Raw genomic sequence first — 57,384 nt, 5'->3', positions numbered from 1 at the left:
TATGCGCTAGATAAACTGAAAGTTGTTCTTATTGATGGTTCTTACCATACAGTGGACTCTGACCAGTTGTCATTCGAACTTTGTGCTAAGCTTGCTTTCAGAAATGCATGTGAGAAAGCCGGACCTACATTGCAAGAACCTATCATGAAACTGGAAGTAGTAACTCCGGAAGAAAGCATGGGTGATGTGATTTCTGACCTTAACAAACGTCGTGGTCAGGTAGAAGGTATGGAGTCTAGCCGTTCAGGTGCACGTATCGTAAAAGCTAAAGTGCCTTTGGCAGAAATGTTTGGATATGTGACTTCTTTGAGAACAATCACTTCGGGTAGAGCAACGTCAGCAATGACATTCTCTCATTACGAAGAAGTTTCGCCATCTATCGCACGTCAGGTATTAACTGAGGTTAAAGGTCGCGTTGATTTGATCAAATAACAAAAGAGACTGCAATTAGTAAATGACTCTTAATTGCAGTCTTTAATATTTTTATATAGAATTTATTTTAATAATTAACTAAAAACAAACGATGAGTCAGAAAATTAGAATTAAACTGAAATCGTACGATTACACATTGGTAGACAAGTCTGCTGAGAAAATCGTGAAAACAGTGAAAGCAACAGGTGCAGTAGTAAGCGGTCCAATTCCGTTACCAACTCACAAACGTATTTTTACTGTAAACCGTTCAACTTTCGTAAACAAGAAATCTCGTGAGCAGTTCGAACTATCTTCTTATAAAAGATTGATCGATATCTACAGCTCAACAGCAAAAACTGTAGATGCACTCATGAAGCTGGAATTGCCAAGTGGTGTAGAAGTAGAAATCAAAGTTTGATGAAAATTTATATTAGTTTAAATAAATAATTTAGAGAAATGCCAGGATTATTAGGAAAGAAAATCGGAATGACATCCGTATTCAGTGCCGAGGGAAAAAATATTCCATGCACTGTTGTCGAAGTGGGTCCTTGTGTTGTTACTCAGGTTAAAACATCTGAAAAAGATGGTTACGAGGCTGTACAGGTAGGCTTTGTTGAAAAGAAAGACAAGCATACCAGCAAGCCCGAAATCGGACATTTCAAGAAAGCCGGGGTTGCACCTCAAAGACACTTGGCCGAGTTCAAGTATGAAGAGAAATACAATCTAGGAGACGTTATTACAGTAGACGGAATGTTCTCAATGGACGACCCTTTTATTGACGTAACTGGAGTGTCGAAAGGTAAAGGTTTCCAAGGGGTTGTTAAACGCCATGGTTTCCGTGGGGTAGGTGAAGCTACTCTAGGACAACATAACCGTCTTCGTGCTCCGGGTTCTATCGGAGCTTGTTCGTACCCTGCAAAGGTGTTTAAAGGAACAAGAATGGGTGGTCAGATGGGTAACAAACAAGTTACTGTTCAAAACCTTGTGATTATTAAAATAATTCCGGAACATAATCTTTTGTTAATAAAAGGTTCAGTACCGGGAAGTAAAGGTTCAATCGTTAGAATAGAAAGATAATGGAACTGAGTGTATTAGATAAAAACGGTAAAGAAACCGGTAAAAAAGTAGCGTTGAACGATGCTATTTATGCAATTGAGCCTAACGATCATGTTCTTTGGTTGGACGTGAAGCTATATCTTGCGAATCAACGTCAAGGTACTCACAAGACTAAAGAAAGAAGTGAGATGTCGGGAAGTACACGTAAGTTGATCCGTCAGAAAGGTGGAGGTGGTGCTCGCCGTGGTGATATCAATTCACCTGTATTGGTTGGTGGAGCACGTGTATTTGGTCCAAAACCAAGAGACTATGGCTTCAAGTTGAACAAAAAAGTAAGAGTACTTGCACGTAAATCTGCCCTTGCTGCTAAAGCAAAAGAAAATCAAATATTGGTAGTTGAAGACTTGTCTTTCGACTCTCCAAAAACTAAGGATTTTGTAGCATTGGCTAAAAATTTGCAAGTGGCTGATAAAAAGATACTTCTAGTTTTGCCAGACCAAAATAAAAATGTATATTTGTCGGCTCGTAATTTAGAAAGAGTAAAAGTTGTAAAAGCTTCTGATTTAAATACTTACTCAATACTTAACTGTACAAGTCTAGTATTGGCTGAGTCTTCGGTTGCTATTATAGATAATCTTTTATTAAAAGCATAAGGAGAGAATACTATGGGAATTTTGATAAAACCAATTTTAACAGAAAAGCAAACCGCGATTTCAGAAAAGTTTCCGAATCGTTACGGTTTTCGTGTTGCTCCAAGTGCAAACAAAGTGGAGATTAAGAACGCAGTAGAAGAGCTTTATGGCGTAACAGTTAAGTCTGTAAATACAATTAACTACTCCGGAAAGCTAAAAAGCCGTTACACAAAAGCTGGTGTGATAAAAGGTAAAACTCCTGCATTCAAGAAAGCAATAATCACCCTGAAAGAAGGTGAAAGTATAGACTTTTTTAGTAATATCTAAATAAAAAATGGCAGTACGTAAATTAAAGCCCACAACACCGGGGCAGAGACACAAAATTATTGGTACATTCCAAGAAATCACTGCAAGTGTACCAGAAAAATCCCTTGTAGTCGGTAAAAAAGCGTCTGGTGGCCGTAACAATACCGGTAAGATGACTATGCGTTATCTCGGCGGCGGTCATAAGAGAAAATTCAGGCTCATAGACTTCAAGAGAACGAAAGACGGAATTCCAGCCACTGTAAAAACAATCGAATATGATCCGAACCGTTCGGCTCGTATCGCTTTGTTGTATTATGTAGACGGAGCTAAAACTTATATCTTAGCACCAGAAGGTTTGGAAGTAGGTCAAACAGTGGTATCCGGAGCTGATGCTGCTCCTGAGGTTGGTAATGCATTGCCTTTGGCAAAAATTCCAATCGGTACAGTTGTTCATAATATCGAACTTCGTCCTGGTCAGGGAGCTAAAATGGTTCGTTCGGCAGGTGCTTTTGCACAGTTAACTTCTCGCGAAGGAAACTACGCAATCATAAGAATGCCTTCAGGCGAAACACGTAAGATCCTTGCAACATGCAAAGCTACTATCGGTAGCGTAGGAAACTCAGATCACGGACTAGAGAAATCAGGTAAAGCCGGTCGTTCTCGTTGGCTTGGCCGCCGTCCTCACAACCGAGGTGTAGTAATGAACCCTGTCGATCACCCAATGGGTGGTGGTGAAGGTCGTGCTTCAGGAGGTCACCCACGTTCACGTAAAGGATTGTACGCTAAGGGTCTCAAAACTAGAGCTCCTAAGAAACATTCTTCTAAGTACATAATCGAAAGAAGAAAAAAATAATAACCTGATTAATCAATAGAAAATTATGAGTCGTTCGTTAAAAAAAGGCCCGTATATTAATGTTAAGCTTGAGAAAAAAGTCTTGGCCATGAATGAGTCAGGTAAGAAAGCTGTGGTTAAGACATGGGCAAGAGCTTCAATGATATCCCCCGACTTTGTAGGCCATACTATTGCTGTTCACAACGGAAATAAATTTATTCCTGTATATGTGACAGAAAACATGGTAGGACACAAGTTAGGAGAATTCTCTCTTACACGTACATTCCGTGGACACGGAGGTAATAAGAAAAAATAATTGGAGCAGAAGCCAGTAAATTAATAAAAAGTAAACATTAAAATGGGTAAAAGAAAACATATAGTAGCTGAAGCAAGAAAAGAAGCTAAAAAGACTATTGCTTTCGCCAAGCTGAATGATGTTCCTACTTCTCCACGCAAAATGCGCCTTGTTGTCGACATGATACGTGGAATGGAAGCATTTAGGGCTCTTGGTGTATTGAAATACTCAAATAAAGAAGCTGCTGCAAGAATAGAAAAATTGTTACGCTCTGCTATCGCCAACTGGGAAGCAAAAAATGAGCGTAAAGCAGAAAGTGGAGAGTTGTATGTATCATTGGTAAACGTAGATGGTGGAGCCATGCTGAAAAGAATGCGTCCAGCTCCGCAGGGAAGAGGTTACAGAATACGTAAACGTTCAAATCATGTGACCCTTCACGTAGATACACTTAATAAAGAAAATCAAAATTAATTAGCAGATGGGACAAAAAGTTAATCCAATAGCAAATCGTTTAGGTATCATCCGTGGATGGGATTCTAATTGGTATGGAGGCAAAAGATATGGAAATACTTTGTTGGAAGACAGCAAAATCCGTAAATATCTGAATGCCCGTCTGGCTAAAGCTAGTGTATCTCGCATCGTTATCGAAAGAACTTTGAAACTTGTAACTATCACAGTTTGTACAGCTCGTCCGGGTATCATCATCGGTAAAGGCGGACAAGAAGTAGACAAGCTGAAAGAAGAGTTGAAGAAGATTACAGATAAAGATATCCAAATCAACATTTTTGAAATCAAAAAACCAGAGTTGGACGCAGTTATCGTTGCCAACAATGTAGCCCGTCAGGTAGAAGGTAAAATCGCTTACCGTCGTGCTATCAAAATGGCAATTGCTTCAACAATGAGAATGGGTGCAGAAGGTATCAAAATTCAAATATCAGGTCGTCTGAATGGCGCTGAAATGGCTCGTTCCGAAATGTACAAAGAAGGACGTACACCACTTCATACATTCCGTGCCGATATTGATTATGCACATGCCGAAGCACTAACAAAAGTTGGTTTGATTGGTATTAAAGTATGGATTTGCCGTGGAGAAGTTTACGGTAAGAAAGACCTTGCTCCTTCATTCACAGCTGCCAAAGATGGTGGACACTCTGGTAACAGAGGTGGAGACAACCGTCGCAACGACAGAGGTGACCAAGGAAAAGGTTTCAAGAGAAATAAGAGAAAGTAATTAAAAAACGTTTGAAGTAAAATGTTACAACCGAAGAAAACAAAATTCAGAAGACAGCAAAAAGGTCGTATGAAAGGCATTGCTCAAAGAGGGCATGAATTGGCTTTCGGTTCATTTGGCATCAAAACCCTGGAAAACAAATGGATCACAGGACGCCAAATCGAAGCGGCTCGTATTGCAGTAACTCGTTACATGCAGCGTCAAGGACAAGTTTGGGTTAGAATTTTCCCTGACAAACCTATCACAAAGAAACCTGCCGAAGTACGTATGGGTAAAGGTAAGGGATCGCCGGAAGGTTTCGTTGCACCCGTTACACCAGGAAGAATCATATTCGAAATCGAAGGTGTATCTTATGATGTGGCAAAAGAAGCATTGCGCCTAGCAGCACAAAAGCTTCCTGTGACTACAAAATTTGTAGTTCGCAGAGATTATGACTTAACTCAAAACGCTTAAGAAGTATGAAAATTGCAGAAGTAAGAGAGCTTTCGGACAAAGAATTGAATGAAAGACTAGATGCTGAAAAAACAGCGTTAGACCAAATGGTGTTAAACCACAGTGTATCTCCATTGGACAATCCGACTAAGATTAAAGAAAAACGTCGCGATATCGCACGTTTCCTTACAGAGTTGCGCCAAAGAGAACTAAAAAAATAATTAAGAGCTGATGGAAACGAGAAATTTAAGAAAAGAAAGATTCGGGGTCGTTTTCAGTAACAAGATGGATAAAACCATCACTGTGGCTGTAAAATGGAAAGAAAAACACCCTATTTATGGAAAATTCGTTAACAAAACGAAGAAATATCACGCTCACGACGAAAAGAACGAGTGCAACATTGGCGACACTGTACGTATTATGGAAACTCGTCCGTTGAGTAAAACAAAGAGATGGAGATTAATAGAAATAATCGAAAGGGCTAAATAATTATGATACAACAAGAATCAAGACTAGTAGTTACTGATAACAGTGGAGCTAGAGAATGCTTATGTATCCGCGTATTAGGCGGTACAAGAAGACGTTATGCGTCTGTAGGGGATGTGATTGTGGTTGCTATCAAGAATGTAATCCCTTCGAGTGATATTAAGAAAGGTGCTGTAACAAAAGCAATGATCGTACGTACAAAAAAAGAGATCCGTCGTCCCGATGGTTCTTATATACGTTTCGACGATAATGCTTGTGTATTGCTAAACGCAGCAGGTGATATCAGAGGAAGCCGTATTTTCGGACCGGTTGCCCGCGAACTTCGCGCAACAAACATGAAAATCGTTTCATTGGCACCAGAGGTACTATAATTCAAAAAACTAAAAAGCAATGAGTAAATTACATATCAAAAAAGGCGATATAGTTTATGTGAATACTGGTGTCGATAAAGGAAAAACCGGTCGTGTGTTGAGAGTCTTTGTAGAAAAACAACGCGCTATCGTAGAAGGCCTTAACATGGTATCGAAACATACTAAGCCTAATGCTAAAAGTCCTCAAGGAGGAATTGAAAAGAAAGAAGCTGCTATCCATATCTCTAACCTGAACGTAGTAGACCCTAAAACAGGAAAACCTACACGTGTGGGCCGTAAAGAAGTAGATGGTAAGCTAGTACGTTACGCTAAAAAATCAGGGGAGGAAATTAAATAATGAGCAATACAACAACTCTTAAGACTGAATATAAAGACCGTATTGTTGCTTCTTTGATGACAGAATTCGGTTATAAGTCAACAATGCAGGTCCCTGTGTTGAAGAAAATAGTTATCAACCAAGGTCTTGGTCTTGCAGTTGCAGATAAGAAAATTATCGAAACAGCAGTTAACGAAATCTCAACCATCACAGGTCAAAAAGCTGTTGCGACATACTCTAAAAAGGATATCTCTAACTTTAAGTTGCGTCGTAAGATGCCGATTGGCGTAATGGTAACATTACGTAACGAAAAGATGTATGAATTCCTTGAAAGACTTGTACGTGTAGCACTTCCTCGTATTCGTGACTTTAAAGGTATCGAAAGTAAGCTTGACGGACGTGGAAACTATACACTAGGTATCGAAGAGCAAATTATCTTCCCGGAAATTAATATCGACAACATTAGCCGTATTTTGGGAATGAATATTACCTTTGTAACTTCTGCAAAAACAGATGAAGAAGGTTATGCTTTACTTAGAGAGTTCGGATTACCATTTAAAAACGCAAAAAAAGAATTGATATAAGATGGCAAAAGAATCAATGAAAGCTCGCGAGGTAAAAAGAGCTAAACTGGTTGCTAAATTTGCAGCTAAAAGAGCGCAGTTGAAAGCCGATGGCGATTACGAAGCGCTACAAGCTCTACCTAAGAATGCTTCACCTGTACGTCTGCACAATCGTTGCAGCCTTACAGGTCGTCCAAAAGGGTATATTCGCCAGTTTGGAATTTCCCGTATCCAATTTAGGGAAATGGCTTCTAAGGGGTTAATACCGGGAGTTAAAAAAGCAAGTTGGTAAGAAATTATTTTAGTATAGAATTAAATATTGTTCCGGTTGCGGAATTAATTTAAATCAATTTAAACATGACAGATCCAATAGCAGATTATTTGACGCGTGTTAGAAACGCTATCATGGCTGGACACAGAGTTGTAGAAATTCCGGCGTCAAATTTGAAGAGAGAAATTACAAAAATTCTCATGGAAAAGGGCTACATCCTTAACTATAAGTTTGTAGACGAGGGTCCTCAAGGTTCAATTAAGATTGCCTTGAAGTATGATCCGGTAAATAAAGTAAACGCGATTAAGAAATTAATCCGCGTATCGTCTCCAGGTCTACGTAAATACGTAGGGTATAAAGAAATGCCTCGTGTCCTTAACGGACTCGGTATAGCTGTAGTATCTACCTCTAAAGGAGTGATGACAGACAAGGAAGCTCGCGAACTGAAAGTTGGTGGCGAAGTAATGTGTTATGTTTATTAATTAAGAGGGAGGATAGAAAGTTATGTCAAGAATAGGAAAATTACCCGTAAATCTTCCGGCCGGAGTAACAGTTACTGTTGGCAAGGATAACGTAATTACAGTAAAAGGACCTAAAGGGGAACTATCGCAAGAAATTAATTCTGATATCAAAGTCTCTGTTGAAGACGGATTGTTGTCTGTGACACGTCCTTCTGATGATAGAATTCATCGTGCGTTACATGGTCTTTACAGATCATTGATTAACAACATGGTTATTGGCGTTTCTGAAGGATATCGCAAAGAGTTGGAATTAGTAGGGGTTGGTTATCGTGCATCGAATGCAGATCAGCTTTTGGAATTATCTTTAGGATTTACACACAACATCCACATGATGTTGCCTCCTGAAGTGAAACTGGAAACTAAATCGGAGAGAAACAAAAACCCTCTAATTATACTAGAATCTTGTGATAAACAGCTGATTGGTCAGATTTGTGCAAAAATCCGCTCATTCCGTAAACCGGAACCTTACAAAGGTAAAGGTATACGCTTTGTTGGTGAGGTTATCCGTCGCAAGTCAGGTAAGGCCGCAGGTAAATAATTCATAAACTGTAGTAATCATGGTAACAAAGACAGAAAGAAGAAATAAAATAAAGATGCGTGTACGTGGCAAGATCCACGGAACAAGCGAACGTCCACGCCTGACTGTATTCAGAAGCAACAAGCAAATTTATGCGCAAGTTATCGACGATTTGACAGGTACAACTTTGGCGGCAGCATCTTCTCTGAAAATATCAGAGAAAGCTCCTAAAAAAGAAATAGCTGCTAAAGTTGGTGAACTTATCGCTAAAAGTGCTCAGGAAGCTGGTATTACAACTGTGGTATTCGACCGTAACGGTTACCTGTATCATGGTAGAATTAAAGAATTGGCAGATGCTGCCCGTAACGGTGGACTTAAATTTTAATAGAAATGGCAGGAGTTAACAATAGAGTAAAATCGACAAACGACATCGAGCTAAAAGATAGACTAGTAGCTATCAACCGTGTTACTAAAGTAACAAAGGGAGGTCGTACATTCAGCTTTGCCGCTATCGTAGTTGTTGGTAATGAAGATGGTATCGTAGGCTGGGGCCTAGGTAAAGCGGGTGAAGTAACTACAGCCATTGCTAAAGGAGTTGAAGCTGCAAAGAAAAACCTTATCAAAGTTCCAATTCTTAAAGGAACAGTTCCTCACGAGCAAATCGCTCGTTTCGGTGGATCTGAAGTTATGCTTCGTCCTGCTGCTCCCGGTACAGGGGTTAAGGCAGGGGGTGCGATGCGTGCCGTACTTGAGAGTGTAGGAGTAACAGATGTATTGGCTAAGTCGAAAGGTTCGTCTAACCCTCACAACCTTGTGAAGGCTACTATCGAAGCTTTGGGCGAATTGAGAGATGCTTACACTGTAGCTCAGAATAGAGGTATTTCTATGGAAAAAGTGTTTAAAGGTTAATTTGCAAAGAAAAAACTATTATGGCAAAAATTAAAATTAAACAAGTAAAGAGCAGAATCAAATGTCCTAAAGACCAAAAGATGACATTAGACGCTTTGGGTCTTAGAAAGTTGAATCGTGTTGTAGAGCATGAAGACACACCGTCTATCAGAGGTATGATCAACAAGGTGAGCCATCTGGTTTCTGTTGTCGAGTAATTTAGTTTAGTAAGATAAAAAAATATAAAATATGAGTTTATCAAATATGAGACCTGCTGAAGGATCAACTAAAACCGGAAAGAGAATCGGACGTGGTACCGGATCTGGTTTAGGTGGTACTTCCACAAGAGGTCATAAAGGAGCTAAGTCCAGATCAGGTTATTCCAGAAAGTTTGGATTCGAAGGAGGTCAGATGCCGATTCAACGTCGTTTGCCTAAATTCGGTTTCAAAAACATTAACCGTGTTGAATACAAAGCTATCAACCTGGATGTTTTACAACGTTTAGCTGATGCTAAGAAACTTACTAAGATCGATGTTCAAACATTGATCGAAGCCGGTTTCCTATCAGGTAATCAATTAGTAAAGATACTTGGAAACGGAGCCCTTACAGCTAAAGTTGATGTAGAAGCACATGCCTTCTCTAAGTCAGCAGAAGCAGCTATTGAGGCTATAGGTGGAACAGTAACAAAACTGAAGTAAGATGGGATTGGTAAAAACACTGGAAAATATATGGAAGATTGAGGACCTTAGAAAAAGGCTCCTCATCACCTTCTTTTTCGTAGTGATCTATCGCTTCGGAGTTCACATCATCCTTCCCGGAGTAGATCCTCAGCAGCTTGCAAACTTGCATTCGATGACTGCCGGAGGTTTGCTCGGAATATTGGATATGTTCTCGGGAGGTGCATTTGCCAATGCGTCGATCTTTGCATTAGGTATCATGCCTTATATCTCGGCATCAATCGTTATCCAATTATTGGGTATCGCGATACCATATTTCCAAAAGTTGCAGAGAGAAGGCGAAAGCGGACGTACCAAGATGAACCAATATACACGTTATCTGACAGTGGCAATCCTTGTATTCCAAGGACCTGCATACCTGTTGGGAGCGTTAGGACCTGCAGCCCCTTCTTCATGGGATTTTCTTATTCCTTCTACAATTATTCTTGCGGGAGGTAGTATGTTTGTTCTATGGTTAGGAGAGCGTATCACAGATAAAGGTATAGGTAATGGTGTTTCTTTCATTATCCTTGTGGGTATCATATCACGTCTTCCTCATGCGCTGATCGGTGAATTTACTTCACGATTGAGCAACCCTGCGGGAGGATTGGTTATGTTTTTGGCAGAAATAGTATTTTTGTTACTGGTTGTTTGCGGAGCAATATTACTGGTACAAGGTACTCGCCGTATACCGGTTCAATATGCTAAGAGAGTAGTGGGTAACAAACAATATGGCGGAGCTCGTCAGTATATTCCACTTAAGGTAAATGCAGCGAACGTAATGCCTATCATCTTTGCTCAGGCAATAATGATGGTGCCTGTTATGTTTGCAGGATTCTCTACCGATAAAACAGGTTTTCTAGGGTCTTTTACCGATCATACAAGTGTAGTATACAATGTTGTACTTGCCGTACTTATTATTGCTTTCACATGGTTCTATACTGCTGTTACCATCAATCCGGTGCAGATGGCAGATGAACTGAAGCGCAACAATGGTTTCATTCCGGGTATCAAACCGGGCAAAAAGACAGCAGACTATATCGACTCGATAATGTCCCGTATAACATTCCCGGGATCATTATTCTTGGCGTTGGTTGCTATCATGCCTGCATTTGCAAGTACTTTTGGAGTAAGCCGTGAGTTTTCTCAATTCTTTGGGGGAACATCGTTGCTGATTCTTGTGGGAGTTGTTTTGGATACACTGCAACAAATTGAGAGCCACCTATTGATGAGACATTACGATGGCTTATTGAAATCTGGTAGAATCAAAGGACGTTCGGGTTCGATCGCAGCTTATTAAGGAGGTTTATAAATGATATTCCTGAAAACAGACGAAGAAATTGAATTGATGCGTGAAGCTAACCGCCTGGTGGGTATGACCCTGGGCGAGGTAGCTAAACATATTAAGCCGGGGGTAACTCCTGCTCAGTTAGATAAAATTGCTAAAGAATTTATATACGATCACGGAGCAATCCCTTCTTTCTTAGGATACAAGGGTGCTCCGGGAACCGTAGATTTTCCGGGTGCTATATGTGCTTCGGTAAACGATCAGGTGGTACACGGTTTCCCTACTGATTATATTCTTAAAGATGGAGATGTGATCTCTGTTGATTGCGGTACTGAGAAGAACGGATTTTGTGGCGATTCGGCCTATACATTTTGTGTAGGAGAAGTTGCGGAAGATGTGAAAGCTTTGTTGCGGACAACAAAAGAATCTCTTTATTTGGGTATAGAAAAAGCTGTAGAAGGTAATCGTATAGGAGATATCGGTGAGGCTGTGCAGACATATTGCGAGAAACGTGGCTATTCGGTCGTTCGCGAACTGGTTGGACATGGTATAGGTCGCAAGATGCACGAAGCACCGGAGGTTCCTAACTATGGTAAACGCGGTACAGGTCCTTTGTTGAAAAAAGGTATGTGCATCGCCATAGAACCGATGATTAATATGGGAAGCAAGAATGTCGTTTTCGAAAATGATGGGTGGACTATAAGAACTCGTGACCGTAAACCTTCGGCTCACTTTGAGCACACAGTCGCTATTCGTCAGGGAAAAGCAGACATATTATCTACATTTGAATTTGTAGAAGCTGTTTTAGGAAGTAACGCAATTTAAAAAACCTTTTATTTATTTATGGCTAAACAATCGGCAATAGAACAAGACGGAGTTATAGTTGAAGCACTATCAAACGCTATGTTTCGTGTAGAACTCGAAAACGGTCACGAAATCACAGCACATATCTCAGGAAAGATGCGTATGCATTACATTAAAATACTTCCCGGAGATAAGGTACGTGTAGAGATGTCTCCTTATGATTTAACAAAAGGACGGATTTCATTCAGATACAAATAAAAAAAACATAAGATATGAAAGTAAGAGCATCAATTAAGAAGCGTACTGCTGACTGCAAGATTGTCAGAAGAAAAGGTCGCTTATACGTGATAAACAAAAAAAATCCTAAGTTCAAACAACGTCAGGGATAATTTATTAATTTTGCAAATTAATCTAAAAAATATATGGCAATAAGAATAGTTGGGGTCGATTTACCACAAAATAAGAGAGGCGAGATTGCCTTGACATACATTTATGGTATCGGACGTAGCTCTGCTAACAAAATCCTTGCTGAAGCAGGTATTGATAAAGATATCAAGGTAAAAGACTGGAACGATGATCAGGCCGGAGCTGTGCGTGAAATCATCGCTGCTCAGTTTAAAGTAGAAGGAGACTTGCGTTCGGAAGTACAACTAAACATCAAGCGATTGATGGATATAGGTTGTTACAGAGGTATCCGTCATCGTATCGGTTTACCATTGAGAGGTCAAAGTACTAAGAACAACGCCCGTACACGTAAGGGTAGAAAGAAAACTGTTGCTAACAAGAAAAAAGCTACAAAATAATTAATTTGATATGGCAAAAAAAACAGTCGCAGCGAAAAAGAGAAATGTTAAGGTGGATGCAATTGGCCAGGCTCATGTGCATTCTTCTTTCAACAATATCATTATATCGCTTACAAACAATGATGGGCAGGTTATCAGCTGGTCATCGGCAGGGAAGATGGGTTTCAGAAGCTCAAAAAAGAACACTCCTTACGCAGCTCAGATGGCAGCACAGGATTGTGCTAAAGTAGCATTTGACCTTGGACTAAGAAAGGTGAAAGTATACGTAAAAGGACCGGGCAACGGACGTGAGTCTGCTATCCGTACTATCCACGCAGCAGGAATCGAAGTAACAGAAATCGTTGACGTTACTCCACTTCCTCACAACGGATGTCGTCCTCCAAAACACAGAAGAGTTTAATCAAATTTAAAAATTGGATCTTAAATTGTGATTTGATTACAAAAACCCTCTCTGTAGTCGCGGCTGCACAATTTTAGCTTCATTTCATTATTAATTAGAAAGAAAATGGCAAGATATACTGGACCAAAATCAAAAATCGCCCGTAAATTCGGAGAGCCAATATTCGGACCTGACAAAGTTCTCTCAAAAAAGAACTATCCTCCGGGACAACATGGTAACGGAAGAAAAAAGAAATCGTCCGAGTACGGTATTCAATTACGTGAAAAGCAAAAAGCAAAATATACATACGGAGTACTCGAAAGACAGTTCCGTAATATGTTTGACAGAGCTCTTGCTTCACGTGGAATCACAGGGGAAGTATTACTTCAGATGTTAGAATCAAGATTAGATAATGTTGTATTCCGTCTAGGAATAGCTCCTACAAGAGCAGCAGCACGTCAGCTTGTTTCTCACCGTCATATTGTAGTAGACGGATCTGTGGTAAATATTCCTTCATATTCACTAAAACCAGGCCAATTGGTAGGTGTTCGCGAAAAATCAAAATCACTTGAAGTAGTAGGCGAAGCACTATCTGGTTTTAACCATAGCAAATACCCTTGGATCGAGTGGGATCAAGCTACGATGACAGGAAAATTCTTACATCTTCCTGAAAGAGCGGATATCCCTGAAAACATTAAAGAACAGTTGATCGTAGAGTTGTATTCTAAAAATTAATTAAATTCATGGCTATATTAGCATTTCAAAAACCGGATAAAGTATTGATGTTAGAAGCGGATGATTTCTTCGGAAAATTCGAATTTCGTCCGTTAGAACCCGGGTATGGTATTACCGTGGGTAATGCTTTACGCCGTATTCTGCTTTCATCTCTTGAAGGTTTTGCTATCACTTCTATAAAAATCGACGGTGTCGAACATGAATTTGCAACCGTACCGGGTGTTATAGAAGATGTAACGAATATAATATTGAACTTGAAACAAGTTCGATTCAAGCAAATCGTAGAAGAGATTGAAACAGAAAAGGTAAGTATTACTGTCTCAGGTACCGAAGTATTCAAAGCTGGAGATATAGGGAAGCATCTGTCAGGATTTGAAGTATTAAACCCTGATCTTGTAATTTGTCACCTAGACAAAAGTGCAAGCTTCCAAATAGAATTGAATATTAACAAAGGCCGTGGGTATGTACCTGCTGATGAAAATCGTAGTCTGTCCGACGATGTTAATGTTATAGCTATCGATTCTATTTATACTCCCATCCGTAATGTAAAATATGCGATAGAAAACTATCGTGTAGAGCAGAAAACGGACTATGAGAAATTAGTAATAGAAATAGCAACCGACGGGTCTATTCATCCAAAAGATGCTTTGAAAGAAGCAGCTAAAATCCTTATCCATCACTTTATGTTGTTCTCTGACGAAAAGATTCTTCTTGAACAAAACGAAGTAGATGGTAACGAAGAGTTTGATGAAGAAATCCTGCACATGCGCCAGTTGCTTAAGACTAAGTTATCTGATATGAACCTTTCGGTTCGTGCACTTAACTGTCTGAAGTCAGCAGAAGTGGAAACACTTGGCGAATTGGTTCAGTTCAATAAGAATGACCTTCTTAAATTCAGAAACTTCGGTAAAAAATCGCTTACCGAGCTTGATGAGTTATTGGATAGCCTGAGCCTTTCATTCGGTATGGATATTTCTAAATATAAATTAGATAAAGATTAATAAGCGACATGAGACATAATAAAAAAATTAATCATTTAGGACGTAAAAGTGCACACAGAAATGCGATGTTATCCAATATGTGTACTTCTTTGTTACTTAGTCCTAATAAGCGCATCTTTACGACTGTAGCAAAGGCGAAAGCTTTGAGAAAAGTGGTTGAGCCTATTATTACTAAGTCAAAAGAAGATACAACTCAATCGAGACGTTTGGTTTTTCAGGAACTTCAGAGCAAAGCTGCTGTGACAGAACTGTTCCAAAATATCTCGCAGAAGATAGCCGACCGTCCGGGAGGTTATACACGTATCATCAAGACAGGTAATCGTTTAGGTGACAATGCTTCAATGTGTTTTATCGAATTAGTAGACTATAACGAAAACATGTTGAAAGAGAAGAAAGCTGCATCTAAAGGTAGAACTCGTCGTTCGAAGAAAAAAGAGGATGATTCTCCTGCTGTAGAAGCTAAAGAAACTGCAAAAAAAGCGAAAGCTGAAAAAGCAGAAAAGGTAGAAAAAGCTGAAGAAGTAGAAGCTTTGGAAGTTGCACCAGAAACTTTGCCGGTAGTTGAAGAAACTGCTGCGCCAGAAGCTCCGGTTGCAGAAGAACCTAAAAAAGAAGAAGAGTAAGAAATTACTCTTTTATATAAAAGAAAAAAAAGTATCTGGGGTTCCGGATACTTTTTTTATTTTTTAAATCGCAGTTTTTAATATGGGCATATTTTAAATTGCGATTTCTTTTTAATATAGTTTTTGTACACTGTGTTTTGTATGAAGGCTGAGAAGTCTCTAAAAAAATATATTATAAAGATGCATTTCTTTTAAAAACGTTGCATAGAAATGCTGCAAAAAATAAAATATTTTTCATTTAATTATATAACTGATTGTTGTATAGGTTTTTTGTGGTGTATTTATTTTTTTATTTTATTGTGAATTTTGTGGAAAGACTAGCTCCGGTATCGTCTACTACGGTCAAAGTATGCTCTCCTTTTTCCGGAATATATTCTTTTTTGTGAAAGATTTCAGTCTCTCCTATATATTGCCCATCAAGATGCCAGAACACACGGCTCTGAGGATTTCTATGAGCCAGCTCAAATACAAGTTGTCCGGGAGAGCCATCCAACTGTTTAGGTAGCGAAATAAGGGCATTAGGGAAAGGATAAATAAACTCCATAGGTTTTACATCCGAATCTTTAATGCATTCGGGTGAATAAGGAGGTAGAGAACGATAAGAAGGGTGCTGCTCTTTGTAGTACCATTCCCACGATGGCGGCAGAATGAACCACGATGTATGTATAATACCTCTACTGCCTGCGCAGTTTTCGTAAACCTGATAACGCATATCCTCCGATAGGTGGACAAGTTTATGATATGGGCATGGCTTTGCTTCCAGTCCTTTTTTACAAATCCACATCGTATCTATTTCTGTTTCCGGGCAATTCATACTTTTCAAGAATCCGCTTTCGTGGCATATCTCTGCCCTTACAAGATCTCGATCAGGTCTTTCGAACCAACGGCTTTGCGGTAATGAACTGAATATGTCGAACATCACCATGCCCGCAGTACGTGCACCTGTTAGCCCGGGACGTCCTTCTCCGTCAGAATTTCCAACCCAGACGCCAACTACATATTTGGGATTTACGCCCACAGCCCATCCGTCACGAAATCCAAAGCTGGTTCCCGTTTTCCATGCTATTTTTTGTATAGATGGTATCGATCGCCAGTCTATTTCTTCGGGGCGGTTCAGGTTTGTCAGTGCGTCGAATGTTTGCCAGATTGCTCCTGCCGAAAATAACGGATTCCTGATAAGGTCTCCTTTTTCTCCATTATTTTTATTCAGTATATAAGAGGGTTGACCCATTTCATAATATCTGCCGTCCTCATTATAAAAGTTTAATTGCTGCGCCATATTCAAGTACATAGAGCTTATATCCCATAGTTTCCCTTCAGCACCGCCTAATATAAGAGACAGACCATAGTTGTCGGCAGAACGGTTGAGTGTAGTCATCCCCGCTTTTTTTAGCAGGTTATAGAATTTGGGTATACTATAATTGCGAAGGGATACTACAAACGGGACGTTCAGGGAGCGTGCAAGGGCCTCGGAGGCATAAACGGCCCCATCGTATTGCAAGCTGAAGTTCTTGGGCGCAAACCCTCCGATATTGATCGGTATGTCGGGTAGGAGTTGATTGGGGAGTAATTCTCCCTCTTGCAACATAGCACAATAGAGAAAAGGCTTGAGTATACTACCTGTACTGCGAGGCGCTTGTATAATGTCTACCTGATTGGCGGAGATATCCTTCTCGAAGTCAACGTTCCCGCAATAGGCGACAACCTCATTCTTTTCTACATCGAAAACTATTGCTGCTATATTTTTAATTCCATTTTGGGCAAATTCAGCATTCCAGCGGTTAAGGATAGATTCTGTCTGTTCCTGTTGGTATTTATCTATGGTCGTTGTTATATGTTTACCTCCATCCTCTTTGTATATGCGGGTAACGAGGTGCGGTGTTATCTGGGGTAGTGCATAAGGCTGAAAGGGTAAGGGTTCGCCCACTGCCAGTTCGTAGTCTATTTTCTCTATAATACCTCGCTGATGAAGTGTTTCCAGTAACTTGTTTCTTTTGTTCAGAAGCTTATCTCTGTTTTTACCGAAGTGCATCAGGCTCGGAGAATTGGGGAGCACGGCGAGGGTTGCTGCTTCTGCCCATGATAGTGTTGCCGCCTGATGTCCGAAGTATCGCCACGATGCAGCGTCTATTCCTACCACATTTCCTCCCATCGGAGCATGAGATGCATACAGGTTGAGTATCTCGTCTTTGGAGTATGAAAATTCGAGTCGTGTAGCCAATATCATCTCTATAAACTTCTCTCCGAATGTACGATTCTCTTTCCGAGACAGACGGATGGTTTGCATGGTGATGGTACTTGCTCCGCTCCTGATTTTTCCGCTGCTGATATTCTGTTTTATAGCACGTGCTATTGCTAAAGGGTTTACTCCCCAATGTGCACGAAAGTGTTGATCTTCGAACTCTATCAGACAGATCTTGTATTTTTCAGGGATAGAATCGCTTGTGGGAAAACGCCATTGCTGATCGTCTGCAATACGTGCGCCAAGTAGCTCTTCGTGCCTGTCGGATACAACTGTACTATATGGTACATGGAATAGTGGAGAAGGTAAACAAAATATATACCACACAAGAAGAATGAGACAAATGGGAATCCCTATTTGGTATTTCTTTTTTGCTCCTTTATACTTCTCCCATAAGCGGAAAATAAAAGCTTTGCTCTTTTGTATATATTGTTCAATCATGTATTCTTATAGCATATTTGTGTTCGATGCAATCTTCGCCTTTGCAAACTAGCCGGGTTTCGAAGTCCGGAACTTTAACCATGCCCAACGATTGCATCAACCTGACAGAAGCGATATTTCTTGAATCAGTGATCCCTATTATTTCTTTTATATCTTTATTTTTAAGGAAATAACGAATGAGAATACTCAATGATTCTCTTGCGAGCCCCATACCCTGATACTCGGGCGAAATATTGCAACCGACTTCTGCTATATTTTCGCTAATATTGAAAGCGCAATCACCTATCACTTTTCCCTGATACACGATAGCCAAGCCTATCCATTGATCTTCTTCGTCCAAATCAGGATTACAGCATCGGCTGACAAAATCGTGTGCTTGTTCCATGGTAAAAGGTTCCCAATATTGATATTTGGCAACTTCGGGTAACGAGCGATAATTGTATATGGCCTCAGTATCGGTTTTTAAGATTGCTCTTAGTTTTATCCTTTCCGAGTGTAGAGCAAAATTCATTTCTTTCTGATTAAATGTTCTTCGATAAGTTCGGCGGATAACTTAATGAATTTAGAACATCGTTTTTTACCATCGGCAGGTTCGGGTTCTTTCTCCAATTCGAGTAAGAGATTCTGACAGATGACTGATTTGTTTTCTTTCTTAAATTCATTCATTAGGTATTGTGCCTTATCAAATGAATATTGTTTCCCTTCCTGATCGTTGGCTTTTGCCGTTCCTGTCTCCAGCCCGGCTATCATTGTCATGGCGGATACAGCTCCGCACATTTCGCGAGTACCGGCCATTCCGCCTCCGAATGTACAGGATAGTTTCAGAGCTGTTTCAGGATCGATACCATATATATCCGCATAAGCTGTAAAAACAGCTTGAGCGCAATTATAACCGCTGTTGAATAAAGCGATTGCTTTTTCTACTCTGTTTTGCATATCGTTCATTTGTTATTAAGAGTTCGGCTATGTAAATGTACGAAAGAAAAGAAAAAGACGAAATGTTTTCTTATTTTTGTACGTTTTCAGATTTTAAATATGGAAAAAGAATCTCAAGGATTTAGTATATGGAAGATATTGCTCCCTACCTTCATCGGTATAGGAGTTATCATATACATGCTTAGCCGCGAGTTTGATATGTCTGATCTCAAACAGATATCCATTACAGAACATACTGTATTCTGGATATGTATTGCCTTTTGTTTTATGTTGGGGCGTGATATCGGCTTTACAATCCGTTATCGCTATCTTACCGAAAAACAATTGTCGTGGATGCAATGTATCAAAGTCACTCTATTGGCTGAATTCGGTTCGGCAATAACACCTTCGGTAGTAGGTGGTTCTACAATGGCTGTTGTTTTCTTGACAAAAGAGAAAATTCCTGTCGGGCGAAGTACGGCAATGGTTTTTGTTACGTTGTTGCTCGACGAAATGTACTTTGTTGTTACATTTCCTATTCTACTTCTTTTTATCCCTTTCGATACTTTATTTTCCGATCATTCGGCCCTTGGTAACGGAGTATTAGCTTTGTTTGCAGTTGCTTATCTTATAAAAATGATTCTGTGTACACTGCTGATAATTGGGCTGTTTTTTAGACCTCAGGCAATACGCTGGCTTATTATTAAGTTCTTTCGATTGCCTTTTTTGAGGCGATGGCACAAAAGTGCAGTGAAGGCGGGCGATGATCTCGTTATTAGTTCGAGAGAAATAAGAGGAAAAGGCATCTCTTTTTGGTGGCCTCTGATACTCGCTACCATCTTGTCTTGGGGTTCACGATACCTGGTAGTCAATGCTATCTTTATGGCATTCTTTACTGTGCATGACAACCTGCTTATCTTTGCCCGCCAGTTTGTGATGTGGATTATGATGGTAGTAAGTCCGACACCCGGAGGAAGCGGTTTCAGTGAGTTTATCTTTAAAGAATACCTGAGCGAATTTATACCATTAGTAGGGGTTGTGCCGTTGATGATCCTCTTGTGGCGATTGCTTACCTATTATAATTACCTGTTGGTGGGGGCATTGATTGTTCCTCGGTGGGTGAAGAAATCTTTTGGAAAACAACAAGAAAAGGAGGAGAACTAAATCTCTTTACAATATTTATTATTTCAGACTTCACTTTTAGAAAGTTTCAAAATAAACTATTCTTTATTTTTGACTATTTTCGCAAACGAATAACCAATTAAAAAATTATTGTATGAAATTAAAACTAATATTGCTGTCGGCGTTCTTTATTTCTATACTTACTGCAAATGCACAATCTGTGGTTGGTAAATGGAAAACATTTGATGATGAAACCAAAGAAGCTAAATCGATTGTAGAAATTACCGAACGTGGTGGTAAAATCTATGGAAAAGTGATCGAGATACTCAATCCTGCCAAGAAAGATATAAAATGTAAAGACTGTTCGGGGGCTGATAAAGACAAGCCGGTTCTTGGTCTTGAGATTCTAAAAGGTTTATCTAAAGATGGCAAAGAATATAGTGACGGAAAGATACTAGACCCTTCGAATGGCAAACTGTACAAATGTACGGTATCGCTTGACGGAAACGATAAACTGAAAGTAAGAGGCTATGTAGGTATTTCAGCTTTTGGAAGAACACAGGTCTGGACAAGAGTGAAGTAAATCTGCGAAGTTGCTAATCTGTGAAAAACCCAATTTTTGTATTAGCTCCCGATTCGTTTAAAGGTTCCATGACAGCCAAGCAAGTGTGTGATGCGATGGAAAGAGGTATAAAAAGAATCTACCCTGAAGCAATATGCATCAAAATACCAATGGCAGATGGAGGAGAGGGAACTGTGCAATCTTTGGTAGATGCTACCGACGGTAAGATATATGAAGAGCCTGTAACGGGTCCGTTGGGATCGGCAGTCTCTGCTAAATATGGAATTCTGGGTGATGGATCTACTGCCGTTATTGAGATGGCTTCGGCAAGTGGGCTTTACTTGATAGATAACGGTAGCCGCAATCCACTTGTGACCACTACATACGGTACAGGTGAGTTGGTTAAGGCTTGTCTCAACAGAGGTGTAACAAAAATAATATTGGGAATAGGAGGTAGCGCTACCAATGATGGTGGCGCAGGCTTCGCCCAAGCGTTAGGGGTCAGATTTCTTGATAAGGAAAATAAAGATCTGCCGTTTGGCGGATTAGCTCTCCGAGAATTGGCGAAGATAGACGTCTCATCTATAGATAAGCGATTGCAAGATATAGATATTGAGGTAGCCTGTGATGTATCCAATCCCTTGTGTGGAGAAAACGGAGCCTCTTTTGTTTTCGCACCGCAGAAAGGAGCTACTGCGGAAATGGTAAGTGCGCTCGACGATGCCTTGCTACAGTATGCAGAAGTGATAAAGAATCAACTGGGCAGAGACGTGAAGGGTGTACCGGGAGCCGGTGCTGCAGGAGGTCTGGGAGCCGGATTGCTAACGTTTACAAATGCACGTTTGCAGAAAGGGATCGATATTGTAATAGACTATACTAATCTTAAAGCTGCAATAAAAAAGGCTGATGTGGTATTTACCGGTGAAGGTAAAATCGATTCTCAGACCCAATATGGCAAAACACCTTATGGTGTAGCTCAACTAGCACGAGCAGAAGGGAAAAAAGTAATAGCTATTGCAGGAGATCTGGAAAAAGGAGCGCAGGAGTTGTATGCTTCTGTCTTTGATTTTATAATTCCGATTAAACCTGAAAGTGTTTCCCTGGAGGAATCGATGAAAAGAGGAGAGGAGTATGTAGAGCAGGCTATTGCAAACTTCTTGACGAAGCATGAACTATAATTATTGACTAAAATATTATGAAAAAACAAGCTCTTTTATTTTTACTTGCAATCTTTGCTTTGTGTTCTGTACAGGCTCAGACTGTGGATACAATTGAGGTATTCAGTCCTAAAATGAACCGAAGTATTAAAAATGTAATAATTCTTCCTGATGGATATAAGAAGGATGGTACGGTTAAATATCCTGTGCTGTATCTTCTGCATGGCTACTCGGGGCGTTATGATTCGTGGGTGTCGCTCAAACCAACACTACCGCAAGATGCTACCCGATTGGGGATGATCGTTGTTTGCCCCGATGGACAAAATAGTTGGTATTGGGATAGCCCTATCGATCCTAAGTTTCAGTTTGAGACCTATGTGAGCAAAGAATTGGTGCAGTATATCGACCAAAATTATAAAACAATTACCTCACCCAAAGGCCGTGCGATAACAGGGCTTAGCATGGGTGGTCATGGGGGTTTGTGGCTAGGTATAAACCATCCCGATGTTTTTGGTGCATGCGGGTCGATGAGCGGAGGTGTAGATATACGTCCTTTTCCAAACAACTGGGATATGAAACTGCGTATAGGTTCGTATAAAGAAAACTCCGAGTTGTGGAATAGTCATACGGTAATCAATCAACTGGATAAGATAGAACCGGGTTCGTTATCTATTATTTTCGATTGCGGAACAGATGACTTCTTCTATCAGGTAAACGAGCAATTGCACAAAGAAATGGTATACCGAAATATCAATCATGATTATATCGTTCGTCCGGGAGGACATACCGGTGAATACTGGAATAACGCAATTGATTATCAAATGCTATTTTTTTATAAGTTTTTTAAGCAGAAATAACTAACTTTACTGTTCTTTGCATCAAATGAATAAATGGAACAGAAAGATGTTATAATCGTAGACCGGCAAGGTATAACCCGTATCGGGATGGAGACGCTGGTAGGTGAGACAAAAAAAGCCTCTTCGGTACTTCTCACGGAAAGTAAATCCGAATTGGTAAGATTGTTGAGCTCTCACCCCGAAGCCGTTGTGATACTGGATTATACCCTGTCTGATTTTATAAGCGTAGATGATTTGCTGAATGTAGGTTATCGTTTTTCGCATGTAAATTGGTTATTATTCTCCGAAGAATTGAGCTATGAGTTTCTGCGCAGATTGACATCTACAAGTGAAGCCTACAGTATTGTGCTCAAGTCGTCGGGGCTCGACGAGATAAATATTGCGCTGGCTCATGTATTAAGGGGCGAACGTTTTATTTGTGCAAGGGTTGCCAACCAATTACTGCAAGCACAGAAAGCACCTACCGATACTGTGGATCATATATTGACCTCTACAGAAAAAGAAATACTGAAAGAAATAGCCATAGGGCGTACCACAAAAGAAATTGCGGCGAATCGCAATCTGAGCTTTCATACTATCATTACCCACCGTAAGAATATCTTCCGCAAGCTGGAGGTAAATAATGTGCACGAAGCAACAAAATATGCGATGCGTGCAGGGCTGATTGATATGGCAGAGTATTATATCTGATTCTCAGATAATAGTTTATTTATAAAAGTCTTTATTTCATGTTACTCTTTTGTCATCCCGACGGAGGAAGGATCTTTGTTGCTAAATATAGGAACTTCGTTACCTGAGTATGACAAAAAGAATGTGCAGATACTAACCTTTTTTCTGATTACTTAATATTAACAAAATCTACATATCAATCTCCGAACGAAATTTATCTGTCATCTGTTCTAAAAAAGTGCTTTAATTAGCGTACTAGGCAAATAATTATATCTTTGTATAAATCGTTATTAATCGATTAATATAAACCAAAACGAAAGAATAAATGCAAAATATTGACAATCAAAAGGAATATAAAGTACTCTTCGTCTGTTTAGGAAATATCTGCCGTTCTCCTGCTGCGGAAGGAATTTTCAAGACGATGGTAAAAGAGCAGGGGTTAAGTGATAAGATTGCGGTTGATTCGGCGGGAACGTCAGGATATCATATCGATGAATTGCCCGACTTGCGAATGAGAAAGCATGCAACTCGGAGAGGGTATACACTGGATTCTTTGTCTCGTAAGTTCACGGTTAATGATTTCGATCGCTTTGATCTTATCTTGGTGATGGACGACAATAATCATCGTGATGTAATGCGACTAGCACCCGACTTGGAATCGGAAAAGAAAGTATACCGTATGATGGATTTTTCGCAAGACTTTGTACACGATCACGTACCCGATCCTTACTATTCGGGCGCTGACGGCTTCGAGCTGGTTCTCGATCTGCTGGAAGACTCTTGCGATGGGCTGCTGAATAAAATAAAGAAAGATGAATTGTAACTAATTCACCTTATCTATTTGCCCTCCTTCAAAGAAGTTAATTATATTTTTTACCACTTCGTGAGCCATATCCCGCCGTGCGCTATAAGTGCCTGTTCCGGCATGAGGGGACAGAATGGCATTATCGAGCTCCAATAGTTCCGGATAAATCTTAGGTTCTTTTTCGAACACATCAAGACCTGCCGCATATATTTCTCCTGTTTTCAAGGCTGTGGCAAGGGCTTTCTCGTCTACCAGTTGCCCACGGGCAGTATTGATAAGTATAGCACTGTTTTTCATTTTCTTGAATTCGGATTCTCCCATCAGGTGATAAGTGTCGGGTGTAGCAGGTGCATTAAGCGATACCACGTCTGACTCTTTGAGGAGTGTGTCGAAATCTACATAGGTGGCGTTATACTTCTCTTCAATGTCTTTTGGCAGCCTGTTTCTATTATGATAAATGATGTTCATGCCCGATGCTATGGCTCTGCGTGCAACCGCCTGCCCGATACGCCCCATGCCATATATACCAAGCGTTTGCCCATAAAGCGAAACACCCAAATCTCCATATATACTCCAATCGAGTCTGACGCCTGAGTGGAGCTTGTGATTGTAATAAGCTACTTTACGAGCTGTTGCCATCATCAGGGCAAAGCACAACTCGGCTGTGGGCTCTAGTACCGATTGGGGAGTATTGGTTATGGCAATGCCTTTCGAGGCTGCGTATTCCACATCTATATTGTTATACCCTACGCCATAGTTGGCTATCAGTTTTAGGTTTTTTGCCTTATCTATAATCTCTGCATCTGTCTGAAACGAAAAATTAGGGACGAATACGTCTATGTCGGATATCCGTTCCAAAATTTCATCTTTTGTGAATAGCTTGTTTTCGGGGTATATAATGATAAACTTTCCTTCAAGTCCGGCAAAATCTTCCCGCTTGAAATTATGCCCCATCAATATCTTTTTCATCTTAATGTTTTTAATCTTTTTTCAAACCAAAGTTTCCGTTTGTAATAACTAGTGAGTACCCTTTGTTTAGCTCTAACGTCCAACCATTACCCGATAATTTATATCCATCCATATTGGTCGGGTTTGTTATTGTGATTGTTTTCCAATCCGAACTTACTAATGCTCCATCGGTAACTGTTAATGTGCCCCATTCATCTATAACTCTAACGTTAGGGTATACAGTCCCTTTATTTTCAAGAGGCATAATGTTACGAGGGTCAAAGTTTATCCTCATTTTTTCCAATCTTATTTCGAAATGAGGCTGTTCGATAAATTTGGATTTGTATTCTACTATAAGTTTCTGAATTTTTTCTTCGCGGATTATCTCTTCATTTGTAATCTCCGTGCCATTATATGAGTTCGCGATTTGGCTTACGACATCCTTCAAATTTGAAGGAATTTTCACTTGAAAAGCATCAATAAGAAAATTACTGAGATTGGTATTATCATTTATACTTCTGTTCCAGCCTTGCTTCCTCTTATCCAATAGATAACCATAAGCAGGGATCGTCTGATAGGCGAAAGAGCGTACAAAAGTGGGATTTTTCATAGATCTATCAATGTTCTTCACGAAGTGTTCTCCCTTTTGTTTTTCGGGCCTTCCACAACTTGCTTCGCCTGTATATTCGGCAAGGCCTTCATTGAGCTCTAATTTATTTTCCTCGGTATCTGCCCCGGAGAAAAGAGATTGCCTGTATTTTCTGAATATAAATGCATTCGTCACATGCTCACTAATCTGGGATGTTGTAGATGCCGAAACTGCTTTTTTTAGAGCCTCTAATTCTAATCGCAAGTATATACGGCCATCTTTACTGTCAAGATGAGCACAGTTGCCATTACTTTGGCTAAACCCCAGTTCCGGTTGTACAACATGGAACCGTTCATGAAGCAATAAACTTATTCGATCATATTTATTTTCGGGCAAAGGCAGCATCACTGTAGCCCAATCTGTTCCGTTCCATCGGATAGAAGTATTAGCTATATTTTCCTTTTTGGAGAAAATTCCGGTATAGATATGATTGTCTTGTTTTAGTTCGCCTAACGAGTCTTGTACATTCGCATAGATTTCTTTCGTTGCCGGATTAATCAACATTATAGGACCAAAGATATTTTTACCCCAAAGGTTCTTACTTTTCTTTGCAGCAACTTCTGCTTCCTTAAAGTATACATTCGCCTCATCAGTGCGTAAAGCCATTTTCTCTTGACCGAAAGAGTCTAGAGAAACAAACATTAAGATGATAAATAATATTCTTCTGCCCATTTTATACAGTAATTAAGTAGTTGGTAAAAAATAATGACTTATTTCTTGTATTGAAAGAATTCTGTGTGACACTTTTTACTCTGTGGTAAAAAAAGGAAAATGAGAATCCGAGAGTAATTCCTTTTTATAATTTGCTTTATTTATAAAACACCCGAATCCACCAGTATTTCCCTTATTCGAACCCAATCTATATAGGGTCTATCAGATGTGGGATCATCCAAAACAAGCGGACAACCCAAAGCCGCATCATCTATGTAAAGATGTCCATAAGCCTTGGGCGATGATGTCCAAAACCGTTGAGTCGGATTTTTTTGGATGCCATACAAAGGTATGCCATTATCTTCAAACCATTTTACGGCTTCTGTCAGTACGTTTTCTTCAACGATGACCTCCTCGCCATTTATTTTTTTCTTCTTTTTGCGGTCGCTGCGCATCGTAAAGAGTATCAGCCGATGCCCCTTATCCGTTAGTTCTTTCAAAACAGGGATTGCGCCAATATCTTTTCCTATATTCGGGAACTCATGTGTTACACATGTCCCGTCAAAATCTATACATATATCCATATTACTTAAAACAGAAATAAAACGCTTTTGTTTACAAATCGAAAAACCCGGATTATAACTAATCCGGGCCTATATCAAAAGAATAATTTTCTGAGAAATTATTACTTGTTTTCAGAAGTTCCGTTTATATCGTCTTCAAGGCCATTTACACCATCTTTGAAGCTTTTTACTCCTTTACCCAATCCTTTCATGAGTTCAGGAATTTTCTTTCCTCCAAACAATAGTAAAACAACAATGGCAATGATGATGATTTCTCCGGTTCCTAAGTTTCCTAAAAATAAAAGAGTGTTCATCTGGCTATTAATTTATATCGTTATACATTTAGATTGCTAAAGTAGTCAGAATAAAATTATTCTTGATAACTTTTTACATCTTTTAAATAAAGGTTTTATTATACTGGGGTGACGAAGTCCGTCGGCTTTTTTACGGTATATACAATAAAAAACATGGTGCTGATGAAGCTTTCTTTATATCCGATTTTTTGTCAAATAGAATTATTTGTCTAATTTAGGGTGCTTAAGAACCAGAACTAATTTATTAATATTATGAGAATTATTAAAATTTCTTTTGCTTTGCTTGTTGCTTTGGTAACAAGCGTTAGTATGTTTGCACAATTGCCTGTATCTCTAGGAGTAAAGGCCGGAATGAATTTGTCCGAGTTGCAAAATGTAGATGATGATAATAAGGTTGGTTTCAATATTGGGCTAACTGCCGAGCTTGCATTGCCAAGTAGTTTTTATTTGATGTCGGGACTTGAGTTTACAACGAAAGGGACCAAGGGTAAAAATGTACCGGTTAATGTTTCCGGCACGAAGGATAAAGTTACCTATAATTCGATGTATATTCAATTGCCTATACATGCTGGGTATAAACTAGATTTAACACCCGGGACTAAACTCGTATTCCGTGCAGGGCCGTATTTGGCTTATGGAGTAGGCGGAAAAATAAAATCGGATGCAAAACTATTTGAAGATCAGGATTTCTTTGGGGATGATACCAATCGTTTCGATTTTGGAATTGGCGGAGCTGTAGGTGTTGAATTTTTAAATAAAATAAATGTTAGCCTTGGTGCCGATCATGGATTAACCAAAGTATTTAAAGATACTAAAATCAAAAATCGGGCTGCATATATCAGTGTAGGATATAAATTCTGATCCGTTCTATTGTAAGCTTATATAAGAACTATCTGTCTTGATTTACTTTTTGCATTTTCAGCTATAAAGTTTATCTAATAAGAGAGAGTTCTTTGATATAACAGGGTGACAAAAGGTGACACTTTAAAACATGATTAAAAGTGTCACTTTTGTCACTTTTTGATTGTAAGTGGCTGATATTTAGTGGATATATTTTTAGCTGAATTGTCACTTTTTAGGCTTTTGTCGATACTTTTTATGGTTTATAGTTGATTCCGGCTTTGCGTGCCTGAGCATGTTGCAGTCTTCTGGGAACATTATAGAGCCTGCCATCTTTTATCAGTCGCGAACCGGTTTGCTTAAACCAGAATGATATGTTATTCGCTATACATAGTTCGTGTAGTTCCATAATCCAGTCGAAATTGCATGGTCGTGCATCTTGACCCGATTCGCCTCCGGCTGTAATATGCTCTACCCATGACCCTATGTAAGGGTTCAGGTTTATCCTTTCCAAGAGAGGTTCGCATATAATCATTTTATGTTTGATGGGAGCAGCTTTGTAAATAGGCAGCCTGTAATCGGCTCTGTCCTGATTCTCTACCGTGCAGCAAATAGTGACATTGTCGTAGCCATCACCCCAGTCGTCGGGTAGTCCTACTGTCAGCCGATCGATGCGTTTGGTTATCATCAGAAAGGTTAGGTCGCTTCGTTCCCGTATCATTCGCCAAGCTTCGGGACGCCATTGGTCTGCGTCTTTGTTAAAGAAGTCGGATGTGAAACAGGTGTATACTTCTGTGCCGGATGGTATTTTGTATTCTCCGTTTCTCTTTTTCCGGATGGGTACATCGAAGTTTTTTGTTTGGGTTACAATCGTGCTGTCTATGCCTCGTCTTGCATCACCACGATACACATAGCAGTGTTTGCAACCTTCGCTTATCTTGTGACAGCCGTGCCACGGATTCCATAGTGCTGACATAATCATTCTTTGTGACTTCAAATATAAGAAAAGCATAGTGAGTTTTTCACTTTATACCAAAAGTTTATATCTTTGTGCACCCATGTAAATTGATTATAAATAACAACCATATAATATGTTCGAAAGTTTAAGTAATAGATTAGAGCGCTCGTTTAAGATACTGAAGGGTGAAGGTAAAATCACCGAAATAAATGTTGCGGAAACCCTAAAGGATGTTCGCCGTGCTTTATTAGATGCCGACGTAAACTATAAGACAGCAAAACAGTTTACCGAGACTGTGAAGGAAAAGGCAATGGGGCAGAATGTGCTTACTGCCGTTAAGCCTGAGCAATTGATGGTAAAGATAGTTCATGACGAACTTGCTGCCTTGATGGGTGGAACCGCTACAGATGTTCATCTGAAAGGCAATCCGGCTGTAATCCTTATGTCGGGTCTTCAAGGTTCGGGTAAGACTACTTTCTCTGGTAAGCTTGCCAAGATGCTGAAGTCTAAGAAAGGTAAGAATCCGTTACTTGTAGCCGGAGACGTTTACCGTCCTGCTGCGATCGAACAGTTGAAGATATTAGGAGAGCAAATCGAAGTTCCTGTATATTGGGAAGAGGGAAGCAAGAACCCGGTACAGATCGCTCAAAATGCAATTAAGCATGCAAAGCAAAACGGCAATGACCTTGTCATCGTCGATACCGCCGGTCGTCTGGCTATTGATGAGGAGATGATGAAAGAGATCACAGCGATTAAAGATGCTGTGAAACCTGATGAGATTCTCTTTGTGGTAGACTCCATGACGGGACAGGATGCGGTGAATACTGCGAAGGAATTTAATGACAGGCTCAACTTCGACGGGGTAGTGCTTACCAAGCTCGATGGTGATACGCGTGGTGGTGCTGCGCTTTCTATCCGCTCGGTTGTAGACAAGCCAATCAAGTTTGTGGGTACAGGCGAAAAGATGGATGCATTGGATGTATTCCACCCTGAGCGTATGGCAGACCGTATCTTGGGTATGGGTGACATCGTTTCACTCGTAGAAAGAGCACAGGAGCAATACGATGAAGAAGAAGCTCGTCGCCTACAAAAGAAAATAGCAAAGAACCAGTTTGACTTCAACGACTTTATCGGACAAATACAGCAAATCAAAAAGATGGGTAACCTGAAGGATTTGGCATCTATGATTCCGGGAGTTGGTAAGGCTATTAAAGATATGGATATTGACGATGATGCTTTCAAGAGTATCGAAGCTATCATTTATTCGATGACACCCAAAGAGCGTTCAACTCCTGAGATCCTGAACGGAAGCCGTCGTGAGCGTATCGCTAAAGGTAGCGGAACATCTATCCAAGAGGTGAATAAGCTTATCAAGCAGTTTGACCAAACTCGTAAGATGATGAAGATGATGACTCAGATGAAAGGTGGCAAAATGCCGAATATGAGAAGGTAATTCTTAATAGAATGATATATAAAAAGAAAATCCGGATCGTACGATCCGGATTTTCTTTTTTAGTATATAGATGCCTTACAGGCCTTTTTCGCTTAAGTATCTTTCTGCTTCTATCGCAGCTTGACAACCACTTCCGGCGGCTGTAATCGCTTGACGATATATAGGGTCGGCTACATCTCCTGCGGCAAAAACGCCTTCTACTCCTGTTTTCGGAGTACCTGGTGTTGTAATGATATATCCTACAGGGTCGAGGTTAAGCTGCGCCTTGAATATGTCAGTATTTGGCTTGTGTCCTATAGCAAGGAAGAATCCGTCGATTTTGATATCGAACTTTTCTTCGTTTGGTTCACCTAGGTGTCTTACTACATGTACACCTTCTACGCCATTTTCGCCAAATAGTCCTGTAGCGTTACATTCGAATAAGATCTCTATTTTAGGATTTTGCATAGCTCTGTCTTGCATCACCTTCGATGCACGTAGATGTGCTTTACGTACAATCAGATACACTTTCTCGGCTAGTCCAGCCAAATAGATAGCTTCTTCACAAGCAGTGTCTCCACCACCAACAACGGCTACAACCTTCTTGCGATAGAAGAATCCGTCGCATGTAGCACAAGCAGAAACACCCATGCCAGCATATTTAGTTTCGTCTGATAGACCTAAGTATTTGGCACTGGCACCTGTTGCTATAATAACAGTATCTGCTTCAATCACCTTTTCGCCGTCGATAGTTACTTTGTGCGGATGAGAAGAGAAGTCTGCCGCTGTAGCTATGCCAAAGCGTATATCAGCGCCAAAGCGTGTAGCTTGTTTTTTTAGGTCTTCCATTAGTTCGGGGCCGGTAATACCTTCAGGGTATCCCGGGAAGTTTTCAACCTCGGTAGTTGTTGTTAATTGTCCTCCGGGTTGTATTCCTTCATATAGTACCGGAGAAAGATTTGCTCTCGACGCATAAATAGCTGCAGTATATCCCGCAGGTCCTGAGCCAATAATGAGGCAACGTACTTTTTCGTTCATGTTTTATATTTTTATATATTTTGTTTATATTTTACACAAAGATATAGAATTTTCTTATATCCTCAAAGGTTATTCGGTTCGTATTTTCTATGTAATGATAAACACAATCTATGTTATCTAAGGTCTACTATTTCTGCACTAGGATAATCTTTCTTATTGAAAGAAAAAGTAGCATCGGAAATATTAGTTCCTGTTTGATAGCTTTTTATAGATAAGATATTTTGTATGCCGGCTTTATCTGTTAACGTGATCTTTGAGAATACATTGCTGGCTTTATCTATTTGTACCAATATTTTGGTGATGTCTGCATTCTTCTTTTGGGGAATCAGTTCTATTTCCAAAACGGTTTTTCCTCCTGTTCTTTTTTCTCCTTTGTAGGATAGATTATAGCCTTTCTTATAAATGCTGAAAAGCATAGAAGGGCTTATTCCTTGTAGCTCTGCACCTGTAGGATTGCTGATGTTTACCTCTTCAGTATCTTTTACATACACCCATTGTGTTTTACCGTTGAACCAAGTAATAGCATCGGGTATTTCTATCTTGAATTTGTCTCCCTTCATATAAGCCTTACCATCGTAACTATAAACCAGTTTAGCCTTTGTGTCTTTAGAGTCTAAAGTAAAGCTTGCTACGACTCCTCCGGCCTTATTGTATGTTTCGGCGGCTTTATCTAAGATCGAGCGTGCATCTTGTGCAGAAATACTCAACGTGAATACTAACAGTGATATAAGGGAAAGTAACTTTGTTTTCATCTTTTGTTATATTGTTTAGCCTTTTTGACTTTGTTGTTCATTAAAGGTTTAAATATTAAACTAGCCTATTCTTTTTTCGGCAGAATGATATTGACCATTAAGGAGGCTTAGCCAAATGAATTTAACTTCTGTTCTAAACTGTATTCGTCAGCAATAAGAACATCACGAGCCTTGCTTCCTTGCGTTGGTCCTACTATCCCTGCTGCTTCCAGTTGATCCATCAGACGACCTGCACGGTTGTACCCGATAGAGAATTTACGCTGTATTAGCGATGTAGATCCTTGCTGGTGAACTACGAGAAGACGTGCAGCTTCTTCAAATAGTGGGTCTCGATCGTTGAGGTCGATATTTCCAACTTTGTCTTCGCCCATTTCTCCTATATATTCAGGTAGTTCGAATGCGCTCGAATAACCCTGTTGGTTTCCTATATATTGAGCTATGCCCTCTACTTCAGGAGTGTCGACGAAGGCGCACTGGATACGTACAAGGTCGCTGCCCTGTGAGAAGAGCATGTCTCCACGTCCGATCAATTGATTGGCACCTGACATATCAAGTATCGTGCGGGAGTCGATCTGCGAAGTGACACGGAAAGCCATACGGGCAGGGAAGTTCGCTTTTATAGTTCCTGTAATGATATTTGTTGTCGGACGCTGTGTTGCGATCACCATGTGCATACCTACGGCACGAGCCTTTTGGGCAATGCGGGCGATAGGCATTTCTATCTCTTTTCCGGCAGTCATTATCAGGTCGCCAAACTCGTCGATGATAATAACCAGATAGGGGAGAAAGCGGTGTCCTTTCAATGGGTTTAGTCGGCGTTTGCGGAACTTCTCATTGTATTCTTTTATATTACGCACTCCCGCATTCATAAGCAGCTCATAACGATCATCCATCTCTTTAGTCAGAGAGTTTAACGTCTGAGTCACTTTGGTAACATCGGTGATAATCGCTTTTTCTGCGTCTGGAAGTTTTGCCAGATAGTGTTTCTCTATTCTTGAATAAATATTGAACTCCACCATCTTTGGGTCAACCAACACCATCTTCATTTCGGCCGGATGCTTTTTGTATAGTAACGAAGTTATTATGGCATTCAAACCTACCGATTTTCCTTGTCCTGTTGCTCCTGCTACCAGTAAGTGAGGCATTTTGCATAGGTCGAACATGAAAATCTCATTCGTGATTGTCTTCCCTAAAGCAACGGGGAGATCGAAAGCACATTCCTGAAATTTGCGAGACGCAATTACAGACTGCATAGATACTATCTGAGGGTCTTTGTTCGGAACCTCAATTCCTATTGTTCCTTTACCCGGCATAGGGGCAATAATACGTATACCCAGAGCTGAGAGGCTAAGAGCTATGTCATCTTCGAGGTTGCGGATCTTAGAGATACGTACACCTGCTTTTGGTACTATTTCGTATAAGGTGATTGTAGGTCCTACAGTCGCTTTGATGGATGTGATCTCGATGCCATAATTTTGTAAGGTCGTGATGATCTTACTCTTGTTGGCATTCTGTTCCTCCATATCCACTCCTTTGCCTGTCATGTCATATATTTTCAGCAATTCTGTAGATGGAAAATGGAAGTTGGATAGATCTTTGGTGGGATCGTATTCTTCCATCTCTTCGCCTTCGGGCAAGAAGTCCGGAACATTTTCCGTATTTGTAAGCGGCTGAGGATTTACCGAAGGAGTAAATGTGTTTTGTGTAGGAGTAAATTCTTCATCCTCAGGGATAACAATCTCGAAGTCGTTGTCTATCTTCATCGAAGTTGCCGGCTTGTCCTTTGCTTTCTTATCCTTTGCTGTAGCTGTAGGCAATATGAAGTCCTCTCCGAAGTCCTCCGTTTCAGGCGATTGATCATCCTCTTTTTTCTTTCTCCTTAGAAAGCTAAACCAGCTTTTCTTTTCTTCAGCCGGAAGCTCTTCTTCATATACCTCTTCTTCCTCTTCAATTATATCTTCTTCCTCCTGATTAGAGTTTTTTAGTGGGTTCTTAAATAGACCACGGAAGAATTCCATAGAAGCTTTCTTCGTAATGATAAGGAATATAATGAGTAGAAGAATGATAATCATAATAACGCCCGGTATACCCAATGCGGCTTCCAGTATTCTTTCTACCCACATTCCGTGACGACCACCCCAAAGGATGTTGCTTCCGTCGTTTATCAGTCTGGAAATAAAAGCACATGTAATAGAACCCCACACAAGTGCATAAGCCATAAGCAGGAATGAACGGATAGCCGAAATGTTGACGACACGCATCAGCTTCAAGCCCATCAGGATGAGATATACAGGTATAAGCAAGGAGAATACTCCAAACCAATTGTTTATAAGCTTTTCTGCTACGAATGCACCTACAACGCCTGTCCAGTTGCTTATTTCCTGTTTGTGAGAAATAAGATCAAGAAAGAATTTATTTGTTACCTTGCTTTGGTCGGCAGCTCCTGTAAAGAAAAATGATATTTCTCCCAGTAGTATGTATGCCCCAAAAAATGAGAGGCAGACTCCCAATAAGAATTTTGTACGCTCTTTTTTTATGAATTCGATGAAAGAGGTTCTTTTATCTTGAGTTTTCTTTTTCCTGACTGTTTTTTTTGCCATATAGTGAAGCGGTAAAGCTTTTTATTTTTCTTTTAAGTAGGTTATATTCGATACAAAGATAACTCTTTTTCAGAAAGATTATCCTTGCTGTTTCTTCTTTTATAAAGATATAAAAAGATAGTAAAATAAAAAGATTTATAAAAAATAGAAATATAATTAAACCTTTTAATGTTTTGCCAGTCACAGAAATCAGTCAAAAATAATTAAAAGGAAAATGAAAAGGAATATCCCCATACTTTTATTTCTATGTGCATTTTTAGGATTGAGTGCACAATCGCAGACCACAGCGATAACAGGAACAGTATTCGACAATGAAATGAAAGAGCCGATAGAGATGGCCAGTATAAGAATCCTAAATGCTAAAGATAGTGCCTATGTAACTGGTACTGTGACGGACGAGAAAGGAAAATTCAGTATAGGAGTCAGACAAGGACGCTATATTGCTCAAATATCATTTATCGGATATACTGATCAGTACTTCAAAGCAAATGTCCAAAAGTCTGTGTCCCTTGGAGATATATACATGAAGGAAGATGCTATTATGCTTGGGGAGGCTGTAGTGGAAGCTAAGGCTATAGAGGTACAAGTGAAAGGCGATACCATAGAATACAATGCCGACTCGTATAAAGCCCAGCAAAGCGATGTGGTAGAAGATATGATAAAACGAATGCCCGGTGCTGAAATAGATGAGAATGGAAAAATAACGATCAACGGAAGGGAAGTAAAGAAATTCCTTGTGGACGGAAAAGAATTCTTCAGCGATGATCCCAAAGTTGCATCTAAAAGTTTGCCCGCTAATATTATAGATAAGCTTCAGGTGCTTGATCGTAAATCTGACATGTCTCAGATGACCGGCTTTGATGATGGTGATGACGAAACCGTGATCAATCTAACGATAAAGAAAGGTATGAAGCAGGGTTTTATGGGCGATACTTATGTCGGCTACGGAAGTAAAAAGCGTTATGAGGCAAATGGGGTATTTAACTACATGCGCGATAATACTCAGTTTACACTGTTAGGAGGATTAAATAATACAAATAATGCCAGTTTCTCAGATTTTGCCTCGAGTGCATTTAGTGGACGAGGCGGAGGACGATTGAGATTCGGAGCGAACAATGGAGTCGCAAAAACACTGAATGGAGGGTTTAACTTTGCTACTGAGTATTCGGATAAGCTAAAATATGGCGGAAATGTTCGGTATGGCTCTGTTGATAATGATGTGTCTAGTATTACAAGCAGAAGATTTACAGGAGCGAGCCAAACACAAAACGGAAATTCTCTTGGGAATAATAAAAGTGATAATTTCGGTGCAAATTTTCGCTTCGAATGGACTCCCGATTCATTAACAAAGATCGTTTTCAGACCCAATATTCAATACAATAAGAACATAAATGATCAGACAGCAGAGAGTGAAACTTCATTTGCCGATAATCCTGAGAGAAATTACAAGGAATCGTCTTGGAATACGGTTGATGGGAAAGGGCTTTCTTTGAGTGGTAACCTTGATATCAGTCGTAAGTTGAATAGTCAGGGACGAGTATTGAGTTTCAGTTTTTCGGGAGGTCTGAATAATTCGGATAGCGAAGGTTATGATTACTCTCATTCTATCTATGCAGACCCTCTTAAGAATGATTCGATCAGGGATCAAAAGTCATTGCAAGATGACAAAGGTTATAATTGGCGTGCATTTGTTTCGTATGTAGAGCCTTTGGGTAGAAACAATTTTTTGCAATTAACTTATAATGTACGTAACAATCATTCTGAAACTGACCGCAAGGCATACAATAAAGATGCTGAAGGAAATTATAATGTGATAGCGGAAGAATATACACGCAATGTGAAGAATGATTTCCTTAATCAAAATGTCTCTCTGAATTTTAAATCGATTAGAGAGAAATTTGACTATACATTGGGCGTTGGATTAGAACCATCAAGATCTAAGACTAGTATTTTTCAGCCCGGGCAACCGGAAAAAGATATAAAGCCACGTAATTCGCTGAGTTTTGCTCCTAATGCTCAGTTTAATTATAAATGGGATAGAAGAAACACACTCCGGGTAGATTATAGCGGAAGAACATCGCAGCCTACCACAACCCAGCTATATGATGGTATTATCTCTCAAAGCGGATTTGATGTTACTTATGGTAATCCCGATTTGAAGCCAAGCTTTCAACATAGTTTGAGAGGACGATATCAGAATTTCAATACAAACAGAAACTCGAACTTATCAGTCTTTACAAATTTCAATTATACGATGGATGCTATCGTGAACGTTTCTACATACAAGGATCAGGGACGTGAAATGACTTATAAGAATGTAGATGGTAATATGGATGGATTTATGGGAGTGACATATAATACTCCTCTGCGAAATAAGAAGTTTTCGATTAATACATTCACAATGGGTAGATATGCTCGCAATACTACATTTATAAATGCAACAGAAAATAAGGCGGATACATATAACTTTAGAGAGAATATGACATTACAGTTTCGCACCGGTTCTCTTGATGATCAGATAAGAACGTTGAGTGATGCTCGCTTTTTGTTGAATATAGGCGGTAACTTCGGATATAACAATATAAAAAATACCATTTCAACCGATCAGGATAGAGAGACATTTAATTATGGAGCGAAGGGTGACTTCACCACTTATTTACCTTTGGGTCTTACTTTGCAATCCGATATTCAATATTCGACTAACTCCGGTTATACTACCGGATATAAGTTGAACGAGTGGTTGTGGAATGCTTCGTTAACTTACAATATGGACTCGATGCTAAAGGGTATATTTAAAAATAAGTATACGGGAAATGCTCTGTTGCGCTTCAAAATATATGACATCTTACAGCAGAGGAGTAATATAAATATCGATCAGAATGCATTATATGTACAGGAGTCCATATCTAATACGATCAACAGCTACTTCATGGTCAATTTTGTGTATAAGTTCCAGATATTTGGTAAAGGTACAAAAAGAGAAGATATGGATGGAGGAGATAGAGGCTGGGGAGGTAGAGGCCCCGGAGGTCATCCGGGAGGAGGCCCTATAGTGTTTTAAATACATAAAAAAGAAAATCCGTAATTTAAATATTGCGGATTTTCTGCTTTTATAAATATGGAGCTGTAATCAGTGAAAAATATTTTAATGTGGATTAGGAATAGTTAAAATACCTAGAAATGGTGATTGTAGGATTTTCTTGATTTTTATACCTTCGCGTCGCATCCAGAAACAACAATTTATCTATTCTTATTTTAAACACACTATGAATTTTCTAAAACGTCTTTCTAAACACTTTCTATTCTTTATTCTTCTTCTATTTTTCTCTTCGTTTATACATGCTAACCTGATCAGAACAGATGCCAATATATTTGGCCATGTAGTGAATGCAAAAACAGGTGAGCATATCCCATTTATAAATGTTGTACTGAAAAATACAACAATAGGTGTATCTACCGATGCTACCGGACATTATGCATTAACGAACTTGCCCGAAGGAAAGTTTATAGTTGTAACACAGGGAATCGGGTACAAACCGCAGGAAAAAGAAGTTGAACTCAGAAGAGGCAAGTCTATAGAAATTAACTTTGAGGTAGAAGAAGATGCTCTTAATCTTAATGAAGTAGTGGTAACCGCAGGGCGTACCTCTCAGAAACGTACCGAAGCACCTGTAATTGTGAACACGATAAGTACAAAAATGCTTGAGACCACGCAATCGGTTGTATTAGGTGAAGGACTTAACTTTTGTACAGGGCTGCGTTATGAAAATGATTGTCAGAACTGTGGCTTTTCGCAGGTGAGAATGAATGGAATGGAAGGTCCTTATTCGCAGATATTGATAAACAGCCGTCCTATATTTAGTGGTTTGGCGGGAGTATATGGGCTTGAACTTATTCCGTCTAATATGCTTGAACGTATAGAGGTAGTCAGAGGCGGCGGATCTGTTTTGTATGGCTCGAATGCAATTGCAGGAACAATAAATCTTATACTTAAAGACCCGAAAACAAATAGCTTCGAAGCGGGGTTAAATACATCTCTAATAGGAATGGGGGTAAGCGGGTCGAATGGTTCTGTAGCAGATTATAACGCTACCTTCAATGCTACATTGGTAACGGAAGATCATAAAACCGGCATATCTGTTTTCGGAAATATGCGAGATCGTAATATGTTTGATGCAAATGGTGATAGCTTTTCTGAAATAGCACCGATGAAGAATACGGTTATAGGAACTCGTATTTTTTATCGTCCTGCATACAGAAGTAAATTGAGCCTCGACTTTTTTAATATCCGAGAAGAGCGCAAAGGAGGGAATAAACAAGACTATCCCGACCACGAAAGAGATATCTCTGAGTCGGTAAAGCATGATATGATAACCGGAGCATTGACATACGAACAATATTTCAGAGAGAGTGATTTGCTTACAGTGTTTGGTTCGGGGCAATATCTTGATCGCGATTCTTACTATGGAGCCAAACAGTCGTTGAGCGATTATGGAAATACAAAGGATAAAACCTATAATATGGGTGCTCAATATAAGCTGTCAGTCAACGATATCTCTACATTAATAGGTGGAGTGGAGCATACCGGCTCGCACCTTACCGACATGAAACTGGGATACCCCGAATATAAACTGAATGACGCAGGTACAGATATCATTGTCACGCATGTGCCGAATCGTATAGTGTCGGATCAAGCTTTGAATATTACAGGAGCTTTTGCACAATATGAGATAAAAGTAGGAAAAGCAAAATTCCTTGCCGGTGCGCGTGTGGAACATTACTCTATCGATGATAAGCAGGCCGACAGTGATAAATCAGGAACGGTAGTTGTGCCCCGGGCAAGTATAATGTATGATATTTCATCATATTTACAAACCCGTATTGGTTTCTCAAGGGGGTATCGTGCTCCGCAAATTTTTGATGAGGATCTTCATATAGAAACATCGGGTTCTCGTCAGGTGATCAACAAAAACGACCCTCATTTAAAACAAGAAAATAGCTCTAGCTTTACATTGTCGTTCGATTTTAATAAAAAAATAGGAGGAATCAATACAAATATTCTGGTAGAAGGGTTTTATAATAAACTGCATAATCCATTCAGAAACGAAATTGGTGAGCCTGATGAAAATGGAACAGTGATTTATACTCGTATCAATTCTAAAGACGGAGCTGCTGTTCAGGGTGTAAATCTGGAGGTGAAGCTTATGCCGTCAGATAAATTAAGTCTGAATGCGGGGTTTACTGTTCAGTCGAGCCGATACAAAGTGAGTGATGAAACTTTCGGTGAAAAGAAGTTTTTCCGAACACCCGACGCTTACGGATTTTTAGCGTTGGATTGGGAGTTTGCTCGTAATTTCGGAGTATCTGGAACGGGTAATTATACAGGCAAAATGTTAGTTCCGTATTTTGGCCCTGAAATAGCTAACCCCGAAGCCGGAGAATTGCGCAAGTCAAAAACCTTTTTTGATACAGGAGTTAAGTTCCATTATGATATGAGGCTTGCAGGTAATATTACTATAGAGTGGTTTGCAGGTATGAAAAATATTTTCAATTCATATCAGAAAGACTTTGACAAAGGTATCGATCGTGACCCTTCATACATTTATGGCCCTAGCTTGCCACGAACAGCTTTCTTAGGTTTCAAGATTGGGAATTTGCTGTAACGAAATTCCTTCTCTTTATTCTATATGATTAGAGGTAATGTATTATTTGAAAAGAATAATACATTACCTCTTTTTCAATTTTATAACTTAGGCCGTTTAAGCTTTTTAAATTTTTCATAACATAAGCTTTCTTTGAATCATTAATATAATTTGTTTTACCTTCTATATTTTACAAATAACGATACATCTTATACCAACTAAAAGCTATTATCCTTATTTTTGTATAAAACATACGAATAAAGATATGAAAAGAACTACGTTTTTTGTTTGCTTCTTGCTAGCAGCTTCACTTTCTGTATTCTCTCAGGAATATAACTATAAATTCCGCCTTACACTCAAAGATAAAAAAAGCGATTATTCTATTGATAAGCCGGAAGACTTTCTGTCCGCTAAGTCGCTTGAAAGAAGGCAGAAATATAATATAAAGATCGATGAAACCGATCTTCCGATATCTCAAGAGTATATAAAAGCGATTGAAAGTATTGGAGGAAAAGTTGTAGCACAGAGCAAATGGCAGCGAACTGTTGCTGTTCATTGTTCGGATAGTATAATGGTGGATAAGTATAAGGCGTTGCCTTTTGTGTCGGATGCATTGTTTGTATGGAGAGGTAAGCCGGTAGAAGAAACAAAGAAGGATAGTATAATCGCATATCCGGCTGTGGAAACTGTTGTGTTTGGCGATTATTACGCAAGAGGAAAAAACAATATCAAAATTAATAACGGACAATACCTTCATGATGCAGGGTATAAAGGTAAAGGGATGACAATTGCTGTAATCGATGCCGGCTTTAATCATTTACCTCAAATCGCAATGCTAGACAATTTGGATATCAAAGGATACAAAGGCTTTGTTTACGAAAATGAAAATATGTTTAATAGAGCCAACCAGCATGGATTAAATGTGTTGTCTTGTATTGGGACGAATAAGCCTATGCAGTTTGTGGGAACAGCTCCTGAAGCTAGTTTTTGGTTATTAGGTTCTGAAGATGCTCGCAGTGAGTATCCTATAGAAGAGGATTACTGGGCAGCGGCTATCGAGTTTGCCGATAGTGTTGGCGTTAATGTAGTGAATACATCTCTCGGTTATAATAGTTTCGACTATCCGGCGAAAAGCTATACACATGAAGACCTGACAGGAAGAACGGCGCTTATCTCCCGTGCGGCTGACGCTGCAGCCAAGAGAGGAATATTGGTCGTTGTCAGTGCGGGTAATTCTGGAGATTCGGAATGGGAGAAAATAACACCACCGTCCGATGCCTTCAATATATTGACGGTAGGTGCTGTTCAGAAAGACTCTGTTATAGCTCCGTTTAGCTCAAGAGGCTTGACCGAAGATCTTAGGATGAAACCTGATGTAATGGCTCTCGGACAAGGAGCAACAGTAGTGGGAGACAATGGGTTGGTTACATATAAAAGTGGAACTTCTTTCTCTTCACCTATCATGTGCGGTATGGTTGCTTGCTTGTGGCAGGCTTTTCCTGCATTGACCAACAAGGAGATAATAGAGGTCGTAAGGCAATCTTCTGATATTTATGATCATCCGAACAAGGATTATGGTTATGGTATTCCCGATATGAAAAAGGCGATGGAAATAGCACAACAGTTGGTTGATAAAAAAACAGCAGTGCAACAGCCGCTAAAGAAAGGAAAGAAATGAACCGTCCTGCAATCTCTCTTTATGAATTGAATAATCTCATCAAGGGTGTCTTAAAAGATACACTTCCCGAAGTTTTTTGGATTCGGGCTGAGACAAGTGATGTCCGTGTTAATCAGAATGGACATTGCTACCTCGAGTTTATAGAGAAGGATATAAACGGGCGAGCTCTGGTCGCTAAAGCCCGAGGAATGATATGGGCAAATACATTTTATATACTCAAGACGTATTTCGAGAACACGACAAAACAGACCTTTTCATCGGGACTGAAAGTTCTAGTTCAGGTAAGTGTTGAGTTTCATGAATTATACGGATTCACGCTCACGGTTCACGATATCGATCCCACTTATACATTGGGAGATCAGGCGTTAAATAGAGCTGCAATAATAAAACAATTGGAAGAAGACGGAGTTCTTTCCTTAAATAAAGAACTTGAGTTGCCTATTCCCACAAATAAGATTGCAATAATATCTTCTCCCACAGCAGCAGGATATGAAGATTTTCTCGATCAATTGGCAAATAATCCTTATGGATTTATTTTTTATACCAAATTATTTCCGGCTCTTATGCAAGGTGAGCGCACCGAGAGCTCTATAATCTCAGCATTGGAGCGTATTTATGAATATCAGGACTGTTTTGATGCCGTAGTTATTATTCGGGGAGGAGGAGCGACTTCGGATTTGAGCAGCTTCGATTCTTACCTTTTGGCGGCAAGCTGTGCACAGTTCCCTTTGCCTGTAATAACAGGAATAGGGCATGAGCGGGACGATACGGTTCTTGATATTGTAGCGCATACACGTATGAAAACCCCGACTGCTGTTGCAGAATTTTTGATTTCGAATATTGCGGAAACAGCGATGGAATTGGACGTAATGGCTCATGATATTGTCTCTATCGTTACGCAAAGACTACAGGATGAAGCTGTACGTTTAAGTGTTTTTGAAACAAAAAACACATTTTTACTTAAAGCATGGCTCAAAGAGCAGGATACAATTCTAGCTTCTGCAAAGAATGTTTTGATAAGAGGTTTGCAAAGTTCACATAAAGAAAATCAGAATAAGTTGTCTTCGTTTCAGGATGTCCTTGTCAGGGAATCGCAGCAATTAAATAAAGAGAATATAAACAATCTTGGTGTGTTTGAGAATACTTTAAAACGAGTTGCTTTGCAAAAATTTAAGGATGAAAATACGCAATTGGAGATGTTTGAGAAACATCTTCTTCTTGCCTCTCCCGAAAATATTCTGAAAAAAGGATATACTTTGACTATGAAAGATGGGAAAGTCATAAAACAAAGCAGCGTAGTGAAAAAAGGAGATAAACTGACTACTGTATTTGCTGATGGAAAGATAAAATCTACTGTAGAATAATTATAATAAAAGATGAGTGTAAATAATAATCCGATACCCTTTTCCTATGCCTTTAGTTTTCAAGAGGGGATGGCGCACATTATACGAAAATCGGGTACAGGGTTTATTAATAAGTACGGAGAATTGGTTGTTCCTTGTATATATGAAATGGCTTTCAGTTATTCCGAAGGCTTGGTAATGGTGCAAAAGAACGGAAAATGCGGATATCTTGATAAAGCCGGTAACGAGGTTATTCATATCGAGTATGAAGATGCTGATGTGTTTTCGAATGGATTAGCCGGGGTATGCAAGGATGGTAAGTGGGGATTTATCGATAAAAAGGGATTATTGGTGATTCCTTTCGTTTATGATACGATAAACTGCTTTTCGGAAGGCCTCTGTGGTGTTTTTAAGGATGGTAAAGCCGGCATAATTGACAAGCAGGGTAACGAAGTTGTACCATTTGTCTATGATGATATATTCGAGTTTCGTGAAGGCCTTATTTGTGTTTGTAAAGATGAAAAATGTGGATTCATCGATGCTTTGGGCAATGAAGTTATTCCCTTTATATATGATCGTTCACAGGGTGCTAAATGTAAGGATGGTCTGATTTGTATCTCTAAAGGTAAGAAGTGGGGAGTGATCGACAAGGTCGGTAATGAAATAGTCTCTTTTATATATGACGATATTGCTTCCGAATATTCAGAGGGATTAGCTTATGTCAATTTAAGCGGTAAATACGGTTTTATTAATGAAAGAGGAGAGGAAATCATTCCTTTTATATATGAAGATTTATCTAATTTCTCAGAAGGGCTTGCCGCTGCAAAGATGGGGGGCAAATGGGGATTTATAAACAAGGAAAATAAAGTAGTTGTGTCACTTATTTATGAGAGAGTATATTCTTTTTCCGATGGATTAGCGCTAATTATGGAGAAAGGGCGAAATGCCTATTTTATAGATAAGTTTGGAGAGGTAAATATTGCACTCAAGAGAAGTTATACACTTCTTGAAAAACTAAAGGTTGCAATACTTACCTTAGCTGTTGCTACGGTTATATATATGCTGATTAAAGCAATCGCTAGTTAATAGAATTGGAATAAAAAAAGAAGAATTGAGTTCGGTTGGTAATAAATGATAGAAATAATTATAATTTGTTCTTGTAACTAATAATGAATTATGGCAAAGAAAGAGCAAACATACGGAGAAGCAATGCAGGAGTTGCAGGATATTATGGGCAGTATCGAAAATGACGATTTGGATGTAGATATCCTTCTCGAAAAAGTAAAAAAAGCGGCAACCCTTATTAAGTTTTGTAAAGATAAACTGCAAAAGACGAATGTAGAAATACAAAAGATTCTGGACGAAATAGAATGAAGAAAAATGTCATTATAGTAGCCGGAGGAAAAGGGCTGCGCATGGGGAATGATTTGCCAAAACAGTTTATTCCTATCGGCGGTAAACCTGTACTTATGCGTACAATAGAGGCTTTTTATAGGTTTGATCAGGATATAAATATTATTTTGGTGCTGCCTGTCTCTCATCAGGACTATTGGAAAAGCTTGTGTGAAGAATATAACTTTTCGATAGAACATTTAATTGCCAATGGAGGAGAAACTCGTTTCCATTCAGTAAAAAACGGGTTGGCCCTTGTGACTGACGGATTGGTTGGTGTGCAAGATGGAGTTCGCCCTTTTGGCTCGGTGGAAATGATAAAGCGGTGTTTTGATGCTGCGAGAGAATACCCTGCCGTTATACCTGTTATAGACTCTACAGATAGTCTCAGGGAAGTTGTTGATGAGGATAAAAGCCGAATTGTTGATCGGTCTAAAATAAGGTTGGTACAAACGCCTCAGGTCTTCGATGTGAATGTTCTCAAAAAAGCCTATCAAACGGATTTCAAAGAAACATTTACCGATGATGCTTCGGTTGTAGAAGCTATGGGCGTAAATGTGCATCTTGTAAAAGGAGAAGTAACGAATATAAAGATCACTACGCCGTTGGATTTAAAGATCGGCGAGCTAATTATACGTGATAAAGAATAAAGTGTGTATACTTTGTTGCAATAGCTATAATAAATACTTAAAATAATTATCTAATATAAGTGCTTGATGCGCTTCAATAATAGAAAAAAGTAACAACTCAAAACAGTAGAAAAAGTGTCACTTTTGTCACCTTTTCACTAAAAAATAAAATCTATGGAACAGGATATTGATGCTTTATACTACAATGCAGTCGACCTATTGAAGGAAATGATAAGTACTCCGTCTTTCAGTAGAGAGGAGCATAATGTAGCAGAAGTAATAATTTTGTGCATGCGTAAGATGGGATTTACTCCCGATAGAAAGGGAAATAATCTTTGGATTCGGAGTAAGGATTTTGACTCTTCAAAACCTACTATCCTGCTCAATTCGCACATGGATACCGTTCGTCCTGTATCCGGCTGGACAAAAGATCCTTTCTTTCCCGAAGAAGATGGTGACACACTCTATGGATTGGGAAGTAACGATGCGGGAGCCAGCTTGGTGTGCTTGTTGCATGCTTTCTTTATGTTGACTCAAAAGAAACAAGATTATAACCTGATTTTCTTAGCGTCGTGCGAGGAAGAAGTTTCCGGCAATGGCGGAGCGGAGGCTGTTGTTCCCGAACTTCCCCAGATTGCGTTTGGTATTGTGGGTGAACCTACCCAGATGAATCCTGCTATTGCAGAGAAAGGTCTCTTAGTCCTTGATTGTACATCATACGGAAAAGCGGGACATGCAGCCCGTAACGAAGGAGAAAATGCCATTTATAAGGCAATTAAAGATATCGAATGGTTTCGGACGTACGAGTTTCCGCAAACGAGCGATTTGCTTGGCCCTGTAAAAATGACTGTAAGTATGGTGAGTGCAGGAACACAACATAATGTAGTACCCGATAAGTGTGACTTTGTTGTAGATGTAAGAAGCAACGAATTGTATAGTAATGAAGAGCTTTATCATATTATAGATAAGCATACAGACTGTGAGGTAAAACCCCGGTCTTTTCGCCTGAATTCATCGAGGATTTCTCTCGAAAATCCATTTGTTCAACGTGCTATTATCATTGGAAAAACTCCTTATGGATCGCCTACGTTATCTGATCAGACATTTATGCCTTTCCCTACTTTGAAGATGGGACCCGGAGACTCAGCCCGCTCGCATACAGCAAACGAATATATCCATTTGAGTGAAATAAGGGAAGCTATAGAGCTTTATGTGAAGCTGCTGGATGGACTTCGAGTTTAACTATTCCGCTTCATTTGCTTGGTTCAGCAGGTCTTTCAGTTGCTCTTCGGTATGGTCTACTTGCCTTAAAGGTACAGTCTCAACAACAGCAAGAGATGGATCTATATCATACATCTGTGTGTCTGAGGTTGTTAATCTCTTTACAAGGTTGTAACATCCCAAGATAATCTGTCTTGAAGGGTTCATGTGTACATTGCGGAATATGCGGTCTACGATCATAAACTTAAAGTCTCCTCGTTTCTCTTTAGCATCTTGCATAGATGGATATCGAGACGTTAGATCTACAAGGCCTAGTCGTTCCAACTCATTGGTTATTAGGTTTACATATTTGTCGGTATGTATTCCTAGTTTAAACCCTGCACGGATATTCACACGGAAAATTTTCTTAGGGGCATATATAGTTGTTTCGTAACTGAATTCATAAGGCTCATCCGTTCTTTTTATTCTTACAAACCAGTATGTGTCAGCTCTTTTAGGTGTTCGCTTAAATAGGGAGTAGGCAATCTTGCTCTCCAAAAAGTTCTTATTATTGGCCTTCACTATATACACCAGATGGGTAGCTGCTTTAGGTATGGTTGTGTCATCACTTATCTTTAATAATTGGCTGACGTAATGCTCATCTACCTGATCATAAACAGTATAGTGACGTTTAATACGGCGCCCGTTATACCATGAATACATCAGAAGCAGTAGTACTCCTGCAATAATGATAGGGATAAATCCTCCGTGTGCAAACTTTTGCATATTTGCAAAGAAGAAACTGAGTTCTATGATAACGAAGAATAGAGTGAGTGGGATAGTAAACCACAATGGTCTCTTCTTTTTCATAAAGTAAAGGAAGAGCAAGGCGCTGGTCATCAACATGCTGAGGGTGATAGCAAGACCATAGGCCGCTTCCAGCTTCATCGAAGATTGCATTGTGAGTATGATGATAAGACAAAGTACCATCATCATATAGTTGATGGATGGGATGTATAATTGTCCTTTGATGTTAGTAGGGTATTGTATTTTTACATTCGGCCAGATGTTCAGTGATATAGCCTCACTGATAACGGTGAAAGATCCACTTATCAACGCCTGGCTGGCAATAATTGCAGCTACGGTAGCCATTATTACACCTGTAAGTCTGAACCACTCGGGCATCATAGAGAAGAAGGGATTTACATCAGGGGTTACATGTCCGCTGTTGATAATCCATGCTGCCTGTCCTAAATAGTTGAGTATAAGAGCTGCTTTGACATAGATCCACGAAATGCGTATGTTTTTCAATCCACAATGCCCTAAGTCTGAATACAAGGCTTCTGCCCCTGTTGTACATAGAAAGATAGCACCGAGTATAATCATAGCCTGTGGTACTTCTATCAGAAAATGAATCGCATACATCGGGTTAAAAGCTCTGAATACAGTTAGATCGTGCACGACCTGACTTAGACCCATCACAGCCATCATCGTAAACCAGATGATCATCAGTGGCCCGAAGTATCTTCCCAAAGAGCCTGTCCCGAAGGGTTGTACCAGAAATAGGATGAGTACTATAGCTACTGTAATAGGTATAACCGGTATGTGCGGAGCTATCGGTTGAAGACCTTCTACGGCAGACATAACGGTCATGGCAGGAGTTATAATACCATCGGCAAGCAATGTAGCCGCACCTATACCTGCGAGGATATAAGCCCACCGGTATTTTTGGCGGATAAGGGCATATAAAGAAAGGATACCACCTTCACCTTTATTATCGGCACGAAGGGTGATGATAACATATTTCAGAGTGGTTTGAATTGTCAAAGTCCATATCACACAAGATATAGCACCGAGAATATATTCCGCATGGCTGTGTTGCCCGGCAGGTAGGGTGTTCAAGATGGCTCTCATCACATATAAAGGCGATGTACCAATATCTCCAAATACGATACCTATTGCTAAAACGACACCTAATGCGCTAAACGGAACTTTGTGATTCTCTTTCATTATTCTAATTCGAAAATTGGGCTAAAAGTACAAGATTATTTAAATATGAGGATAAGATATATTGTTAATTTTACTCCTTTTGGTTTCTATCTGATTATTATATGGCTTTTTAGCATAACTCGACTAAAATTCCTCAAACTGTTCCTGGTACAGACTGTAATACTTCCCTTTGAGGTTAAGGAGCTCTGTATGTGTCCCCTGTTCTATTATCTGACCATCATCGAGCACGAGTATTCTATCTGCATTACGCACTGTAGAAAGTCTGTGTGCTATGATAATGCTCGTACGGCCTTCCATTAGCTTGTCAAGTCCTTTTTGTATAAGGAGTTCGCTTCGGGTATCTATGTTGCTGGTAGCCTCATCTAGCAAAAGGATAGGAGGATCAGCAATAGCTGCTCGTGCTATATTCAACAGTTGTCGCTGCCCCTGACTGAGATTTGCGCCATCATTCTCCAGCATAGTGTGATATCCTTTTGGTAGACGCTTGATGAACGAATGAGCCGCTGTTAGTTTTGCCGCTTGTATTACTTCTTCATCTGTCGCTTCCGGTCGTCCAAAGCGGATGTTTTCACATACTGTTCCTGTAAATAAATGGGTATCCTGTAGTACGATAGCCATCGACTGTCTAAGGCTTTCTCTTTTTATATTATGTATCGATATTCCATCTATTGTTATTTCTCCCGATTTAATGTCGAAGAAGCGGGGGAGCATATTTAGTATAGTTGTTTTTCCTGCCCCTGTTTCTCCCACTAGGGCTATTTTCGTTCCGGGTGTTGCATGCAGTGATACTCCTTTCAGAATTAGCTTGTCTTGTTTGTATCCGAAATAGACATCTTTCATTTTCAGATCACCTTTCACATCATTGAGGCTTATTGCATCCTGAGCGTCTTTTTGTTCGGGAGCCTCATCTATTACCTGAAAGATACGTTCTGCTCCTGCCATTGCCGCTTGTATGCTATTATAAAGGCCGGCAAGCTCATTTATAGGGCGACCAAACTGACGGGAATATTGAAGAAATGCAGCCAATCCACCGACATCAAATCCTCTGAATATAGCAAGTAATCCGCCCACTATGGTAACAACTACAAAGTTTAAAGTATTAAGGTTCTGCATCACAGGCATCATCATCCCCGAGTAAAATTGTGCTTTTTTTGATTTCTCATTTAGCTTTTGATTCAGTTGTTCGAAGTCTTGTTCCACCTTTTTCTCATAACCGAATACTTTTATAACTTTTTGCCCGCTAATCATTTCTTCTATATACCCGTTTGTGTCTCCCAGTGTATCTTGTTGTGCTTTGAAGTATTTCTTACTTCGCGTTACGATCGTTTTGGCACTAAGGAACATGAGAGGGATGGTAATCAGGGTAGCTAAAGTTAGTATAGGGCTTATATAAATCATAAGCGTGAATATCCCTACAAGCATCAGTGAACTGGTCAGCATATCCGATAAGCCATCTGTAAGGGCATTACTCACCTGATCTATGTCATTTGTATATCGGCTCATGATATCGCCATGCTGATGCGTGTCGAAATACTTGATAGGCAGCTTTTCCATCTTCTTGAACAGATCTGTACGCATACGGGTTACTGCACGTTGACCTATTCTATTTAACAGCCTGTATTGTATATACACAGCAGCTACACCTATCAGATATATAACTCCGAGAATAATGAGTATATGCAGTAGTCCTTCATAGTTGCCCGGAATGATATAATTGTTGATGATAGGACGTATCATATATGAACCAACAAGGTTGCACCCAATGCTGATAATGATAAGAAAACCGATAACGATCAAGAGTTTTTTATCCTTAGCAAGATATGTCATTATCCTGAAGAAGGTTTTTTTAGCTTCTATCGGCTTGCCGCTCTGTTTATAGTGATCTCCGTGTGCCATATTATTCAGTAGACTATTTGTTGAGAGTTGTATATCTCCTGATACAACTTCGACTTTTCTATTAGTTCATCAGGTTTACCAATAACGTCTATCTCTCCATCCTCCAGTACTATCACTCTATCGGCTGATTGCATTGTATTGATACGTTGTGTTATAATAAAGACAGTTGTATCTTTTAAGAGATTGTTAAGATTATATCTGATTTTCTGTTCTGTTTCCGTGTCCACAGCACTTGTGCTATCATCCAGTATAAGGATTTTGGGCTTACGTAATAGTGCCCGTGCAATACAAATCCGTTGCTTCTGTCCTCCTGATACATTAATACCTCCTCGTCCGAGAAGAGTGTTATACCCATCTGTAAAAGATACGATGAAATCGTGTGCTTGAGCTGCTTTTGCCGCTTCTTCTATTTCCTCTATTGTTGCATCGGGTCGTCCCCATCGAAGATTATCTATAATTGTTCCGGTGAAGAGTTCATTTTTTTGCAGTACCATTCCTATTTCGGCATGCAATTCTTCCAGATTATAATCCTTTACATTAACTCCATCTATGAGAATCTCTCCTGCCGTAACATCGTAGAGCCTTGGGATAAGCTGAAGCATAGAACTTTTAGCTGAGCCTGTTGCTCCTACTACAGCGATTGTTTCACCTTGTTTTATTTGGAAATTAATATCTTTCAATACGTCGTTTTCACTGCCATTATATCGGAAAAAGACATTCCTGAAAATAACTTCTCCTTTTGTTATTTTATGCTTGTTTGATAAACCTTCTTGTGTATTCGTAAGTGATGGTTCTGTTTTTATAACTTCGAGTATACGTTCTGATGAGGCCGAAGCTCTCGCGATATTTACAATCACCATTGAGAGGAACATCAAAGCCATAAGTATTTGCGTCATGTAATTGACAAAAGAAATAAGCTCTCCCACTTTAAGATTGCCCTCTATCGCTTTTGCTCCACCTACCCAAAGAACTACGATAACAGATACATTCATTATAAGCTGCATGACAGGAAATATTGCTATAATAACATTGGACGCATTCACTACCATATTTTGCAGATCTTCACTTCTTTTCTCAAATTTCTTAGTTTCAAAATCTTCTCTTACAAATGATTTAACGACACGGATGTTGATCAGGTTCTCTCTTACCATCGCATTGAGTTGGTCAATCTTTTGTTGTACTTTCATAAAGAGTGGAAGCCCTTTATACATGATGAGGAAAATGCTAATACTGAGTATAGGTACAACCCCCAACATGATAAAAGCAAGATCGGTATTTATTTTTATAACAAAGAAAAAAGACATAACTAACATTAATGGTGAGCGTAACAGTAAGCGCATACTCATTAATACAACTTGCTGTATATGACTGATGTCGTTTGTTAGGCGTGTGATTAATGAAGCGGAATTAAATCTGTCGATTTCGGTAAAAGAAAGCTGCTGTATTTTCGAAAATAATTTGCTTCTAAGGTCAGTGCCAAATCCGATCGATGCTTGTGAAGATACATATACATTAATGATGCTTACAATAAGCCCCACGATGGATATTCCCACCATGTATGCTCCAATCTCTGTGATAACGGATAGGTTACGGTGCACAACCCCATCATCTACAATCTTAGCCATAAACCAAGGCTGTATTGTTTCACACAATACGGTGATCAATACAAGAACCGGGCTTATAATCAAGCTTGTTTTGTATTTCTTAAGTATCTGCCAATATATTTTCATATATGTATAATCTGTTAAGGACAGATATTGTTCAATAATTACAATTATTTATTCGCATGGCAAAAATAGGAATAACTTCTTAAACTTATTTAGATTCGAAGAATCTCTTATATGTTATATTGAATAAAATTTATGCTATTTGTTATATATCTGATATATAGACTGTTGTACTCTTTCTTGGATTTCTTGTTTGAGAAATAATTGTGTTAAAGAAATATATTTATGATAGGGTTTTTTAATATCCTCTTGACTATTAGTCATACTAATTAAAGAAATATCATATTTTTGTATATCACACTAAAAATAAATAATAAACATACTATCTATTCATGAAAACGAATAAACGCATCGGGGAGAGGATTCGCGAAATCCGCGAATCGAAATCAATATCTCTTGCTGATATGATAGAGCGTTCAGGCTTAGACGAGAAGCAAGTTGTTACAATAGAAGAGACAGGAGGAATTCCTTCTTTGGCTCCGCTGATAAAGATAGCCCGTGTATTAGGTGTAAGGCTGGGTACTTTCCTTGATGACGTGGATGAGACCGGTCCCGTAATATCTCGCAAAGAACAATATAACAAGAGTATAAGCTTTTCTACAAAAGATACTTCCTCTGTTAAACACATGGACTACTACTCTCTGTCTTCTACAAAATCGGGGAGACACATGGAGCCATTTGTTATACAGATTGAGCCAATAAAAAAGGGTGTTGATTTTATTCTATCTACGCATGAAGGTGAAGAATTTATTTATTGTCTCGAAGGTATTGTTGAGATAAACTATGGTACTGATGTATATTGGCTTGAAGAAGGGGATAGCATTTATTATGATTCTATCGTATCCCACCATGTACATGCCGGAGGTGAAAGTGGAGCTAAGATTTTAGCGGTGATTTATACTCCTTTATGATAATACCTTCAAAAATCATGAAATGCAACTATCGGAAAGAACAATAGGAGAATGGCTTAAATATTGGGCAGAAAAAACTCCCGAAAAAGAATATATAGTATATTCAGATAGAGATCTTCGCTTCACATGGAAAGACTTTGATGAGCGGGTAAATAATATGGCTAAAGGACTTTTGGCTATAGGCGTTAAGCCCGGTTCTCATGTCGGTATATGGGCTACAAACGTTCCCGACTGGTTGACTTTTTTGTATGCAGGAGCCAAGATTGGAGCGGTTTTGGTTACGATCAATACCAATTATAAGCAGCACGAATTAGAATATATTGTCGATAATGCAGATATAGATACTCTTTGCATTACCGAAGGTGTTTTCGATGGGAGCTACATTGATATGGTTTATGAAATGGCTCCCGAGTTAAAAACTACTCAGCGAGGCTACCTCAATGTAGAGCATTTCCCTAAATTAAAGAATGTCGTTTTTATCGGGCAGGAAAAATACAGAGGAATGTATAATACTGCTGAGATATTGTTGTTAGGTAAAAACGTATCGTGTGATATTTTAAATAAAACGAAGCGTACCGTAAATTGTCACGATGTAGTGAATATGCAATATACATCAGGTACTACCGGATTCCCTAAGGGAGTAATGCTCACTCACTATAACATTGTAAATAATGGCTTCTTTACAGGCGAGGCTATGCAATTTACAGCAGATGATAAATTATGTGTATGCGTGCCTCTGTTCCATTGTTTTGGTATTGTTTTGGCAACGATGAACTGTCTAACCCATGGTTCTACTCAGGTTATGGTTGAACGTTTCGATCCGTTAGTGGTGTTGGCATCTATACATAAAGAACGATGTACGGCTTTGTACGGTGTGCCGACAATGTTTATTGCAGAGCTGAATCATCCGATGTTCAATTTGTTTGATGTCAGTTCTCTGCGAACAGGTATTATGGCAGGCGCTCTCTGTCCTATAGAACTAATGCGCCAAGTAACTGAAAGGCTTCATGTAACACATATTACAAGTGTCTACGGGTTGACTGAATCTTCTCCCGGAATGACGCACTCTACCACTGAAGACCCATTTGAAGTACGATGTACGACTGTTGGTAGAGAGTACCCATATACAGAAGTGAAGATTCTAAATCCTGATACTGGCGAAGAGTGTGCTATAGAAGAGCAGGGCGAGGTCTGCTGTCGTGGTTATCTTGTGATGAAAGGTTATTATAAGAATCCTGACGCAACAAACGAAGTAATAGACAAAGATGGTTGGTTGCATTCGGGCGATTTGGGGGTAAAAGATAAGAATGGATATTATCGCATTACGGGACGTATTAAAGATATGATAATACGGGGCGGCGAGAATATTTATCCCCGTGAAATAGAAGAATATCTTTATCACATGCAAGGCATAAAGGACATTCAAGTAGCCGGAATACCTTCCGAGAAATATGGAGAAGAAGTAGGCGCTTTCATTATATTGCAAGAGGGGGCAGATCTCCTGCCTGAAGATGTAAAAGCCTTTTGTCGAGGAAAAATAGCTCGCCACAAAATTCCGAAATATATCTTTTTTGTAAACTCTTTCCCTCTAACAGGAAGTGGAAAAATACAGAAATTTAAACTTAAAGATATTGGCCTCAACTTGCTGAAAGAGCAAGGGGTGGATGTGATATAAAAAATAGGCTGGAAATTATCCAGCCTATTTTTTATATTAGTATCTCTTATTGCAAATCAAATCCATACGTCCTTCCTTTCTCTGTTGCCGGAACACCGCTTTTCATCCATACAGGCATTGGATCTCCTTTGAGATAATGATCAAAGAACTGTTGTAGGCGTATACTTAAATCCTTCGAATTCTTCCTTTCTTTCAAATTGTGGGCTTCGTTGTTGTACTGTAGCATCCATACAGGTTTCCCCAAACGGCGTAAAGCCATAAAATACTCTATTCCCTGATACCAAGGAACAGCGTCATCGTTATCGTTGTGCATAATCAGGAGTGGAGTTTGCACCTTATCCGCAAAGAATATCGGCGAGTTTTCTTTATAAAGTTCGGGAGCTTCCCACATCGTCGCACCTATTCGAGACTGTGTTTGTTCATACTGAAACTGTCTGCTCATTCCACTGCCCCAACGTATACCTCCGTATGCACTAAACATATTTGATACGGGAGCACCCGCACCGGCAGCTTTAAACATATTTGTGCGTGTAATAAGATAAGCTGTTTGATATCCTCCCCAACTTTGCCCTTGTATAGCCATATTGGCTTTGTCTACCCATGTGTTTTTTGCTAATTCTTGAGCACCTGACACAATCGAATTGTAAGCACTTTCACCGGGGTGTCCTGTAGTGTACTGTATGTCCGGCGTGAAAACAATATAACCTCTGCTACAGTAAAACGGTATATTGATAATAGAGCGACTTGGAGCAGGAGGGAAGTACTGATACAGTTCGTCCGAATGCTTTTCGTAGAAATAAATCATCACCGGATATTTCTTGTTCGGGTCGAAATCCTCAGGCTTGTATACTATTCCCTGTGTTGGTTTCCCATCAAATGTAGTCCATGACATTAATTCGGCAGTTCCCCAGTTGTATTCTCTCATTTGTGGATTTATATCGGAAAGCTTGCTTTCAGCTTTCCACAAATTGCTTGTAAAATATAAATCGGGTGAGGTATTAAAGTTACTTTTCGTATAAGCAAATACTTCTTTATCTTTTGCCTTTACAGGTGTGCTATAAGAGTATTTTGCAATAGTTAGAGGCTTAATATTGTTTTTAGCCAATTCATAAAAGCCATTTTCTTTTGTTGTATTATCAAATGCCGAGAGGAGTAGTTTTTCGTTTGGTTTTATAAACCTGCTTTCGGGATCGGGTTTGATATATCGCAATGTCACTTTTCTTTCTCTGCCTAAACCTTTCGTAATATTCTCAGGAGTTTTTATTCCGGTAGGGTCTAATTTCCAGATATCATACATGTCGTAAACAAGTAAAGCGGCATCCTTCTCCATCCATGCTGCATATCCGTATGGAGAAGGAGCTGTCGGGATGTCGTTTTTCTCATCCCAGAAATTCACATTCAATTGATCTGTCAAACAGACTTCCTTCTCATCTCTTATCGAATAGGCATAGTACTGAAGGGTATTTATATCATACCAAGCCAGAAAATTGCCCAGAGGTGAAAGTATAAGCCTAGCTTGTAATCCTTTCTTGATCTGCTTTTTTGTATGATTGATTAAATCGAAAAGCCAGATATCATTTTCCTGATTTGCACGATAGTCCCATTGAGTCTTTAGTTGATATTTCAGGTCTGACGTTCCGATAGCGTATTGCCCGTTATTTTCGTCAGAGATACTAACATCGGGTATCTCCTCTGTTGCTAATTGATAGAATGTATTTGATTCCAAATCAATGTAAGACAGAAATGTTTGCTTCTGTTTCTTTTCCAACTGTACAAGCTGCTGAGGTTGGATAAGCGGTTCTTGCCAGTGCCAGATGTCAAGCTTTGCTTTTTCGAAATCGGGAATAGCCGTGTCTTTTGGTAAGACGATAGGAGCTATTCCTAACAACAATCTTTTCTCATTCTTACTGAACAGTGGAGTATAATTATCACTTACAGTCCATTTTTCAGGGACTCCCGCGGTGTTCTTATCTGCAACTATTTTTGCAGAGTCTAAAGTCGGATCAAAGTAGAAAAGTCTATAATCTTTAATTTCCTTTTTCAGGCTATCTGATGTTGCTAAATAAGCAAGCTTGTTTCCCGATTCGGATAAAGTAAGGTTCTTATAAATTGTTTTATTTATAGAAACCGTATCCTTGCGTAAATTATTCAGGTCGACAAAAAGGACACCCGGTTTATTAACCGTATCTTTTGCTGAAGGCTTCAATATTGTCGCAAAGCTTTTACCATTGCGGCTAAAAATATATTCTGTCGTATTTTTTATGGTATCTTCTTTCGATGTATAAAGA

At 39.4% G+C, this 57,384-nt stretch carries 64 protein-coding genes (2 of these 64 running past the window's edge); 49 read left to right on the top strand and 15 right to left on the bottom strand.

Features of this window, described 5'->3' with window-relative positions; genetic code table 11:
• From fusA to rplQ, 31 genes are all read left to right on the top strand, one after another.
• Positions 1-432, top strand: partial view of an elongation factor G gene (gene fusA / locus BGO84_RS04260; protein ID WP_291027890.1) — the 3' portion only. The gene continues 1,692 nt to the left of window position 1, outside the view; only the last 432 of its 2,124 coding nucleotides appear in the window; its start codon lies beyond the left edge, outside the window; the stop codon is at positions 430-432.
• A 91-nt stretch (positions 433-523) separates the two neighbouring features.
• Positions 524-829: a 30S ribosomal protein S10 gene (rpsJ, locus tag BGO84_RS04255; protein ID WP_006841785.1), complete on the top strand. Its 306-nt coding sequence runs from the start codon at positions 524-526 to the stop codon at positions 827-829.
• Positions 830-867: 38 nt separating this feature from the next.
• Positions 868-1,488: a 50S ribosomal protein L3 gene (gene rplC, locus BGO84_RS04250; protein ID WP_135105508.1), complete on the top strand. Its 621-nt coding sequence runs from the start codon at positions 868-870 to the stop codon at positions 1,486-1,488.
• The gene (gene rplD, locus BGO84_RS04245) at positions 1,488-2,120 is read left to right on the top strand and encodes a 50S ribosomal protein L4 (RefSeq protein ID WP_135105509.1); all 633 of its coding nucleotides are present in this window, start codon (positions 1,488-1,490) and stop codon (positions 2,118-2,120) included. The genes rplC and rplD overlap by 1 nt, the downstream gene beginning before the upstream one ends.
• Positions 2,121-2,132: 12 nt before the next feature.
• Entirely contained in the window at positions 2,133-2,426 is a 294-nt protein-coding gene (gene rplW / locus BGO84_RS04240; protein ID WP_006841788.1) for a 50S ribosomal protein L23, read from the top strand.
• A gap of 7 nt (positions 2,427-2,433) precedes the next feature.
• Positions 2,434-3,258: a 50S ribosomal protein L2 gene (gene rplB, locus BGO84_RS04235; RefSeq protein ID WP_135105511.1), complete on the top strand. Its 825-nt coding sequence runs from the start codon at positions 2,434-2,436 to the stop codon at positions 3,256-3,258.
• Positions 3,259-3,283: 25 nt separating this feature from the next.
• Positions 3,284-3,553, top strand: coding sequence for a 30S ribosomal protein S19 (rpsS, locus tag BGO84_RS04230; protein ID WP_006800257.1), 270 nt, complete (start codon positions 3,284-3,286; stop codon positions 3,551-3,553).
• Between the two features lie 42 nt (positions 3,554-3,595).
• The gene (gene rplV / locus BGO84_RS04225; protein ID WP_006841790.1) at positions 3,596-4,003 is read left to right on the top strand and encodes a 50S ribosomal protein L22; all 408 of its coding nucleotides are present in this window, start codon (positions 3,596-3,598) and stop codon (positions 4,001-4,003) included.
• A 7-nt stretch (positions 4,004-4,010) separates the two neighbouring features.
• Positions 4,011-4,763, top strand: coding sequence for a 30S ribosomal protein S3 (gene rpsC / locus BGO84_RS04220; RefSeq protein ID WP_006841791.1), 753 nt, complete (start codon positions 4,011-4,013; stop codon positions 4,761-4,763).
• Positions 4,764-4,784: 21 nt separating this feature from the next.
• Positions 4,785-5,216, top strand: a complete 432-nt coding sequence (gene rplP / locus BGO84_RS04215) for a 50S ribosomal protein L16 (protein WP_006841792.1) — start codon at positions 4,785-4,787, stop codon at positions 5,214-5,216.
• A gap of 5 nt (positions 5,217-5,221) precedes the next feature.
• Positions 5,222-5,416 (top strand): 50S ribosomal protein L29, encoded by a 195-nt coding sequence (gene rpmC / locus BGO84_RS04210; protein WP_135105512.1) that lies wholly within the window; start codon positions 5,222-5,224, stop codon positions 5,414-5,416.
• Positions 5,417-5,426: 10 nt separating this feature from the next.
• Positions 5,427-5,684 (top strand): 30S ribosomal protein S17, encoded by a 258-nt coding sequence (gene rpsQ, locus BGO84_RS04205; RefSeq protein ID WP_006800252.1) that lies wholly within the window; start codon positions 5,427-5,429, stop codon positions 5,682-5,684.
• A gap of 2 nt (positions 5,685-5,686) precedes the next feature.
• Positions 5,687-6,052: a 50S ribosomal protein L14 gene (gene rplN, locus BGO84_RS04200; protein ID WP_135105513.1), complete on the top strand. Its 366-nt coding sequence runs from the start codon at positions 5,687-5,689 to the stop codon at positions 6,050-6,052.
• Positions 6,053-6,071: 19 nt separating this feature from the next.
• Positions 6,072-6,389 (top strand): 50S ribosomal protein L24, encoded by a 318-nt coding sequence (rplX, locus tag BGO84_RS04195; protein WP_006841795.1) that lies wholly within the window; start codon positions 6,072-6,074, stop codon positions 6,387-6,389.
• Positions 6,389-6,952 (top strand): 50S ribosomal protein L5, encoded by a 564-nt coding sequence (gene rplE / locus BGO84_RS04190; protein WP_006841796.1) that lies wholly within the window; start codon positions 6,389-6,391, stop codon positions 6,950-6,952. Before rplX ends, rplE begins: the two co-directional genes overlap by 1 nt.
• Position 6,953: 1 nt before the next feature.
• On the top strand, positions 6,954-7,223 hold the full coding sequence (rpsN, locus tag BGO84_RS04185; protein ID WP_135105514.1) for a 30S ribosomal protein S14: 270 nt from the start codon (positions 6,954-6,956) through the stop codon (positions 7,221-7,223).
• A gap of 65 nt (positions 7,224-7,288) precedes the next feature.
• Entirely contained in the window at positions 7,289-7,684 is a 396-nt protein-coding gene (gene rpsH, locus BGO84_RS04180) for a 30S ribosomal protein S8 (protein WP_135105515.1), read from the top strand.
• Positions 7,685-7,706: 22 nt separating this feature from the next.
• Positions 7,707-8,261, top strand: a complete 555-nt coding sequence (rplF, locus tag BGO84_RS04175) for a 50S ribosomal protein L6 (RefSeq protein ID WP_135105516.1) — start codon at positions 7,707-7,709, stop codon at positions 8,259-8,261.
• Between the two features lie 19 nt (positions 8,262-8,280).
• Positions 8,281-8,625 carry a 50S ribosomal protein L18 gene (gene rplR / locus BGO84_RS04170; protein WP_291027887.1) on the top strand — a complete coding sequence of 115 codons (345 nt, stop codon included), beginning with the start codon at positions 8,281-8,283 and terminating at the stop codon, positions 8,623-8,625.
• A 5-nt stretch (positions 8,626-8,630) separates the two neighbouring features.
• Entirely contained in the window at positions 8,631-9,149 is a 519-nt protein-coding gene (rpsE, locus tag BGO84_RS04165; RefSeq protein WP_006841801.1) for a 30S ribosomal protein S5, read from the top strand.
• A 20-nt stretch (positions 9,150-9,169) separates the two neighbouring features.
• Complete coding sequence (rpmD, locus tag BGO84_RS04160) at positions 9,170-9,346, top strand: 50S ribosomal protein L30 (RefSeq protein ID WP_135105518.1); 177 nt, start codon at positions 9,170-9,172, stop codon at positions 9,344-9,346.
• Between the two features lie 31 nt (positions 9,347-9,377).
• A complete protein-coding gene (gene rplO / locus BGO84_RS04155; protein WP_135105519.1) occupies positions 9,378-9,827 on the top strand; it encodes a 50S ribosomal protein L15 in 450 nt (149 codons plus the stop codon).
• A gap of 1 nt (position 9,828) precedes the next feature.
• Positions 9,829-11,145, top strand: a complete 1,317-nt coding sequence (gene secY, locus BGO84_RS04150) for a preprotein translocase subunit SecY (protein ID WP_135105520.1) — start codon at positions 9,829-9,831, stop codon at positions 11,143-11,145.
• A 12-nt stretch (positions 11,146-11,157) separates the two neighbouring features.
• Complete coding sequence (map, locus tag BGO84_RS04145) at positions 11,158-11,958, top strand: type I methionyl aminopeptidase (RefSeq protein WP_283685422.1); 801 nt, start codon at positions 11,158-11,160, stop codon at positions 11,956-11,958.
• 18 nt (positions 11,959-11,976) lie between these two features.
• Positions 11,977-12,195: a translation initiation factor IF-1 gene (infA, locus tag BGO84_RS04140; RefSeq protein ID WP_006841806.1), complete on the top strand. Its 219-nt coding sequence runs from the start codon at positions 11,977-11,979 to the stop codon at positions 12,193-12,195.
• 14 nt (positions 12,196-12,209) lie between these two features.
• Positions 12,210-12,326: a type B 50S ribosomal protein L36 gene (ykgO, locus tag BGO84_RS04135; protein WP_006841807.1), complete on the top strand. Its 117-nt coding sequence runs from the start codon at positions 12,210-12,212 to the stop codon at positions 12,324-12,326.
• Between the two features lie 33 nt (positions 12,327-12,359).
• Positions 12,360-12,740 carry a 30S ribosomal protein S13 gene (gene rpsM, locus BGO84_RS04130; protein ID WP_135105522.1) on the top strand — a complete coding sequence of 127 codons (381 nt, stop codon included), beginning with the start codon at positions 12,360-12,362 and terminating at the stop codon, positions 12,738-12,740.
• Between the two features lie 10 nt (positions 12,741-12,750).
• Entirely contained in the window at positions 12,751-13,140 is a 390-nt protein-coding gene (gene rpsK, locus BGO84_RS04125; protein WP_006841809.1) for a 30S ribosomal protein S11, read from the top strand.
• 105 nt (positions 13,141-13,245) lie between these two features.
• A complete protein-coding gene (gene rpsD, locus BGO84_RS04120; protein WP_006841810.1) occupies positions 13,246-13,854 on the top strand; it encodes a 30S ribosomal protein S4 in 609 nt (202 codons plus the stop codon).
• Between the two features lie 8 nt (positions 13,855-13,862).
• Positions 13,863-14,855 (top strand): DNA-directed RNA polymerase subunit alpha, encoded by a 993-nt coding sequence (locus BGO84_RS04115; protein ID WP_006841811.1) that lies wholly within the window; start codon positions 13,863-13,865, stop codon positions 14,853-14,855.
• Positions 14,856-14,863: 8 nt separating this feature from the next.
• Positions 14,864-15,478 (top strand): 50S ribosomal protein L17, encoded by a 615-nt coding sequence (gene rplQ, locus BGO84_RS04110; protein WP_291027885.1) that lies wholly within the window; start codon positions 14,864-14,866, stop codon positions 15,476-15,478.
• A 289-nt stretch (positions 15,479-15,767) separates the two neighbouring features.
• On the opposite strand, the gene pbpC is transcribed toward rplQ, so the two are convergent.
• From pbpC to BGO84_RS04095, 3 genes are read right to left on the bottom strand one after another with little or no spacing between them, the layout of a single operon-like run.
• Positions 15,768-18,161, bottom strand: coding sequence for a penicillin-binding protein 1C (gene pbpC / locus BGO84_RS04105; protein WP_291027883.1), 2,394 nt, complete (start codon positions 18,159-18,161; stop codon positions 15,768-15,770).
• Positions 18,154-18,672: a GNAT family N-acetyltransferase gene (locus BGO84_RS04100; RefSeq protein ID WP_291027881.1), complete on the bottom strand. Its 519-nt coding sequence runs from the start codon at positions 18,670-18,672 to the stop codon at positions 18,154-18,156. The genes pbpC and BGO84_RS04100 overlap by 8 nt, the downstream gene beginning before the upstream one ends.
• The gene (locus tag BGO84_RS04095; protein WP_228093887.1) at positions 18,669-19,097 is read right to left on the bottom strand and encodes a C-GCAxxG-C-C family protein; all 429 of its coding nucleotides are present in this window, start codon (positions 19,095-19,097) and stop codon (positions 18,669-18,671) included. The genes BGO84_RS04100 and BGO84_RS04095 overlap by 4 nt, the downstream gene beginning before the upstream one ends.
• Before the next feature lie 99 nt (positions 19,098-19,196).
• Between BGO84_RS04095 and BGO84_RS04090 the strand changes: the two genes are divergently transcribed.
• The 6 genes from BGO84_RS04090 to BGO84_RS04065 all read left to right on the top strand — a co-directional run bounded on the left by BGO84_RS04090 (position 19,197) and on the right by BGO84_RS04065 (position 24,266).
• The gene (locus tag BGO84_RS04090) at positions 19,197-20,240 is read left to right on the top strand and encodes a lysylphosphatidylglycerol synthase transmembrane domain-containing protein (protein WP_291027879.1); all 1,044 of its coding nucleotides are present in this window, start codon (positions 19,197-19,199) and stop codon (positions 20,238-20,240) included.
• Positions 20,241-20,352: 112 nt separating this feature from the next.
• A complete protein-coding gene (locus BGO84_RS04085) occupies positions 20,353-20,781 on the top strand; it encodes a DUF2147 domain-containing protein (protein WP_006841817.1) in 429 nt (142 codons plus the stop codon).
• A gap of 20 nt (positions 20,782-20,801) precedes the next feature.
• A complete protein-coding gene (locus BGO84_RS04080; protein ID WP_291027877.1) occupies positions 20,802-21,938 on the top strand; it encodes a glycerate kinase in 1,137 nt (378 codons plus the stop codon).
• 17 nt (positions 21,939-21,955) lie between these two features.
• Positions 21,956-22,774: an alpha/beta hydrolase-fold protein gene (locus BGO84_RS04075; protein WP_291027875.1), complete on the top strand. Its 819-nt coding sequence runs from the start codon at positions 21,956-21,958 to the stop codon at positions 22,772-22,774.
• Between the two features lie 33 nt (positions 22,775-22,807).
• Positions 22,808-23,464, top strand: a complete 657-nt coding sequence (locus BGO84_RS04070; RefSeq protein WP_291027873.1) for a response regulator transcription factor — start codon at positions 22,808-22,810, stop codon at positions 23,462-23,464.
• Between the two features lie 304 nt (positions 23,465-23,768).
• Positions 23,769-24,266 (top strand): low molecular weight protein-tyrosine-phosphatase, encoded by a 498-nt coding sequence (locus BGO84_RS04065; protein WP_291027871.1) that lies wholly within the window; start codon positions 23,769-23,771, stop codon positions 24,264-24,266.
• Here the strand turns inward: BGO84_RS04065 and BGO84_RS04060 are convergent, their stop codons facing one another.
• The 4 genes from BGO84_RS04060 to tatA form a co-directional block, all read right to left on the bottom strand.
• A complete protein-coding gene (locus BGO84_RS04060; RefSeq protein ID WP_291027869.1) occupies positions 24,267-25,217 on the bottom strand; it encodes an NAD(P)-dependent oxidoreductase in 951 nt (316 codons plus the stop codon).
• Positions 25,218-25,227: 10 nt separating this feature from the next.
• Positions 25,228-26,517 carry a hypothetical protein gene (locus tag BGO84_RS04055; RefSeq protein WP_291027867.1) on the bottom strand — a complete coding sequence of 430 codons (1,290 nt, stop codon included), beginning with the start codon at positions 26,515-26,517 and terminating at the stop codon, positions 25,228-25,230.
• A 140-nt stretch (positions 26,518-26,657) separates the two neighbouring features.
• A complete protein-coding gene (locus BGO84_RS04050) occupies positions 26,658-27,080 on the bottom strand; it encodes a hypothetical protein (protein WP_135105535.1) in 423 nt (140 codons plus the stop codon).
• 101 nt (positions 27,081-27,181) lie between these two features.
• On the bottom strand, positions 27,182-27,373 hold the full coding sequence (gene tatA / locus BGO84_RS04045) for a twin-arginine translocase TatA/TatE family subunit (protein ID WP_006841825.1): 192 nt from the start codon (positions 27,371-27,373) through the stop codon (positions 27,182-27,184).
• A 252-nt stretch (positions 27,374-27,625) separates the two neighbouring features.
• Between tatA and BGO84_RS04040 the strand changes: the two genes are divergently transcribed.
• Complete coding sequence (locus tag BGO84_RS04040) at positions 27,626-28,234, top strand: porin family protein (protein WP_135105536.1); 609 nt, start codon at positions 27,626-27,628, stop codon at positions 28,232-28,234.
• A 235-nt stretch (positions 28,235-28,469) separates the two neighbouring features.
• Here BGO84_RS04040 and BGO84_RS04035 read toward each other — a convergent pair whose 3' ends face one another.
• Complete coding sequence (locus tag BGO84_RS04035) at positions 28,470-29,189, bottom strand: DUF5131 family protein (RefSeq protein WP_291027865.1); 720 nt, start codon at positions 29,187-29,189, stop codon at positions 28,470-28,472.
• A 115-nt stretch (positions 29,190-29,304) separates the two neighbouring features.
• Here BGO84_RS04035 and ffh point away from each other — a divergent pair, with 115 nt between their 5' ends.
• Positions 29,305-30,624 (top strand): signal recognition particle protein, encoded by a 1,320-nt coding sequence (gene ffh / locus BGO84_RS04030; RefSeq protein WP_006841828.1) that lies wholly within the window; start codon positions 29,305-29,307, stop codon positions 30,622-30,624.
• 75 nt (positions 30,625-30,699) lie between these two features.
• On the opposite strand, the gene trxB is transcribed toward ffh, so the two are convergent.
• The 3 genes from trxB to BGO84_RS04015 form a co-directional block, all read right to left on the bottom strand.
• Positions 30,700-31,641: a thioredoxin-disulfide reductase gene (gene trxB / locus BGO84_RS04025; protein ID WP_135105539.1), complete on the bottom strand. Its 942-nt coding sequence runs from the start codon at positions 31,639-31,641 to the stop codon at positions 30,700-30,702.
• A gap of 113 nt (positions 31,642-31,754) precedes the next feature.
• Entirely contained in the window at positions 31,755-32,393 is a 639-nt protein-coding gene (locus BGO84_RS04020) for a LolA-like putative outer membrane lipoprotein chaperone (RefSeq protein ID WP_291027863.1), read from the bottom strand.
• 107 nt (positions 32,394-32,500) lie between these two features.
• Positions 32,501-34,993 (bottom strand): DNA translocase FtsK, encoded by a 2,493-nt coding sequence (locus BGO84_RS04015; protein WP_291027861.1) that lies wholly within the window; start codon positions 34,991-34,993, stop codon positions 32,501-32,503.
• A gap of 214 nt (positions 34,994-35,207) precedes the next feature.
• Between BGO84_RS04015 and BGO84_RS04010 the strand changes: the two genes are divergently transcribed.
• The 8 genes from BGO84_RS04010 to BGO84_RS03975 all read left to right on the top strand — a co-directional run bounded on the left by BGO84_RS04010 (position 35,208) and on the right by BGO84_RS03975 (position 46,919).
• Positions 35,208-38,054: a TonB-dependent receptor gene (locus BGO84_RS04010; RefSeq protein ID WP_291027859.1), complete on the top strand. Its 2,847-nt coding sequence runs from the start codon at positions 35,208-35,210 to the stop codon at positions 38,052-38,054.
• Positions 38,055-38,259: 205 nt separating this feature from the next.
• Positions 38,260-40,656 (top strand): TonB-dependent receptor, encoded by a 2,397-nt coding sequence (locus BGO84_RS04005; protein WP_291027857.1) that lies wholly within the window; start codon positions 38,260-38,262, stop codon positions 40,654-40,656.
• Positions 40,657-40,900: 244 nt separating this feature from the next.
• Positions 40,901-42,313 (top strand): S8 family serine peptidase, encoded by a 1,413-nt coding sequence (locus BGO84_RS04000; RefSeq protein WP_291027854.1) that lies wholly within the window; start codon positions 40,901-40,903, stop codon positions 42,311-42,313.
• Positions 42,310-43,677 carry an exodeoxyribonuclease VII large subunit gene (gene xseA, locus BGO84_RS03995; RefSeq protein WP_291027853.1) on the top strand — a complete coding sequence of 456 codons (1,368 nt, stop codon included), beginning with the start codon at positions 42,310-42,312 and terminating at the stop codon, positions 43,675-43,677. The genes BGO84_RS04000 and xseA overlap by 4 nt, the downstream gene beginning before the upstream one ends.
• Positions 43,678-43,689: 12 nt before the next feature.
• Positions 43,690-44,742, top strand: coding sequence for a WG repeat-containing protein (locus tag BGO84_RS03990; protein ID WP_291027850.1), 1,053 nt, complete (start codon positions 43,690-43,692; stop codon positions 44,740-44,742).
• Positions 44,743-44,832: 90 nt separating this feature from the next.
• On the top strand, positions 44,833-45,030 hold the full coding sequence (xseB, locus tag BGO84_RS03985; RefSeq protein ID WP_252637950.1) for an exodeoxyribonuclease VII small subunit: 198 nt from the start codon (positions 44,833-44,835) through the stop codon (positions 45,028-45,030).
• On the top strand, positions 45,027-45,698 hold the full coding sequence (locus BGO84_RS03980) for a 2-C-methyl-D-erythritol 4-phosphate cytidylyltransferase (RefSeq protein WP_291027848.1): 672 nt from the start codon (positions 45,027-45,029) through the stop codon (positions 45,696-45,698). Before xseB ends, BGO84_RS03980 begins: the two co-directional genes overlap by 4 nt.
• A 153-nt stretch (positions 45,699-45,851) precedes the next feature.
• Positions 45,852-46,919 (top strand): M20 family metallo-hydrolase, encoded by a 1,068-nt coding sequence (locus BGO84_RS03975; protein ID WP_291027846.1) that lies wholly within the window; start codon positions 45,852-45,854, stop codon positions 46,917-46,919.
• Here the strand turns inward: BGO84_RS03975 and BGO84_RS03970 are convergent, their stop codons facing one another.
• From BGO84_RS03970 to BGO84_RS03960, 3 genes are all read right to left on the bottom strand, one after another.
• Entirely contained in the window at positions 46,920-48,887 is a 1,968-nt protein-coding gene (locus BGO84_RS03970; RefSeq protein WP_135105551.1) for a KUP/HAK/KT family potassium transporter, read from the bottom strand. It lies immediately after the preceding gene.
• A 123-nt stretch (positions 48,888-49,010) separates the two neighbouring features.
• Positions 49,011-50,783: an ABC transporter ATP-binding protein gene (locus BGO84_RS03965; protein WP_291027844.1), complete on the bottom strand. Its 1,773-nt coding sequence runs from the start codon at positions 50,781-50,783 to the stop codon at positions 49,011-49,013.
• Positions 50,784-50,788: 5 nt separating this feature from the next.
• Positions 50,789-52,513 carry an ABC transporter ATP-binding protein gene (locus BGO84_RS03960; protein ID WP_291027842.1) on the bottom strand — a complete coding sequence of 575 codons (1,725 nt, stop codon included), beginning with the start codon at positions 52,511-52,513 and terminating at the stop codon, positions 50,789-50,791.
• Between the two features lie 329 nt (positions 52,514-52,842).
• On the opposite strand from BGO84_RS03960, the gene BGO84_RS03955 reads away from it, so the two are divergent.
• Entirely contained in the window at positions 52,843-53,421 is a 579-nt protein-coding gene (locus tag BGO84_RS03955) for an XRE family transcriptional regulator (RefSeq protein ID WP_291027840.1), read from the top strand.
• A 22-nt stretch (positions 53,422-53,443) separates the two neighbouring features.
• The gene (locus tag BGO84_RS03950; protein ID WP_291027838.1) at positions 53,444-55,096 is read left to right on the top strand and encodes an AMP-binding protein; all 1,653 of its coding nucleotides are present in this window, start codon (positions 53,444-53,446) and stop codon (positions 55,094-55,096) included.
• A 46-nt stretch (positions 55,097-55,142) separates the two neighbouring features.
• Here BGO84_RS03950 and BGO84_RS03945 read toward each other — a convergent pair whose 3' ends face one another.
• Positions 55,143-57,384, bottom strand: the 3' portion of a protein-coding gene (locus tag BGO84_RS03945; protein WP_291027836.1) for a prolyl oligopeptidase family serine peptidase. 527 nt of this gene lie beyond the right edge of the window; 2,242 of the gene's 2,769 nt are visible here — the last part of the coding sequence; its start codon lies off the right edge, out of view; its stop codon occupies positions 55,143-55,145.

This window comes from Dysgonomonas sp. 37-18 (assembly GCF_001899125.1).
GTDB lineage: Bacteria > Bacteroidota > Bacteroidia > Bacteroidales > Dysgonomonadaceae > Dysgonomonas.
Note: the sequence above shows the minus strand (reverse complement) of the source record. Positions and strands in the feature narration are given on the sequence as shown.

Coding starts and splice junctions, on each gene's coding strand:
- rplE (WP_006841796.1), top strand. CDS start 6,389: ATGAGCAATACAACAACTCTTAAGACTGAATATAAAGACCGTATTGTT.
- BGO84_RS03975 (WP_291027846.1), top strand. CDS start 45,852: ATGGAACAGGATATTGATGCTTTATACTACAATGCAGTCGACCTATTG.
- rplP (WP_006841792.1), top strand. CDS start 4,785: ATGTTACAACCGAAGAAAACAAAATTCAGAAGACAGCAAAAAGGTCGT.
- BGO84_RS04095 (WP_228093887.1), bottom strand. CDS start 19,097: ATGCAAAACAGAGTAGAAAAAGCAATCGCTTTATTCAACAGCGGTTAT.
- rplC (WP_135105508.1), top strand. CDS start 868: ATGCCAGGATTATTAGGAAAGAAAATCGGAATGACATCCGTATTCAGT.
- rplO (WP_135105519.1), top strand. CDS start 9,378: ATGAGTTTATCAAATATGAGACCTGCTGAAGGATCAACTAAAACCGGA.
- rpsE (WP_006841801.1), top strand. CDS start 8,631: ATGGCAGGAGTTAACAATAGAGTAAAATCGACAAACGACATCGAGCTA.
- rplD (WP_135105509.1), top strand. CDS start 1,488: ATGGAACTGAGTGTATTAGATAAAAACGGTAAAGAAACCGGTAAAAAA.
- rpsK (WP_006841809.1), top strand. CDS start 12,751: ATGGCAAAAAAAACAGTCGCAGCGAAAAAGAGAAATGTTAAGGTGGAT.
- BGO84_RS04035 (WP_291027865.1), bottom strand. CDS start 29,189: ATGTCAGCACTATGGAATCCGTGGCACGGCTGTCACAAGATAAGCGAA.
- ffh (WP_006841828.1), top strand. CDS start 29,305: ATGTTCGAAAGTTTAAGTAATAGATTAGAGCGCTCGTTTAAGATACTG.
- rplF (WP_135105516.1), top strand. CDS start 7,707: ATGTCAAGAATAGGAAAATTACCCGTAAATCTTCCGGCCGGAGTAACA.
- xseB (WP_252637950.1), top strand. CDS start 44,833: ATGGCAAAGAAAGAGCAAACATACGGAGAAGCAATGCAGGAGTTGCAG.
- BGO84_RS04010 (WP_291027859.1), top strand. CDS start 35,208: ATGAAAAGGAATATCCCCATACTTTTATTTCTATGTGCATTTTTAGGA.
- BGO84_RS04065 (WP_291027871.1), top strand. CDS start 23,769: ATGCAAAATATTGACAATCAAAAGGAATATAAAGTACTCTTCGTCTGT.
- tatA (WP_006841825.1), bottom strand. CDS start 27,373: ATGAACACTCTTTTATTTTTAGGAAACTTAGGAACCGGAGAAATCATC.
- rpsM (WP_135105522.1), top strand. CDS start 12,360: ATGGCAATAAGAATAGTTGGGGTCGATTTACCACAAAATAAGAGAGGC.
- BGO84_RS04075 (WP_291027875.1), top strand. CDS start 21,956: ATGAAAAAACAAGCTCTTTTATTTTTACTTGCAATCTTTGCTTTGTGT.
- BGO84_RS03980 (WP_291027848.1), top strand. CDS start 45,027: ATGAAGAAAAATGTCATTATAGTAGCCGGAGGAAAAGGGCTGCGCATG.
- rpsN (WP_135105514.1), top strand. CDS start 6,954: ATGGCAAAAGAATCAATGAAAGCTCGCGAGGTAAAAAGAGCTAAACTG.
- BGO84_RS04070 (WP_291027873.1), top strand. CDS start 22,808: ATGGAACAGAAAGATGTTATAATCGTAGACCGGCAAGGTATAACCCGT.
- BGO84_RS03990 (WP_291027850.1), top strand. CDS start 43,690: ATGAGTGTAAATAATAATCCGATACCCTTTTCCTATGCCTTTAGTTTT.
- BGO84_RS04005 (WP_291027857.1), top strand. CDS start 38,260: ATGAATTTTCTAAAACGTCTTTCTAAACACTTTCTATTCTTTATTCTT.
- ykgO (WP_006841807.1), top strand. CDS start 12,210: ATGAAAGTAAGAGCATCAATTAAGAAGCGTACTGCTGACTGCAAGATT.
- rplX (WP_006841795.1), top strand. CDS start 6,072: ATGAGTAAATTACATATCAAAAAAGGCGATATAGTTTATGTGAATACT.
- BGO84_RS04055 (WP_291027867.1), bottom strand. CDS start 26,517: ATGGGCAGAAGAATATTATTTATCATCTTAATGTTTGTTTCTCTAGAC.
- rplV (WP_006841790.1), top strand. CDS start 3,596: ATGGGTAAAAGAAAACATATAGTAGCTGAAGCAAGAAAAGAAGCTAAA.
- rplB (WP_135105511.1), top strand. CDS start 2,434: ATGGCAGTACGTAAATTAAAGCCCACAACACCGGGGCAGAGACACAAA.
- BGO84_RS04020 (WP_291027863.1), bottom strand. CDS start 32,393: ATGAAAACAAAGTTACTTTCCCTTATATCACTGTTAGTATTCACGTTG.
- BGO84_RS04100 (WP_291027881.1), bottom strand. CDS start 18,672: ATGAATTTTGCTCTACACTCGGAAAGGATAAAACTAAGAGCAATCTTA.
- BGO84_RS03955 (WP_291027840.1), top strand. CDS start 52,843: ATGAAAACGAATAAACGCATCGGGGAGAGGATTCGCGAAATCCGCGAA.
- BGO84_RS03965 (WP_291027844.1), bottom strand. CDS start 50,783: ATGGCACACGGAGATCACTATAAACAGAGCGGCAAGCCGATAGAAGCT.
- rpsD (WP_006841810.1), top strand. CDS start 13,246: ATGGCAAGATATACTGGACCAAAATCAAAAATCGCCCGTAAATTCGGA.
- rpsQ (WP_006800252.1), top strand. CDS start 5,427: ATGGAAACGAGAAATTTAAGAAAAGAAAGATTCGGGGTCGTTTTCAGT.
- BGO84_RS04040 (WP_135105536.1), top strand. CDS start 27,626: ATGAGAATTATTAAAATTTCTTTTGCTTTGCTTGTTGCTTTGGTAACA.
- rplN (WP_135105513.1), top strand. CDS start 5,687: ATGATACAACAAGAATCAAGACTAGTAGTTACTGATAACAGTGGAGCT.
- BGO84_RS04000 (WP_291027854.1), top strand. CDS start 40,901: ATGAAAAGAACTACGTTTTTTGTTTGCTTCTTGCTAGCAGCTTCACTT.
- rpsH (WP_135105515.1), top strand. CDS start 7,289: ATGACAGATCCAATAGCAGATTATTTGACGCGTGTTAGAAACGCTATC.
- rplQ (WP_291027885.1), top strand. CDS start 14,864: ATGAGACATAATAAAAAAATTAATCATTTAGGACGTAAAAGTGCACAC.
- BGO84_RS04090 (WP_291027879.1), top strand. CDS start 19,197: ATGGAAAAAGAATCTCAAGGATTTAGTATATGGAAGATATTGCTCCCT.
- rpmC (WP_135105512.1), top strand. CDS start 5,222: ATGAAAATTGCAGAAGTAAGAGAGCTTTCGGACAAAGAATTGAATGAA.
- BGO84_RS04085 (WP_006841817.1), top strand. CDS start 20,353: ATGAAATTAAAACTAATATTGCTGTCGGCGTTCTTTATTTCTATACTT.
- rpsC (WP_006841791.1), top strand. CDS start 4,011: ATGGGACAAAAAGTTAATCCAATAGCAAATCGTTTAGGTATCATCCGT.
- rpmD (WP_135105518.1), top strand. CDS start 9,170: ATGGCAAAAATTAAAATTAAACAAGTAAAGAGCAGAATCAAATGTCCT.
- BGO84_RS04060 (WP_291027869.1), bottom strand. CDS start 25,217: ATGAAAAAGATATTGATGGGGCATAATTTCAAGCGGGAAGATTTTGCC.
- pbpC (WP_291027883.1), bottom strand. CDS start 18,161: ATGATTGAACAATATATACAAAAGAGCAAAGCTTTTATTTTCCGCTTA.
- BGO84_RS04115 (WP_006841811.1), top strand. CDS start 13,863: ATGGCTATATTAGCATTTCAAAAACCGGATAAAGTATTGATGTTAGAA.
- infA (WP_006841806.1), top strand. CDS start 11,977: ATGGCTAAACAATCGGCAATAGAACAAGACGGAGTTATAGTTGAAGCA.
- rpsJ (WP_006841785.1), top strand. CDS start 524: ATGAGTCAGAAAATTAGAATTAAACTGAAATCGTACGATTACACATTG.
- map (WP_283685422.1), top strand. CDS start 11,158: ATGATATTCCTGAAAACAGACGAAGAAATTGAATTGATGCGTGAAGCT.
- BGO84_RS04015 (WP_291027861.1), bottom strand. CDS start 34,993: ATGGCAAAAAAAACAGTCAGGAAAAAGAAAACTCAAGATAAAAGAACC.
- BGO84_RS04050 (WP_135105535.1), bottom strand. CDS start 27,080: ATGGATATATGTATAGATTTTGACGGGACATGTGTAACACATGAGTTC.
- trxB (WP_135105539.1), bottom strand. CDS start 31,641: ATGAACGAAAAAGTACGTTGCCTCATTATTGGCTCAGGACCTGCGGGA.
- BGO84_RS03960 (WP_291027842.1), bottom strand. CDS start 52,513: ATGAAAATATATTGGCAGATACTTAAGAAATACAAAACAAGCTTGATT.
- BGO84_RS03970 (WP_135105551.1), bottom strand. CDS start 48,887: ATGAAAGAGAATCACAAAGTTCCGTTTAGCGCATTAGGTGTCGTTTTA.
- rpsS (WP_006800257.1), top strand. CDS start 3,284: ATGAGTCGTTCGTTAAAAAAAGGCCCGTATATTAATGTTAAGCTTGAG.
- rplR (WP_291027887.1), top strand. CDS start 8,281: ATGGTAACAAAGACAGAAAGAAGAAATAAAATAAAGATGCGTGTACGT.
- xseA (WP_291027853.1), top strand. CDS start 42,310: ATGAACCGTCCTGCAATCTCTCTTTATGAATTGAATAATCTCATCAAG.
- rplW (WP_006841788.1), top strand. CDS start 2,133: ATGGGAATTTTGATAAAACCAATTTTAACAGAAAAGCAAACCGCGATT.
- BGO84_RS03950 (WP_291027838.1), top strand. CDS start 53,444: ATGCAACTATCGGAAAGAACAATAGGAGAATGGCTTAAATATTGGGCA.
- secY (WP_135105520.1), top strand. CDS start 9,829: ATGGGATTGGTAAAAACACTGGAAAATATATGGAAGATTGAGGACCTT.